The organism is Variovorax jilinensis, from assembly GCF_030316885.1.
Classification (GTDB): domain Bacteria; phylum Pseudomonadota; class Gammaproteobacteria; order Burkholderiales; family Burkholderiaceae_C; genus Variovorax; species Variovorax jilinensis.
In genome coordinates, this window is sequence record NZ_JASZYQ010000006.1 from 169294 (window position 1) to 226216 (window position 56923).

Annotated in this window: 50 protein-coding genes and 1 pseudogene (2 of these 51 running past the window's edge); 34 read left to right on the forward strand and 17 right to left on the reverse strand. The window is 68.9% G+C overall.

Annotated features, from left to right (window positions below; translation table 11 throughout):
• Positions 1 to 2505 carry the 5' portion of a trifunctional transcriptional regulator/proline dehydrogenase/L-glutamate gamma-semialdehyde dehydrogenase gene (gene putA / locus QTH87_RS21135; protein WP_286612027.1) on the reverse strand. Its footprint begins 1281 nt before the window's first position, so 2505 of the gene's 3786 nt are visible here — the first part of the coding sequence; it begins with the start codon at positions 2503 to 2505; the stop codon falls past the left edge of the window.
• A 71-nt stretch (positions 2506 to 2576) separates the two neighbouring features.
• Here putA and QTH87_RS21140 point away from each other — a divergent pair, with 71 nt between their 5' ends.
• The 3 genes from QTH87_RS21140 to QTH87_RS21150 all read left to right on the forward strand — a co-directional run bounded on the left by QTH87_RS21140 (position 2577) and on the right by QTH87_RS21150 (position 5302).
• Positions 2577 to 3080: an Lrp/AsnC ligand binding domain-containing protein gene (locus QTH87_RS21140; protein WP_286612028.1), complete on the forward strand. Its 504-nt coding sequence runs from the start codon at positions 2577 to 2579 to the stop codon at positions 3078 to 3080.
• A 115-nt stretch (positions 3081 to 3195) separates the two neighbouring features.
• Positions 3196 to 4236, forward strand: a complete 1041-nt coding sequence (locus QTH87_RS21145) for a linear amide C-N hydrolase (RefSeq protein WP_286612097.1) — start codon at positions 3196 to 3198, stop codon at positions 4234 to 4236.
• Between the two features lie 70 nt (positions 4237 to 4306).
• Positions 4307 to 5302 carry a linear amide C-N hydrolase gene (locus tag QTH87_RS21150; protein ID WP_286612029.1) on the forward strand — a complete coding sequence of 332 codons (996 nt, stop codon included), beginning with the start codon at positions 4307 to 4309 and terminating at the stop codon, positions 5300 to 5302.
• Between the two features lie 19 nt (positions 5303 to 5321).
• Here the strand turns inward: QTH87_RS21150 and QTH87_RS21155 are convergent, their stop codons facing one another.
• The 4 genes from QTH87_RS21155 to QTH87_RS21170 all read right to left on the reverse strand — a co-directional run bounded on the left by QTH87_RS21155 (position 5322) and on the right by QTH87_RS21170 (position 9972).
• A complete protein-coding gene (locus QTH87_RS21155; RefSeq protein ID WP_286612030.1) occupies positions 5322 to 6017 on the reverse strand; it encodes a MarC family NAAT transporter in 696 nt (231 codons plus the stop codon).
• Between the two features lie 138 nt (positions 6018 to 6155).
• Complete coding sequence (locus QTH87_RS21160) at positions 6156 to 7673, reverse strand: DASS family sodium-coupled anion symporter (RefSeq protein WP_286612031.1); 1518 nt, start codon at positions 7671 to 7673, stop codon at positions 6156 to 6158.
• A 1-nt stretch (position 7674) separates the two neighbouring features.
• Positions 7675 to 8316, reverse strand: a complete 642-nt coding sequence (locus QTH87_RS21165) for a YoaK family protein (protein ID WP_286612032.1) — start codon at positions 8314 to 8316, stop codon at positions 7675 to 7677.
• A gap of 18 nt (positions 8317 to 8334) precedes the next feature.
• Positions 8335 to 9972 carry a Na+/H+ antiporter gene (locus tag QTH87_RS21170; protein WP_286612033.1) on the reverse strand — a complete coding sequence of 546 codons (1638 nt, stop codon included), beginning with the start codon at positions 9970 to 9972 and terminating at the stop codon, positions 8335 to 8337.
• 249 nt (positions 9973 to 10221) lie between these two features.
• On the opposite strand from QTH87_RS21170, the gene QTH87_RS21175 reads away from it, so the two are divergent.
• The 7 genes from QTH87_RS21175 to QTH87_RS21205 all read left to right on the forward strand — a co-directional run bounded on the left by QTH87_RS21175 (position 10222) and on the right by QTH87_RS21205 (position 16734).
• Positions 10222 to 10854: a hypothetical protein gene (locus QTH87_RS21175; protein ID WP_286612034.1), complete on the forward strand. Its 633-nt coding sequence runs from the start codon at positions 10222 to 10224 to the stop codon at positions 10852 to 10854.
• Positions 10855 to 10990: 136 nt separating this feature from the next.
• Entirely contained in the window at positions 10991 to 11983 is a 993-nt protein-coding gene (locus QTH87_RS21180) for a tripartite tricarboxylate transporter substrate binding protein (RefSeq protein ID WP_286612035.1), read from the forward strand.
• Between the two features lie 31 nt (positions 11984 to 12014).
• Positions 12015 to 12488: a tripartite tricarboxylate transporter TctB family protein gene (locus QTH87_RS21185; protein ID WP_286612036.1), complete on the forward strand. Its 474-nt coding sequence runs from the start codon at positions 12015 to 12017 to the stop codon at positions 12486 to 12488.
• Positions 12489 to 12524: 36 nt separating this feature from the next.
• Positions 12525 to 14024 (forward strand): tripartite tricarboxylate transporter permease, encoded by a 1500-nt coding sequence (locus tag QTH87_RS21190; protein ID WP_286612037.1) that lies wholly within the window; start codon positions 12525 to 12527, stop codon positions 14022 to 14024.
• Between the two features lie 47 nt (positions 14025 to 14071).
• Positions 14072 to 14809, forward strand: coding sequence for a hypothetical protein (locus tag QTH87_RS21195; RefSeq protein ID WP_286612038.1), 738 nt, complete (start codon positions 14072 to 14074; stop codon positions 14807 to 14809).
• A gap of 182 nt (positions 14810 to 14991) precedes the next feature.
• On the forward strand, positions 14992 to 15693 hold the full coding sequence (msrA, locus tag QTH87_RS21200; RefSeq protein WP_286612098.1) for a peptide-methionine (S)-S-oxide reductase MsrA: 702 nt from the start codon (positions 14992 to 14994) through the stop codon (positions 15691 to 15693).
• Positions 15694 to 15708: 15 nt separating this feature from the next.
• Positions 15709 to 16734 (forward strand): tyrosine-type recombinase/integrase, encoded by a 1026-nt coding sequence (locus QTH87_RS21205; protein ID WP_286612039.1) that lies wholly within the window; start codon positions 15709 to 15711, stop codon positions 16732 to 16734.
• A 10-nt stretch (positions 16735 to 16744) separates the two neighbouring features.
• Here the strand turns inward: QTH87_RS21205 and QTH87_RS21210 are convergent, their stop codons facing one another.
• From QTH87_RS21210 to ilvB, 3 genes are all read right to left on the reverse strand, one after another.
• Entirely contained in the window at positions 16745 to 17827 is a 1083-nt protein-coding gene (locus QTH87_RS21210) for an Ldh family oxidoreductase (protein ID WP_286612040.1), read from the reverse strand.
• A 44-nt stretch (positions 17828 to 17871) separates the two neighbouring features.
• Positions 17872 to 19269 (reverse strand): MFS transporter, encoded by a 1398-nt coding sequence (locus QTH87_RS21215; RefSeq protein WP_286612041.1) that lies wholly within the window; start codon positions 19267 to 19269, stop codon positions 17872 to 17874.
• A 128-nt stretch (positions 19270 to 19397) separates the two neighbouring features.
• Entirely contained in the window at positions 19398 to 21206 is a 1809-nt protein-coding gene (ilvB, locus tag QTH87_RS21220) for a biosynthetic-type acetolactate synthase large subunit (RefSeq protein ID WP_286612099.1), read from the reverse strand.
• A 100-nt stretch (positions 21207 to 21306) separates the two neighbouring features.
• Between ilvB and QTH87_RS21225 the strand changes: the two genes are divergently transcribed.
• Both QTH87_RS21225 and QTH87_RS21230 read left to right on the forward strand, forming a co-directional pair.
• Positions 21307 to 21801, forward strand: a complete 495-nt coding sequence (locus QTH87_RS21225; RefSeq protein WP_286612042.1) for an Lrp/AsnC family transcriptional regulator — start codon at positions 21307 to 21309, stop codon at positions 21799 to 21801.
• 55 nt (positions 21802 to 21856) lie between these two features.
• Complete coding sequence (locus QTH87_RS21230) at positions 21857 to 23182, forward strand: lipocalin-like domain-containing protein (RefSeq protein ID WP_286612043.1); 1326 nt, start codon at positions 21857 to 21859, stop codon at positions 23180 to 23182.
• 54 nt (positions 23183 to 23236) lie between these two features.
• Here QTH87_RS21230 and QTH87_RS21235 read toward each other — a convergent pair whose 3' ends face one another.
• Positions 23237 to 24676 carry a vanadium-dependent haloperoxidase gene (locus QTH87_RS21235; RefSeq protein WP_286612044.1) on the reverse strand — a complete coding sequence of 480 codons (1440 nt, stop codon included), beginning with the start codon at positions 24674 to 24676 and terminating at the stop codon, positions 23237 to 23239.
• Positions 24677 to 24849: 173 nt separating this feature from the next.
• Between QTH87_RS21235 and QTH87_RS21240 the strand changes: the two genes are divergently transcribed.
• Positions 24850 to 26514, forward strand: coding sequence for a winged helix-turn-helix domain-containing tetratricopeptide repeat protein (locus QTH87_RS21240; RefSeq protein WP_286612045.1), 1665 nt, complete (start codon positions 24850 to 24852; stop codon positions 26512 to 26514).
• Positions 26515 to 26544: 30 nt separating this feature from the next.
• Here QTH87_RS21240 and QTH87_RS21245 read toward each other — a convergent pair whose 3' ends face one another.
• Together QTH87_RS21245 and QTH87_RS21250 are read right to left on the reverse strand one after the other, a co-directional pair.
• Positions 26545 to 28011: a patatin-like phospholipase family protein gene (locus QTH87_RS21245; protein WP_286612046.1), complete on the reverse strand. Its 1467-nt coding sequence runs from the start codon at positions 28009 to 28011 to the stop codon at positions 26545 to 26547.
• A 50-nt stretch (positions 28012 to 28061) separates the two neighbouring features.
• Positions 28062 to 30569: a mechanosensitive ion channel family protein gene (locus tag QTH87_RS21250; protein ID WP_286612047.1), complete on the reverse strand. Its 2508-nt coding sequence runs from the start codon at positions 30567 to 30569 to the stop codon at positions 28062 to 28064.
• A gap of 187 nt (positions 30570 to 30756) precedes the next feature.
• Between QTH87_RS21250 and QTH87_RS21255 the strand changes: the two genes are divergently transcribed.
• From QTH87_RS21255 to QTH87_RS21265, 3 genes are all read left to right on the forward strand, one after another.
• Entirely contained in the window at positions 30757 to 31083 is a 327-nt protein-coding gene (locus QTH87_RS21255; RefSeq protein WP_286612048.1) for a hypothetical protein, read from the forward strand.
• A gap of 81 nt (positions 31084 to 31164) precedes the next feature.
• Positions 31165 to 31893: an extensin-like domain-containing protein gene (locus tag QTH87_RS21260; RefSeq protein ID WP_286612049.1), complete on the forward strand. Its 729-nt coding sequence runs from the start codon at positions 31165 to 31167 to the stop codon at positions 31891 to 31893.
• A gap of 49 nt (positions 31894 to 31942) precedes the next feature.
• Positions 31943 to 32827 carry an alpha/beta hydrolase gene (locus QTH87_RS21265; protein ID WP_286612050.1) on the forward strand — a complete coding sequence of 295 codons (885 nt, stop codon included), beginning with the start codon at positions 31943 to 31945 and terminating at the stop codon, positions 32825 to 32827.
• 6 nt (positions 32828 to 32833) lie between these two features.
• Here the strand turns inward: QTH87_RS21265 and QTH87_RS21270 are convergent, their stop codons facing one another.
• Both QTH87_RS21270 and QTH87_RS21275 read right to left on the reverse strand, forming a co-directional pair.
• Entirely contained in the window at positions 32834 to 34465 is a 1632-nt protein-coding gene (locus QTH87_RS21270) for a long-chain fatty acid--CoA ligase (RefSeq protein ID WP_286612051.1), read from the reverse strand.
• Positions 34466 to 34566: 101 nt separating this feature from the next.
• The gene (locus tag QTH87_RS21275; protein ID WP_286612052.1) at positions 34567 to 36096 is read right to left on the reverse strand and encodes an alpha/beta hydrolase fold domain-containing protein; all 1530 of its coding nucleotides are present in this window, start codon (positions 36094 to 36096) and stop codon (positions 34567 to 34569) included.
• A 168-nt stretch (positions 36097 to 36264) separates the two neighbouring features.
• Here QTH87_RS21275 and QTH87_RS21280 point away from each other — a divergent pair, with 168 nt between their 5' ends.
• The 16 genes and pseudogenes from QTH87_RS21280 to QTH87_RS21350 all read left to right on the forward strand — a co-directional run bounded on the left by QTH87_RS21280 (position 36265) and on the right by QTH87_RS21350 (position 52154).
• Positions 36265 to 37131, forward strand: a complete 867-nt coding sequence (locus QTH87_RS21280; protein ID WP_286612053.1) for a fumarylacetoacetate hydrolase family protein — start codon at positions 36265 to 36267, stop codon at positions 37129 to 37131.
• Positions 37132 to 37136: 5 nt separating this feature from the next.
• Positions 37137 to 37934: an alpha/beta fold hydrolase gene (locus tag QTH87_RS21285; protein ID WP_286612054.1), complete on the forward strand. Its 798-nt coding sequence runs from the start codon at positions 37137 to 37139 to the stop codon at positions 37932 to 37934.
• Between the two features lies 1 nt (position 37935).
• Complete coding sequence (locus tag QTH87_RS21290; protein ID WP_286612055.1) at positions 37936 to 39234, forward strand: metal-dependent hydrolase family protein; 1299 nt, start codon at positions 37936 to 37938, stop codon at positions 39232 to 39234.
• 15 nt (positions 39235 to 39249) lie between these two features.
• Positions 39250 to 40533, forward strand: a complete 1284-nt coding sequence (locus tag QTH87_RS21295; protein WP_286612056.1) for a metal-dependent hydrolase family protein — start codon at positions 39250 to 39252, stop codon at positions 40531 to 40533.
• Positions 40533 to 41486, forward strand: a complete 954-nt coding sequence (locus QTH87_RS21300; RefSeq protein WP_286612057.1) for a branched-chain amino acid ABC transporter permease — start codon at positions 40533 to 40535, stop codon at positions 41484 to 41486. The genes QTH87_RS21295 and QTH87_RS21300 overlap by 1 nt, the downstream gene beginning before the upstream one ends.
• 31 nt (positions 41487 to 41517) lie before the next feature.
• On the forward strand, positions 41518 to 42633 hold the full coding sequence (locus tag QTH87_RS21305) for a branched-chain amino acid ABC transporter permease (protein WP_286612058.1): 1116 nt from the start codon (positions 41518 to 41520) through the stop codon (positions 42631 to 42633).
• Between the two features lie 2 nt (positions 42634 to 42635).
• Entirely contained in the window at positions 42636 to 43886 is a 1251-nt protein-coding gene (locus QTH87_RS21310) for an ABC transporter substrate-binding protein (protein ID WP_286612059.1), read from the forward strand.
• 15 nt (positions 43887 to 43901) lie between these two features.
• Positions 43902 to 44723 (forward strand): ABC transporter ATP-binding protein, encoded by an 822-nt coding sequence (locus QTH87_RS21315; protein WP_286612060.1) that lies wholly within the window; start codon positions 43902 to 43904, stop codon positions 44721 to 44723.
• Positions 44723 to 45220: pseudogene (locus QTH87_RS26200) on the forward strand (ABC transporter ATP-binding protein); the annotation flags it as partial. The gene QTH87_RS21315 and the pseudogene QTH87_RS26200, both read left to right, overlap by 1 nt.
• A gap of 519 nt (positions 45221 to 45739) precedes the next feature.
• A complete protein-coding gene (locus tag QTH87_RS26205) occupies positions 45740 to 46975 on the forward strand; it encodes a Tm-1-like ATP-binding domain-containing protein (RefSeq protein WP_353506158.1) in 1236 nt (411 codons plus the stop codon).
• A gap of 34 nt (positions 46976 to 47009) precedes the next feature.
• The gene (locus QTH87_RS21325) at positions 47010 to 47849 is read left to right on the forward strand and encodes a phosphoenolpyruvate hydrolase family protein (RefSeq protein WP_286612062.1); all 840 of its coding nucleotides are present in this window, start codon (positions 47010 to 47012) and stop codon (positions 47847 to 47849) included.
• Between the two features lie 16 nt (positions 47850 to 47865).
• On the forward strand, positions 47866 to 49554 hold the full coding sequence (locus QTH87_RS21330) for a flotillin family protein (RefSeq protein ID WP_286612063.1): 1689 nt from the start codon (positions 47866 to 47868) through the stop codon (positions 49552 to 49554).
• Positions 49555 to 49557: 3 nt separating this feature from the next.
• The gene (locus QTH87_RS21335; protein WP_286612064.1) at positions 49558 to 49995 is read left to right on the forward strand and encodes an SRPBCC family protein; all 438 of its coding nucleotides are present in this window, start codon (positions 49558 to 49560) and stop codon (positions 49993 to 49995) included.
• A 20-nt stretch (positions 49996 to 50015) separates the two neighbouring features.
• On the forward strand, positions 50016 to 51488 hold the full coding sequence (locus QTH87_RS21340; protein ID WP_286612065.1) for an SRPBCC family protein: 1473 nt from the start codon (positions 50016 to 50018) through the stop codon (positions 51486 to 51488).
• A gap of 61 nt (positions 51489 to 51549) precedes the next feature.
• On the forward strand, positions 51550 to 51915 hold the full coding sequence (locus QTH87_RS21345) for a VOC family protein (RefSeq protein WP_286612066.1): 366 nt from the start codon (positions 51550 to 51552) through the stop codon (positions 51913 to 51915).
• Between the two features lie 23 nt (positions 51916 to 51938).
• A complete protein-coding gene (locus tag QTH87_RS21350) occupies positions 51939 to 52154 on the forward strand; it encodes a hypothetical protein (RefSeq protein ID WP_286612067.1) in 216 nt (71 codons plus the stop codon).
• Between the two features lie 27 nt (positions 52155 to 52181).
• Here the strand turns inward: QTH87_RS21350 and QTH87_RS21355 are convergent, their stop codons facing one another.
• Entirely contained in the window at positions 52182 to 53090 is a 909-nt protein-coding gene (locus tag QTH87_RS21355) for a LysR substrate-binding domain-containing protein (protein WP_286612068.1), read from the reverse strand.
• 114 nt (positions 53091 to 53204) lie between these two features.
• On the opposite strand from QTH87_RS21355, the gene QTH87_RS21360 reads away from it, so the two are divergent.
• Together QTH87_RS21360 and QTH87_RS21365 are read left to right on the forward strand one after the other, a co-directional pair.
• Complete coding sequence (locus tag QTH87_RS21360; RefSeq protein WP_286612069.1) at positions 53205 to 54371, forward strand: mandelate racemase/muconate lactonizing enzyme family protein; 1167 nt, start codon at positions 53205 to 53207, stop codon at positions 54369 to 54371.
• A gap of 28 nt (positions 54372 to 54399) precedes the next feature.
• Positions 54400 to 55380, forward strand: a complete 981-nt coding sequence (locus tag QTH87_RS21365; RefSeq protein WP_286612070.1) for a tripartite tricarboxylate transporter substrate-binding protein — start codon at positions 54400 to 54402, stop codon at positions 55378 to 55380.
• A 211-nt stretch (positions 55381 to 55591) separates the two neighbouring features.
• Here the strand turns inward: QTH87_RS21365 and QTH87_RS21370 are convergent, their stop codons facing one another.
• The 3 genes from QTH87_RS21370 to QTH87_RS21380 all read right to left on the reverse strand — a co-directional run.
• The gene (locus QTH87_RS21370) at positions 55592 to 55966 is read right to left on the reverse strand and encodes a hypothetical protein (protein ID WP_286612071.1); all 375 of its coding nucleotides are present in this window, start codon (positions 55964 to 55966) and stop codon (positions 55592 to 55594) included.
• A 565-nt stretch (positions 55967 to 56531) separates the two neighbouring features.
• Positions 56532 to 56765 (reverse strand): hypothetical protein, encoded by a 234-nt coding sequence (locus QTH87_RS21375; protein ID WP_286612072.1) that lies wholly within the window; start codon positions 56763 to 56765, stop codon positions 56532 to 56534.
• A 110-nt stretch (positions 56766 to 56875) separates the two neighbouring features.
• Positions 56876 to 56923 carry the 3' end of a hypothetical protein gene (locus QTH87_RS21380; protein ID WP_286612073.1) on the reverse strand. The gene runs 279 nt beyond the window's last position, so 48 of the gene's 327 nt are visible here — the last part of the coding sequence; its start codon lies beyond the right edge, outside the window — the gene reads right to left on this strand; the stop codon is at positions 56876 to 56878.

Genomic DNA, 56923 nt, shown 5'->3' on the forward strand with positions numbered 1-56923 from the left:
CGAGTCCACGATCATCGCGTTCTGCCCGCCGGTCTCCGCAATCAGCGGCACCGGTCGGCCGCCGCTGCCGAGGCGCGCGGCCAGCGTCCCTTGCAGGATGCGCGCGACCTCGGTCGAGCCCGTGAACATCACGCCCTGCACGCGCGCATCGCCGACCAGCGCTGCGCCTGTCGTCTCGCCCCGGCCCGGCAGCAGTTGAAGCGCAGCGCGCGGCACGCCGGCCTGCCACAGCAGACGCACCGCCTCGGCCGCGATCAGCGGCGTCTGTTCCGCAGGCTTGGCGAGCACCGGGTTGCCGGCCGCCAGCGCGGCCGCGAGCTGCCCCACGAAGATCGCCAGCGGGAAGTTCCACGGGCTGATGCAGACCACCGGCCCCAGCGGCCGATGGGACTCGACGGTGAAATCGGTTCGAGCCTGCGCTGCATAGAAGCGCAGGAAGTCGACCGCCTCGCGCACCTCCGCGATGCCGTTCGCATGCGTCTTGCCGGCTTCGCGGGACAACAGGCCGAGCAGGCGCGGCATTGCACCCTGCAGCAGGTCGGCGGCACGCTCGAGCCGGTCGGCGCGGGCGGCGGGCGTTTCGGCGGCCCAGGTCGGCGCGAAGCGCTGCGCGGCCGCGATGGCCGCGTCGACTTCGGCGAGCGTCGCCTGCCGCACCTGGCCGACCACATCGCCGAGGTCGGCGGGATTGCGCACCGGCTCGGTCGGCGCGTCGATGCCTTCGTCGGCCCCCTCTGCCAGCATCGGACAGGCCACCCACGCCTCGGCGGCACTGGCGCGCAGCTGCGTCTCGAGCGCACGCAGGCGGTCGTCGTTCGACAGGTCCAGTCCGCTCGAATTGCGGCGCGCCGTGCCGTACAACGCGCCGGGCAGCGGTACCGCGGGATGCGGCAGCCCGATCGCGCCCTCGCTCGCGCCCATGCGCTCGACGGTGGCGACCGGGTCTTCCACCAGCGCATCGATCGCGATGCCCGGATCGGCGATGCGGTTGACGAAGGAGGTGTTGGCGCCGTTCTCGAGCAGGCGGCGCACCAGGTAGGCGAGCAGGGTCTCGTGCGTCCCGACCGGTGCGTAGATGCGGCAGGGCCGGCCCAGCCCGCCCTTGCGGATGTCGCCGACCACCTGCTCGTACAGCGGCTCGCCCATGCCGTGCAGGCACTGGAACTCGTACTGGCCGGGCTGGTACTGGGCGGGGCCCGCCATCTCGTGGATGGCGGCGAGCGTGTGGGCGTTGTGGGTTGCGAACTGGGGATAGACCGCATCGGGCGCCGCCAGCAGCTGGCGGGCACACGCCAGGTACGAGACGTCGGTGTAGGCCTTGCGCGTGAAGACCGGATAGCCCTCGAGCCCGTCGACCTGGGCCCGCTTGATCTCGCTGTCCCAGTAGGCGCCCTTCACGAGCCGGACCATCAGGCGGTGCCCGCTGCGACGGCCCAGGTCGACCACGTGATCGATCACGAAGGGGCAGCGCTTCTGGTAGGCCTGGATGACGAAGCCGATGCCGTTCCACCCGGCCAGTGCCGGCTCGAAGCACAGGCGCTCGAGCAGGTCAAGCGAGAGCTCCAGCCGATCGGCCTCTTCCGCATCGATGTTGAGGCCGATGTCGTGGCGTCGGGCGAGCAGCGTGAGGTCGCGCAGCACCGGGTACAGCTCGTCCATCACGCGCGCATGCTGGGCCCGGCTGTAGCGCGGGTGCAGGGCCGACAGCTTGATCGAGATTCCGGGGCCTTCGTAGACGCCGCGGCCGGCCGATGCGCGGCCGATCGCGTGGATGGCCTGTTCGTACGACGCGCGATAGCGCCGCGCATCGTGCGCGGTCAGTGCCGCCTCGCCCAGCATGTCGTAGGAATAGCGAAAGCCCTCGCCCTCCAGCGCACGCGCATGCGCGAGCGCCTGCTCGATCGTCTCGCCGGTCACGAACTGCTCGCCCATCATCCGCATCGCCATGTCGACGCCCTTGCGGATCAGGGGCTCGCCGCCCTTTCCGATCAGGCGGGTCAGGGTGCTCGTCAGCCCGGCCTCGCTATGCGTCGCGACCAGCTTGCCCGTCAGCAGCAGCCCCCAGGTGGCGGCGTTGACGAACACCGAAGGGCTGTGGCCCGCATGCGCCTGCCAGTGCCCATCGGCGATCTTGTCGCGGATGAGGGCATCGCGCGTGGCGGTGTCGGGAATGCGCAGCAGCGCCTCGGCGAGGCACATCAGCGCGACGCCCTCCTGCGACGACAACGCGTACTCCTGCAGCAGTCCCTGCACCAGGCCGGCACGGCCACCGGCACCCTTGCGCTCGCGAAGCCGGGTGGCGAGCCGGTGTGCGAGTGCCTGGGCCGCCGCAGCCATGCCGGGGGGCAGGCGCGCGCCTTGCAGCAGAGGCGGCACGGCCTCCGGCTCTGGACGGCGCCAGGCTGCGGTGATCGATGCGCGCAGGTCGCTTGGCATGCCGCCCAGTCCATCCGCAAACGGGATCGACGGGCTGCTTGCGGCAGTGGCGGAATATTCGGAGCTCATGGCGGGCCTTCAGGTGAATAATCCGATCATTCCCGACGATGGCCTGAGTTTTTATTCGAAACGTGGCACCAATGCAGAACAAATCACTATCGACATTCGAGCCAGATGGCGAGCTCGATCGCCTCGATCTGCGCATCCTCGCCGCCCTGCAACGCGACGGCCGCATCACCAACCTGAAGCTGGCCGATGCCGTGGGCCTGTCGCCGACGGCCGTGCTGGCGCGCGTGCAGCGGCTCACGCGCGACCACTACATCGTCGGCTACGAGGCGCGCCTCAACCCGCTCAAGCTCGGGGCCGGCATGCTGGTCTTCGTGGAGGTGCTGCTCGATCGCACCACGCCCAATGTCTTCGACGAATTCAAGGCCGCGGTGCAGGTCCAGCCGGCCATCATGGAGTGCCACATGGTGGCTGGCGGCTTCGACTACCTGCTCAAGACGCGCAGCGCCGACATGAACGACTACCGGCAGTTCGCAGGCACCGTGCTGTGGCAATTGCCGGGCGTGCGCGAGACCCGGACCTACGCGGTGATGGAAGAGGTCAAGAACTCGACGCACCTGCACCTGCCGGTGTCCTGAGCGAGTCGACTCGTCTTTCATCTGTGGCACCATCCAGCGGATGCACGGCTCGACATGGAGTGAAGGAAATGGGGTCATGAGAAAAGCGTCCGGTCGCAGCCGATGGCTGATCGCCATGCCCGTGATTGCCGTCGGGCTGGCCGCCGCGACGCTGGCCGATGCCTGCACCCGGGTCGTGTACCACGGCAAGGACGATCAGGTCATCACCGCTCGCTCGATGGACTGGCAGCAGGACATCCAGTCCGATCTCTGGATCTTTCCCCGCGGCATGGCGCGCAGCGGCGAGGCCGGTGCCAATTCGATCGCATGGAAGTCGAAGTACGGCAGCGTCATCACCTCCGCCTACGGCGTGGCCACCACCGATGGCGTCAACGAGGCAGGCCTGGTCGCCAACCTGCTCTGGCTCGTCGAATCGAAATATCCCGCCTTCGATGCCACGTCCAAGCCGGGACTGACGATTGCCGCCTGGGGACAGTACGTGCTGGACAACTTCGCGACCGTGAATGAGGCCGTCGCCGCGCTCAAGACCGAGCCCTACACGCTGGTCACGGACAAGGTCCCGGGCCAGGAACGCAACGCGACGCTTCATCTGGTGCTCTCGGACGCCTCGGGCGACAGCGCGGTGGTCGAATACATCGACGGCAAGCAGGTGATCCACCACGGCCGCCAGTACCCCGTGGTGACCAACTCGCCGACCTTCGACCAGCAACTGGCGCTCGTCGCCTACTGGCAGCAGATCGGCGGCACCGTCATGCTGCCCGGCACCAACAGGGCTTCCGACCGCTTCGCGCGGGCCTCGTTCTATGCCGGCGCCCTGCCGAAGTTCGAGGACCCGGACATCGCCGTGGCTGCGGCGTTCAGCGTGATCCGGAACGCATCGGTGCCCTACGGCATCTCGACGCCGAACGAGCCCAACATCTCTTCGACACGCTGGCGCACGGTCACCGACCATCGCCGGAAGATCTATTTCTTCGAATCGGCCCTGACGCCCAACACCTTCTGGGTCGACCTCAAGAAGCTCGACTTCTCGGCCGAGACCGGCAAGGTCAAGACCTTGTCCCTGGGCGCGGACCAGCGCAACGTCTTCGCGGGCGAGACCTCCGGCAAGTTCAAGGCCGCGAAGCCGTTCAGGTTTCTGGGTATCTCGGGACAGTGAGTCGGCAGCGCGCGGCGGCTGGGTCGTCGCGCGTCTCGCCGGAAGATTTTTTATCGAAAGGCTCGTTTCTATGTGCACCAGGGTGGTCTATCTCGGCAAGGATGACGGAATCATCACCGCGCGATCGATGGATTGGCGCTACGACATCCATTCGGACATCTGGACCTTTCCGCGCGGCATGGCGCGCAATGGCGAGGCGGGCCCCAATTCGCTGGAGTGGGTGTCGCGCTTCGGCAGCGTCACCACCTCGGCCTACGGCGTGGCCACGACGGACGGCGTGAACGAAGCGGGCTTGTGCGCCAACGTCCTGTGGCTGGTCGAGTCCGCCTACCCGGCGTTCTCATCGACGGCCAAGCCCGGTCTCACGATCGCGGCCTGGGCGCAGTACGTGCTGGACATGTTCGCGAACGTGCAGGAAGCCGTCACCGCACTGGAGAACGACCCGTTCACCATCGTGACCGACAAGGTGCCCGGCCAGGGACGGCTCGCGACGCTCCACCTCGCCATCTCCGATTCGAGCGGCGACAGCGCGATCGTCGAGTACGTGGACGGCAAGCAGGTCATCCACCATGGCCGCGACTACCAGGTCATGACCAACTCGCCGATCTTCGAGCAGCAGCTGGCGCTCAACACCTACTGGCAGCAGATCGGCGGCACCGTGATGCTGCCGGGCACCAACCGCGCCTCGGATCGATTCGCGCGCGCCTCTTTCTATGTCGACGCATTGCCGAAGTTCGACGATCCCGACATCGCCGTGGCTGCCGTGTTCAGCGTGATCCGCAACGCATCGGTGCCCTACGGCATCACGACCCCGGACGAGCCGAACATCTCGTCGACGCGCTGGCGCACGGTCTGCGACCACAAGCGCCGCCGGTACTTCTTCGAGTCCGTGCTGACGCCGAATGCCTTCTGGATCGACCTCGACAAAGTGGACTTCTCGGCCGAGACCGGCCAGGTGATGACGCTGGCGCTCGGCGAAAACCAGCGGAACGTGTTCGCCGGCGAGGCGTCGAAGGAACTCAAGGCGGCCAAGCCCTTCACCTTCCTGGGCCTGGCGCCGGCCTGAGGCGGCAGGGCCGCGCGGCTCAGCCCGCGGCCCGGTGCAGGGCGATGACGGCATACGTGCCGTCGATCACGAACTGCACGCCCATGCAGACCAGCAGGAAGCCCATCACGCGCGAGATCGCCTCGACCCCGTTCTTGCCGATCAGGCTGACCAGGCGCGATGCCGAGCGAAGGCAGACGTACAGCAGCCCGCCGAGCAGGCCGGCCACGATCACGGGTACGGCGACGATGATCCAGGCCGGATAGCCGCCGTTGGTGGCGTTGCCTTCGTGCATCTTCGAGGCCAGCGTGATGATGATCGCGATGGTCCCGGGCCCGGCGGTGCCCGGCAGTGCCAGCGGGACGAACGCGATGTTCTCCGCTCTGGCGTTGCCCTGCAGCTCGACCTGCTTGTCGGTCTCACCGTCGGGACCGGCGTCGGACGGGAACAGCATCGTGAAGCCCAGGAAGCCCACGATCAGCCCGCCCGAGATGCGCAGCCCCGGCAGCGAGATGCCGAAGGCATGCATGATCCAGGAGCCGGCATAGAAGGCCACGAGCATGATCGCCACCGTGTACCAGGCGGCCAGCCGGATCTGCGTGGCGCGCTCGGTCGGCGAAAGGTGCTTGCCGAGCGCCAGATAGAGCGACATGGCGGTCAGCGGATTGGCCAGTGGAAGCATCAGTGCCAGTCCGATGCCGACCAGCTTGAAGAGCTCGACGAAGTTCTCGATCATGTGCCGTTCATTTTCCTCAGGGGTGTTGATTCAGGAGCGTCTTCCGCGATGGGCGCATGCTCCACGACTGCAATGCCTGTGCCAGGGTGCGCGACGCGCAGGGAAGTCGCTTCCGGTGTCATCTGCATGCGGGCGGATTCAGGTCCAGCCCAGCCAGCGCCAATAGGTGACCGCGAACAGCTGCATCAGCGCATAGCCCACGATCGTGACCGGAACACCGACACGCGCGAACTGCCGGCCGTCGAAGGTCTCGGTGCCCAGGCACACCATGTTCTGCGGTGCATTGATCGGCAGGATGAAGCCGAAGCTCACCGTGAAGCCCAGCAGCATCGTCATGCCGACCTTGTTGATGTCGCCCGGCAGCGTCATGATCACCGAGATCAGGATCGGCAGCAGCGCGGCAGTGAGCGCCGTCGCGCTGGCGAAGCCGAGGTGGATCAGGATCAGGAAGGCCGACAGGATCGCGAACACCATCAGCGGTCCCTGGGTCGCGAGGCCCGAATGCGTGATCACGAAGCGGCCGAGCCACTGGCCCGCCTGCGTCGAGAGCAGCGCCGTCCCGAGGCTGATGCCGACCCCGAAGACGATCAGCGTGCCCCACGGAATGCGGCCCTGCAGCGTCTTCCAGTCCATCACGCCTAGGCGCGGCAGCATCAGCACCACCAGGCCCACGTAGGTGATCGTGGCGGTGTCGATGTCGTGCAGCTTGCCCTCGGTGGCCCAGAACGCCAGCAGGCCGAGCGAGGTCGCGGCCAGCCGCTTCTGCGGTCCGGTCATGGGGCCCAGTGCCGCCAATTCGCGCTGCACGGCCTCCTTGCCGCCGGTGATCGACTCGGTCTCGGGCGGCAGCACCCAGCGCACCAGGAAATAGAGCACGACCGACATCACGATCGCCCAGGGGGCTCCGGCGACGAGCCATTGCAGCCAGCTGATGCGCTCGCCGAGCAGCTTGTCCATGAAGCCGAGCGTCAGCAGGTTCTGGGCCGCGGCGGTCTGGATGCCGACGTTCCAGATGCTGGTCGCCATGGCCACCGTGATCATGATGCCGGCCGCGATGTTCGAGCGGCGCTCGACGCCGAACGCCATGATCACACCCATCATGATCGGCACGACGCAGGCGCTGCGCGCAGTGGCGCTCGGCACCACCAGCGAAAGGACCACCGTGACCACGATGCTGCCGATCAGGATCCGCCGCGTGCTGGTGCCGATCCTCGACAGCGTGACGAGCGCGATGCGCCGGTCCAGCCCGGTGATGGTCATGGCGGCGGCGATGCACAGTGCGGCACCGACCAGCGCCAGCGCGGTGCTCGAGAAGCCCGCCAGCGCCATCGCCAGGGCCCGCGCCGTGCCGTAGCGCGCGGAGGGGTCGTCCGCCAGCGGCGCGAGTCCGATCAGCGCCGCCATCAGCGAGGTGATCATGATGGCGCTGGCCTCGTAGCTCACCGCCTCGCTGATCCAGACGATGATCGCGAAGACCAGTATCGCCAGCATGCGATGGCCGGCCACCGGCAGGTCGGCAGGCACGGGCAGCGCCAGCACCGCAACCATGGCGATGACTCCGACATAGAGGCCCCACGGCACCGGCTTGCGCGCCGGCGCAGGCGCAGGCGAAGGAGCGGCGGGGGTCGAGGCGGTGGAGGTCGGAGAAGTGTTCATGTCAGGCGTGCGATCCGACTTCGTTGCCGGAAATCTTCAGCGAGCAGGCCGCCAGTATCAGCGCCGCAAGGACGCCCAGCCAGAGGCTGCGCAGGCCGACCAGTCCGTAGGTCGACGCGCCCAGCACCCCGCCGGACAGAAGGCCGATCCACAGCACGAGCGGCGAAAACCACGACAGCCGCTCTTGGCCGAGCATCGCAAGGGCGAGCTTCTGTCCCATCTTGACCAGCGTCCCCGTCATGTAGGTCAGGCCGACGACCACCGTACCGTCGCGCTGGAACACGGTGTTCTCCATGCCCATCGCGAATGCCATGAGAAGGATGGACGGCACGGCGCCATGGCCGTCGACGAGCGCTGCCGCGAGCGCCAGGGTCGCCGCCACCGAGACGAGCACCGCGGCGCGGCGTCGGGCCCCCGCGAAGTGGCCGACGAGGGTGCCGCACCCCGCGCCCGCGACGAAGCAGGCGATGATGCCCAGCAGGATGCCGATGGCATCGCCGGCCTGGAGCGCCACCGCCAGACGCGTCGTGTTGCCGCTCATGAACGAGACGAAGTAGCCGCCCAGGTAGAGAAAGCCGATGGCGTCGATGTAGCCCGCAAGGGCCGCCAGACAGACTGCGAGCACGAGCGAGGCGCGTGTCATCGGCCGGACACGCAGGGATCAGGACAGGCGAAGGTCTTCAAGGTCGATCCGCCTCACGAGGTCGCGCGCCAATGCATCGGAGATCTGGCCGTCCCGCGCCAGGCCGTAGATGGCCGTGCGGGAGGCTGCCAGCGCCGCCTGTCGCATTTCCATCGAATGGCGGCGAGGCACGCCGTCCGGCAGGTCGTTGTCGACCTTGACCGGCCCGCCCAGGGTGTCGCGGATCTCCAGCAGGATGCGCTTGGACTCGGTCGAGAGGGCATCGCGATCGATGCCTTCCTCGGGCGAGGCGAACAGATCGCTGATGCTCTCGAGCTGCTGCGACGCTGCTTCCCTGGCGGCATGCATCGCGATGCCGTGCTGCCGATCGTGATGGATGCTGTCGGGGACATCGAAGCCTTCGAGCAGCGGCGGCAGACACACGGTGGCGATCAGCAGCGAGAAGACGATCACCCCCGCGGCCAGGAAGATCGCCAGGTCGCGGGCCGGAAACGCTGCGCCACCGGCGATGGTCAGCGGCAGGGTCAGCACGCCCGCGAGCGTCACGGCCCCGCGAACGCCGCCGACCGACAGGATCAGCACGGCGCGAAGCGAGGCCCTCGAAGCGTCGGGTGCCTGGGTCCGTCGAACCAGCCTCGACACCGCGATCGAAAGCCAGATGCACACGAAGCGGAAGACGCCGAGCAGGAGGCAGATGACCAGGGCATAGCAGGGAAGGAGCCACGGCTCGTTCTGGCCGATTTCCCTCGATACGCGCATGGCGCCCTCGAAGATGCCGGGGAACTGTTCGCCGAGCAGCACGAACATCACGCCGTTGAGCGTGAACTGGATCATGTTCCACACGGCGCGACGTTCGGTCCGGGTCGCAGCGCTGGTCTTTCCGGCCAGTTCGGCCCGACTCATCGTGACCCCGGCCGCCACGGCCGCCAGGATGCCCGATGCATTGACGGCCTCGGCCAGCAGATAGGCCGCGAAGGGCACCAGCAGGCTGAAGAGGATCTCGGACCCGCGCTCCTCACCATAGCGCGCCGTGAAGCGCCGGCGCGCGAGCACCAGGCCGTGCGTGAGCACGAAGCCGATGGCCAGGCCGGCCGCCGCGACCCACAGGAAGGAAAGGCTCGCGGAGGAAATCGAGAACGCGCCGGTCACTGCGGCGGCCACCGCGAAGCGGAAGGCGACCAGCCCGCTCGCGTCGTTGAACAGAGCCTCGCCCTGCAGGATCGAGACGATGCGGCGCGGGACGCGCAGGTGCCGCGTGATGCCCTCGACCGCGACCGCGTCGGTGGGCGACACGATCGCAGCGAGGGCGAAGGCCACCGCGAGCGGCATCGCGGGGATCATCCAGTGGATGATGAAGCCCATGCCGACGACCGTCACCACGACGAGCCCGACCGCGAGCTGGACGATCGCGAGCCCGTCGCGCTTCAGCGCGTCCTTGGGGATGCGCCAGCCGTCGAGGTAGAGCAGCGGGGGCAGGAAGAGCAGGAAGAAGAGATCGGGATCGAGGACGATGCCGTCGTCCAGGAACCCCGCGATGACGAAGCCCAGGCCGATCTGCAGCAGGGGCAGCGGCACGGCCCAGGGAATCAGTCGGCTCAGTGCGCCGCTCGCCAGGACCGCGGCCAACAGGACGATGACGATGATGACGTTTCCCACGGCTATCCTGAATCCTGGTGAAGGTTGCGCATTGACCCGGCACCTTTCATCCCGGATCGGCCGAGCATAACTCGCGCAATTGACCGCACCGCGAATTCACGCTGCCGTGCAGCACCACCGGCGTGCATCGCGCGTCCGGCATGGGTTGCCGACCGGCGCAAAAAAGGCGTTCACGGGCACGCGTGCCCTCTATATAGTGGCCCTCTCCGCCCATCACCTCCGACCGCCATGCCCAATTCCGCGGCGTCCATGAGCTCGCGCTGGACCATCCTGCTGGCTTCCTGCATGCTGACCTTCTGTCTCGGCGCAGGCGCCGTGCTGGTCTATCAGTGGCTCTATTCGCGCAGCGTGACGACGCCCTGGCGCGAACTCACGAAGGAAGAGCTGGCCGGCGTCGATGCCGGGCATGCCAGGGCCGCGGGCTCGGACATCCCGCTGCCTGCGCCCTCGCTGAGCGGCAAGGTCCATTTCGTTTCGGCCGAGGGCGACAACCCGCAGGTCCAGCTCGGCTATCTCGTGCATGTGGTGGTGCCGAAGCTCGATCCCGCGCAGGTGCCCGCCAGGTACCAGGCCGGATCGATCGACCGCCTGCTTGAGGTGGTCGCCACCACGCCGGCATCGGCATCGGCATCGGCTCCAACTCCGGCACCGGCACCGGTCGAGGAAGTGGTCTACGACGGCCATCTGCGCATCGCGCTCAAGGACGAGAACGGCGCCGTCATCGCCACGCTGGCGGGGCCGTCGGCGATCCTGCGCTCGGGCCAGGACAACCTGGTGCAGGGCTTCGCGCTCGAGTCGGTCTCGCCCGAGAAGGCCAAGCGCGCCAAGACCATCGAGGTCGGCATGACGCTCACGCGTTGCGCCAGCTGCGTGCCCGGCTGACTTCCACCTGACTTGTCGAGCACAGCGGGGCCGCCGGCGCAAGCGGTGCACGCCCTAGTGTGATCACTGCGGAATCGTGGGAGAACCGCGATGCCACGAGGCGCCCTCACAGGCATCCACAGTGAAAGAGACAACCATGCAGATTCGCTCGCGTCGTTCCTTCGTCACGGGGCTCGCAGCGGCAGCCACCGGACTCGCCGCTCTTGCCTTCTCCGCGCCGGCCCTGGCCCAGGCCTACCCGTCCCGGCCCGTGACCCTGATCGTGCCGTGGGGCGCTGGCGGCGGCACCGACGCCACGGCGCGCATCGTCGCCAGCCTGCTCGAGAAGGAACTGGGTCAGCCCTTCACGGTCGTGAACCGCACCGGCGGCAGCGGCGTGGTCGGCCATGCCGCGATCGCCTCCGCGGCACCCGACGGCTACACCATCGGCCTTGCCACGGTCGAGATCGGCATGATGCATTGGCAGGGTCTGACGGAGCTGACCGGCGCCTCGTACACGCCGATCGGGCTGGTCAACGCCGACCCGGCCGGCGTCCAGGTGCGCGCCGATGCACCGTACAAGAACGTCAACGAACTGCTGGCCGCGATCAAGGCCAATCCCGGGAAGATGAAGGCATCGGGCACCGGCCAGGGGGGCATCTGGCACCTGGCGATCGCCGGCCTGCTGCGCGACCAGAAGATCGATCCCGCGGCGGTCCCGTGGGTGCCGAGCAACGGGGCCGCGCCAGGCCTGCAGGACATGGTGGCCGGCGGCGTCGACATCGCGCCGGTCTCTCTGCCCGAGGCCCGCTCGCTGATCGACGCCGGCAAGGTCAAGAGCCTGGCGGTCATGAGCGACAAGCCGTCGACGCTCTACCCCAACATCCCGACCCTCAAGGCGGCCACCGGCAGCGACTGGTCGATGGCCGCATGGCGCGGCATCGTCGCACCCAAGGGCATCCCGAACGAGGCGCGCGACCGCCTCGCCGCCGCGGTGCAGAAGGTGGCCGCGAGCAAGGAATACAACGAGTTCATGGCCTCGCGCGGTTTCGGCGTGGTGTATGCCAGTCCCGAGGAGTTCGGCAAGTACATGGCCAGGTCGGACGCCGAGCTCGGCGCCACGATGAAGGCCGTGGGCATCGCGAAATGAGCCGCACGCAGCACCGGGTGGCCGCGGCATCGTGAAGCTCAGCGACGCCATCTTCGGTGCCCTGCTGCTGGCGCTCGGCATCGCGGTGCTCTGGGTGGTGCGCAGCTATCCGCAGATCCCGGGCCAGCAGGTCGGCCCTGCCTTGTTCCCCGGGATCATCGCGACCGCGCTGTGCATCTGCGGCGCGATCCTGCTCGTGAAGGGCTGGCGGGCGCGCGGTGCAACGGGCTGGGTGAAGGTCGGTGACTGGGCGCGCTCGCCGCGCCACGTGCTGGCGTTGTGCGTGGTGATCGGCAGCGTCGTGTTCTACATCCTCGCGGCCGACAGGCTCGGCTTCGTGCTGACCTCCACGCTGCTGCTGACGGCGCTGATGTGGTCGCTGCGCGTGCCTGCGGGCCGCTCGCTGCTGATCGCGGTCATCGCGACGCTGCTGATCCACGCGGCCTTCTACAAGCTGCTGCGGGTCCCGCTGCCCTGGGGTGTCCTCACCCCGTACGCCTGGTAGTCGCCAGGCCATCGCACGACCAGGAGCCTTTCTCGCATGTCGACAGCACTGGGCCAGGCTTTCTCGATGGTGTTCGATCCGTACACCTTGCTGGTGATGATCGCGGCTTCGCTCTACGGCCTGTTCGTCGGCGCGGTGCCGGGGCTGTCGGCCACCATGGCGGTGGCGCTGCTGGTGCCCGTCACCTTCTTCATGCCGCCGATCCCGGCCATCGCCGCGATGGTCACGGCCACCGCGATGGCGATCTTCTCGGGCGACATTCCCGGCTGCCTCCTGCGCATTCCGGGCACCCCGGCCTCGGCGGCCTACACTGACGAGGCCTTCGCGATGACGCGCAAGGGCCAGGCCGAGGTCGCGCTCGGCGCCGGGCTCGTGTTCTCGGCAGTCGGCGGCCTGTTCGGTACCGCCGTGCTGATCGTCGCCTCGCCTGCGCTGGCCGACTTCGCGCTCAACTTCAGTTCCTTCGAATATTTCTGGCTCGTGCTGCTGGGCCTGACCTGCGCAGTCTTCATCACTTCCGACCGGCCCCTCAAGGGGGTCGTGACCCTGATGCTGGGCCTGCTGGTGGCCTGCGTGGGCCTCGGCAACCCGGCGGGCTTCCCGCGCTTCACCTTCGGCAACACAGAGATGACCGGCGGCATCGGCATGATCCCGATGATGATCGGCATGTTCGCGATCTCGGAGGTGATCCGCTTCGCGGTCGACACCTCGCCGCCGGCCGAACTGATGGTCTCGAAGGTCGGCAGCGTGCTCTCCGGACAGTGGGCGCTCGCCAAGAAATACCCGGTCCAGATCCTGCGCGGCAGCGTGCTGGGCACGGCGGTCGGCGCGCTGCCGGGCGCCGGCGCCGACATCGCGGCATGGATGTCGTACGCGATGAGCAAGAAGTTCTCGAAGGAGCCCGAGAAGTTCGGCACCGGCCACGTGGAGGGCATAGTAGAGTCGGGGTCCGCCAACAACAGCGCGCTGGCCGGCGCCTGGATTCCCGCGCTGGTGTTCGGCATTCCGGGCGACTCGATCACGGCGATCGTGATCGGCGTGCTCTACATGAAGAACCTGAATCCCGGGCCCACCCTGTTCACCACCAATCCGCAGAACATCTACGCGGTGTTCCTGCTGTTCATCCTCGCCAACCTGATCATGATTCCGCTCGGCATCCTGTGCATCAAGGTGTCCAAGCGCATCCTGCGGGTGCCGCGCAACGTGCTGATGCCGCTGATCCTGATCTTCTGCATCGTCGGCGCCTTCGCGATCAACAACTCGCTGTTCGACGTCGGCGTGATGCTGGTGGCGGGCATCGTGGCCTACCTGCTCGAGGAGAACGGCTTCCCGATCGCACCCGCCATCCTCGGCGTGGTGCTGGGCGGCATGCTCGAGGAGAACTTCATCACCTCGATGATCAAGTCCGACGGCAACCTGCTGGCGTTCTTCACGCGCCCGATCGCGGGCACGCTGGCCGTGCTTTCGCTGCTGATCTGGCTGTTCCCGCTGCTGCGGCGATGGCTGCGCAGTCGTCGGCTGGCGCCGGCGGCCTGAAGTCACGGCGCGGCCGGCCGCGCTGCTGCATGGAAGAATGAGCCTCCATGCGCAACTCACTCGATTTCAGTTCCTGGTCGGGCGTCGTGTCGACGCTGCTGGGCCTGGTGCTCGTGTCCCTGGTCGCGGTCGGCATTCGTCTGCTGGTGATGCAGGGCGTGCAGCAGCGGCGTGAACGCCAGAACCGCCAGATCAACGAGCGCCTCAAGACCTTGATCGCGGCTTACAAGACGCTGGGCGGCTCGTTCACGGGAGACCTTGCCGTCGATCCGCGGCACCTGCGCGAGCTGCGCGCCGCTGCCCTGGCCGACGAGGGCCCGGGGCCGGTCGATGACTCGCCGGGCTCGGATCGCAGGCGCCGCATCCGAGACGCAGTCGAGGCGGCGCTCTCGGACGTGATCCTGCTCGGCACGCAGGAGCAGGTGCGTCTCGCGGCGCGCGCAGCCAACGACATGGTGGCCGGCCGCACGGTCGAGACCGCGGAACTCGTTGTCTCGCTGCGCGCCTTCATCCGCGAGGTGCTCGACCTCGAGGAAATCCCGGCCGACCTCGCAATGCCTCGCCAGGGGCCGGTGCGCGGCAGTGGCAGCGGCAGTTCGGCACGTGGCGCGCGCGCAGCGGGCGGCGGCGGCAAGGAAGGCGGCGCGAGCGGCGGCGGGGGCAAGGGCGCAGGCGGCATGGGGACGGGCGGCGGCATGGGTGCAGGCGTCGGTGCAGGTGCCGGCATGGGCCTGGGCGGCGCGCTGCGAGCCGATGGCGACGCCGACGGCGCGCCACCGGCCTGAGGCACTGCCTGCGTCATGTAACTCCGAAAGCCCGGGCCACGAACATGAATGAGGCGGGTCTGCGAGACTCGATGGCCGACGGCCCACCGTCGCCGAACCGCCGGGCTTCCAAGGAGCAATCGATGACGCACGAAAAGACTTCCATTTCCACCGTTGGCGGCACGGGGGGTGCCGGTTCGCGGATGCGCCTCGCGGGCGTGGCGGCACTCGCCCTGCTGCTCGCGGTCGGCGCCTGGCAGGCAGCGCCCTCGTTCGCGGCCGAGAGCGCGGTCGTGATCCCTGCCCCGCTCGACGATCCGGCGGTGGCGGGCGCCACCACCGAGACGGCCGTGCTGGCGGGCGGCTGCTTCTGGGGTGTGCAGGGCGTCTTCCAGCGCGTGAAGGGCGTGACGAACGCGGTGTCGGGCTACGCGGGCGGCGACGAGAAGGTCGCCAACTACGACGCGGTCAGCGGGGGCAGCACCGCCCATGCCGAGGCAGTCCGCATCAGCTTCGATCCCCGGCAGATCAGCTACGGACGCATCCTCCAGATCTACTTCTCGGTCGCCCACGATCCGACCGAGCTGAACCGCCAGGGTCCCGACCACGGCACGCAGTACCGCTCGACCGTGTTCGCCCAGAGCGCAGAACAGGCGCGCATCGCCAAGGCCTACATCGCCCAGCTCGACAAGGCCCGAAGCTTCCGAAAGCCGATCGCGACCACCATCGAGATGCAGAAGCGCTTCTTCCCGGCCGAGGCCTACCACCAGGACTACCTCACGAGAAATCCTTCGCAGCCCTATATCGCCTTCAACGACATGCCGAAGATCGACAACCTCAGGAAGATCTTCCCGGCGACCTACCGCGCCGAGCCGGTGCTGGTGGGCGGGCGGCTGCCAGGCTGAGGATCACGCTGCGCCATGAGCTCCCTGCCGCTGTTCGCCGAAGCCCCGATCGAGACGCATCGCACGGCCTTCGCGCACTGGCTCGCCGACAAGCAGGCGACGGGATCGCTGCGCCAGCCCGGCTCGATCGAGGTGTACCGCGAGATGTGGGGCGCCTTCACGGCATGGTGCCTGGGCCAGTCGCCCGCGGTGACGCTCGATTCGCTCGACCTGCGCGACCTGCAGGCCTTCCATGCCGCCCGCTTCGGACGCAAGAGCGCGGACCTGTCGCTATCGCCGCGTCACGCGTTGCGGCTCATGCGGCTGATCGATCGGGTGCTGCGCCATCACGCCGCAGAGCGCGGTGTGCCCGCCAACGCGGCCGCCGCCGACTGGCTGGCCGCGCATCCCGAGGTGCGCTATGCCGAGGCGGCCAAGGCCGATCCGCTGCCTGAGTTCCTGTCCGTGGCCGAGGCCCGGCACCTGATCGCCTTCCTGTCGAATGCACGCCCGCGACCGGGCCTTTCGGCGGCCCGACGCCATGCCCACGAGGCCTTCGCCTGGCAGGAGCTGCGCAATCGCACGGCCGTGGCCCTGCAGCTGGGCGGCGGCCTGACGCCCGGCGACGTGCGCGCGCTGACCCTCGAATCGCCGATCGTGCGCGGCGGACGCATCCGCGACCTGCCCTGGAAGCTGGCAGTACCGGGCGACGGGGGCTCCGCGCCGCGCCAGACGCCGATCGCGCCATGGGCCGGCGAGTTGCTGCAGCACTGGTTGCAGGTGCGTGCCGAGTCCCGGATCGCGGGCGTCTTCCTCTTCCCGTCGACGCGAAGCGGCAAGCCCTGGGGCAAGGAATCGCAATACAAGTCGGCCCGCCAGGTGCTCGAGGACGCGGGACTGGACAGCAGCGAAGGCGGATCGTTCCGGCTGCGCCACACCTTCGCGCTGCGCCAGCTGCGCCGCGGCTTCGAACCCGAGGTGGTCGCCGCCTGGCTCGGCGTCGAGCCCGAGGTGATGGCGCGCTACCGGCGCGTGGTGGCGACGCCGGTCGACGTGGTGTGAAGCTGCAGCGTCATGCGGCGCACAGCGCGTCGGCCAGGCGCGCGCCGTAGCGCTGCTCGGCCGCCGCGAGCGAACCCGCGATCGAGGGATGCAGCCGCACGCCCTGCGCCAGGCCCTTCTCCCGCCGCCGGAGACCGGCCTCGCCGGGCAGCCGCACGGGCCTGTCTGCATCGACGGGAACATTGCCGCGGCACTGCGCCGCCACATGGTCCATCTGGCGCAGGAAGGCCTCCTTGCCGCCGAAGGCATGCAGGTCGTGCAGCGTGACGTGCACCGTCGCGCCCCAGCCCTCGGGTGGATCGGCGCGGCCGTGGCCCGCGAGCCCGGCGGTCAGCGTCTCCACCAGCAGCGCCATGCCGTAGCCCTTGTGGCCGTGGCTCAGGCCGCCGACCGGAAGCAGCGTGCCCGGCGGCTTGTCGAACAGCACCTGGGGATCGTTGCTGGGCCGGCCCGCGGCATCGATCAGCCATTGCTCGGCGAAGGTCTCGCCCGCGGCGCGCTTGCGGTTGCTCATGCCGTTGGTGGTGATCGAGGCCGAGATGTCGACCATGACGCCGCCGTCGCCGAGCGGGAAGCCGAGCGCGATCGGGTTGGGCGTGAACACCGCCTGCGTGCCGCCGAAGGGGGCGACGCTGGCGGTGTTGGGGTCGGAACAGGCCAGCACCATCAGCATGTCCTCCTGCAGCGCGCGCAGCATGTAGACCGCAAGGCAGGCGATGTGATGGCTGCGTCGGATCACGAGCGACGCCGTGCCGAGCGCGCGCGCCCGTGGCAGCAGCGTGTCCATCGCCTGTTCCATGAGCCAGGGGCCCGGCAGGCGGCGGCCGTCCCAGAGGATGGCCGCGGGCCGGTCCGACAGCACCGCCGGCGCACCCTCGCGCGCCATGCCACCCGATTCGATTTCCTTCAGGTAGCCCGCGAGCAGCGCGAGGCCGTGCGTGTCGTGGCCGAGCAGGTCGCCGTCGACCAGCGTGCGGGCCACCGTGGCGGCCATCGGCGCCGCGAGGCCGGCGCCCTCGAGCAAGGTGGTGGCGTAGCCGACCAGGGCGTCGGGTCGGTAGAGACGATCGGTGGGGGAGTTCGTGTCTTGCATGGTGTGCGGCCGACCCCCGCCAGGGGCATCGACGAAAGTTCCTGTCAACGGGCTGCGGGCAGTGGTGTGGGCTCGCGTCTTCCGCGCATCGCGCCGATGCCTGCGCACAGCACCAGCACCAGCGCGCAGGCCGCGAGGAAATAGAAGAGGCCGTGGCCGACGCCCGCGGTCTTGCCGGTCAGGTCCCGCGTCGAGGCCACCACGGTGATGCCGATCAATTGGCCGTACTGCTTGGACAGCGTGCCCAGCGCCGAAGCATCGCCAGACTGGCCGGCGGGAAACGAAGCGATGATGCCAGCCGTGGCCGACGCATTGGAGAACCCGTAGCAGGCGCCCGCACAGGCCAGCACCAGGGCCGCAAGCCCGGTCGACTGGCCGGCCTCGGCCCCGAAGGCCGAAAGCGCCAGCCCCAGCACCGCCGCGGCGGCCAGCAGGAAGGCCAGGTTCGACCTGTTCGCTGCGACCAGCGATCCGGTGCCGAAGCTCGCGGCGATCCCGACCACGGCCATCGGCAGGCAGGCGAGGCCGAACACCAGCGCGCTGTGATGCAGGTCGGTCTGGATGAAATAGGCGGCCCACAGCATGGCGGCCGCGATCGCGGCGAAACCGAACATGCCGGCACAGAAGGGCGCGAGGATCCTGAGCGCCAGCTGCAAGTCTTCGGCACCGAGCTGGCGGCCGCCGCGCGTGAACATGACCAGCGCCGCCAGCATCGCAGCCGCGGCGCCGACGACGAGCAGCACCGCGACCGCGTCCTTCTGACCGACGAAGAATGCCAGCGCGACCAGCACGATCGAGACGATCAGTTCGTGCAGCACCGGCAGCTTCGACGGCTGCCGGGAGGCGTTGGCGGCTGCGGTCGCATCGGGGCCCTGCGCGAACGCGACCACGCCGGTCAGGGCCGTGGCGGCGGCAGTGAAGACGAGCAGCGAATGCCAGCCCCAGGCATTCACCATCGCGCCGCCGAGCACGGGCGACAGGCCGAAGCCCGCCACGCCGGCGGCGGACCAGATGCTCATCACGAAGGGTTGCTTCGCCGGTGGCACGCCGAGCCGCAGCAGGAGCAGGGCCGAGGGCGACAGCAAGGCGGCGAAGGCGCCCTGCGCGATGCGAAGCGCAATGAGCAGCGCGGCATCGTCGGCCCATGCGCAGGCCAGCGAAGAGGCAGCGTAGCCCGCCATGCCGACCAGAAAGATCGCTCGGGCACCGAGCCGGTCGCACAGCATCCCCGCGGGCCGAAGGCATCCGATGCGTGCCAGCAGGAAGCCGGAGATGATCCACTGGACCTGCGAGCCGCTGGCCTGGAGGTCGGAAGCGATCCGGGGCATCACCAGGCTGAAGGCGCTTCCCATGGAGGCGCCGAGGTAGGTCGCGCAGGTTGCGCAGGCGATGAGAACGATCTGCCGAGCCGTCCATGGATGCGCCGCCGTCTTGTCGCTCACCGGATCTCCCGCATCGAGGTTGATGTGCAGGGCCGCCGCCTGCATCGCGTCACGGCGGCCCGCGAGGCACGATTATGCGTGCTTCGCCCGGCCATCGCGGCCTGGCCCGCCGACCCTCGCGACGCCGCTCAGGGGGCGGCAGCATCCTCCCGATACCACCGATCCTTTGCCAGCATCACCCGGTGATGCCCCTGCCCCGACGGCATCATCGGAAAGCAGTTCTCCTGCGCTGCCACCTGCACGTCGAGGAAGAACGGCCCCTCGCAGGCGAGACACTCGGCCAGCGCCGCTTCGAGCTCGTCGGGGTGCGACACGCGCCGCGCGCCCCAGCCGAAGGCGCGGGCCAGCGCGACGAAGTCGGGCAGTGCCTCGTTCCAGCTGTGGCTCAGGCGGTTGCCGTGGTTGAGTTCCTGCCACTGGCGCACCATGCCCATGTAGCCGTTGTTCGACAGCACCAGCTTCACGGGCGTGCGGTGCTGCACCGCGGTCGAGAGCTCCTGGATGTTCATGAGCACCGAGGCATCGCCGCTCACGCAGACCACCAGCGCATCCGGGTGCGCGACCTGCGCGCCGATCGCCGCCGGCAGGCCGTAGCCCATGGTGCCGGCGCCACCCGAAGTGAGCCAGCGGCCGGGCCGCTCGAAACGCAGGTACTGCGCGGCCCACATCTGGTGCTGGCCGACATCGGTCGAGACGATCGCATCGCGCCCATCGAGCTGCCGCTGCAGCGAGGACATCAGTTGCTGCGGCAGGATCGTGTCCGTGCGAGGGTCGAAGTCGAAGCAGCGCTCGCCGCGCCAGCGCTCGATGCGCTGCCACCAGGCCTCGAGCCGCCCGGGCGGCAGGTCGTCGAGCTGCGGCATGTCGAGCAGCGCATCGAGCACCGCGCCGCAGTCGCCGACCAGCGGCGCATCGACCTTCACGATCTTGTCGATGCTGCCGGGATCGATGTCGACGTGGATCTTGCGTGCCTGCGGGCAGAACTCGTCGAGCTTGCCGGTCACGCGGTCGTCGAAGCGCGCGCCGATGCAGACGACGAGGTCGGCCTCGTGCATCGCGAGGTTGGCCTCGAGCGCGCCATGCATGCCGAGCATGCCGACGAAGCGCGGATCGGAGGCCGGGAAGGCGCCCAGCCCCATCAGCGTGAGCGTGCATGGCGCGTCGAGCTTGTGCACCAGCCGCGCGAAGGCCTCGCAGGCTGCCGGACCGGCGTTGATCAGGCCGCCACCGCCATAGAAGATCGGTCGCCGTGCGGTCGACAGCAGGTCGGCGGCGCGCTGCAAGGCGCCGCGCGGCGGCAGGCGCGGCGCACGGCTGGCGGTCCCTTTCGGCGTGTCGGTCGCCGATGCCCGAGGGGCCGAGGGCGCTCCGTGACCCGAAGGCGCAAGAAGGCCCGAAGGCGCCAGCTGCACGTCCTTCGGCACGTCGAGCAGCACCGGCCCGGGACGGCCGGTCGCCGCGATGTCGAGCGCGCGCCGCACCAGTGCCGGGAGGTCGCCGGCCGCCCGCGCCTGCGCGTTCCACTTGGTGACCGGCCGCGACATGCCGAGCGCATCGCACTCCTGGAAGGCGTTGGTGCCGATCACGCTGCTCGCGACCTGGCCGCTGATGCACAGCACCGGGATCGAATCGCTGATGGCATCGAGCAGGCCGGTCATCGTGTTGCCGACGCCGGGGCCCGAAGTGACCAGCACCACGCCGACACGCCCGGTCGTGCGTGCATAGCCCTCGGCCGCGTGCACCGCCGCCTGTTCGTGGCGCACGAGGATGTGGCGCAGTCGCGGTTCGCCGTGGAGCGCGTCGTAGAGCGGCAAGGCGGCGCCGCCCGGATAGCCGAACAGCGTGTCGACGCCGCATTCGATCAGGGTGTCGAGCAGCGCCTCGGCGCCGTTGCGCACGCGGACAGGCGGGGCAGGCGCGGCAGCGGGCGCAGGCATAGGGGACGAATGGGTTTCGGCGAGAAGCGTGTTCATGACGTCATTCTTCCGGGACTGCGGCAGAATGTGCATCACATTTACGTCAATATGGCCTTCTATTATGAAAACCAATCGCCCAAAAGACGATGCAGCCGAAGATCCATCGGACAGCGTGGACCTGGCCATCCTGCGCGTGCTGCGTGAAGACGCGCGCAGCACCCTGCAGGAGATCGGCGCCCGCGTCGGCCTGTCGCCCACCAGCTGCTGGACCCGCATCAAGAAGCTCGAGGCGCAGGGCGTCATCCGGCGCTACACGGTCGAGCTCGATCCGGCCAAGCTCGGCTACCACGACTTCGTGATCGTCCAGCTCACGCTCGAGAGCCACACCGACGAGACGCTCTACGAGTTCGGACGCGTGCTCGCGACCATCCCCGAGATCCAGGAGGCCTACCTGGTCTCGGGCGACTACGACTACTACATCCGGATCGCGGTGCGCGACACGCGCGACTACGAACGCCTGCTGCGCGAGAAGCTCTACAAGATCCCGGGAATCCGTCACAGCAAGTCCAGTTTCGTGCTGCGCGTGCTGAAGGAGGCCAGTGTTCCACTAGGTTGAATTCGCGAGGCCGATGGTAGGCTGGCAGACCCATGGCGCCCCGCACCCTTCCCTCATGAACAGCAGCGACGAGCAACCCGTCCAGGCGACGAGCGACAACGAGGCGGCTCGCGGCGAGCGGCCCCGAGACGGCAATGGATCGGGCGATGGAGCGGGCGATGGAGCGGCCGATGCTTCCGGCAACGTCCGCCGCAGGCGCCGTCGGCGCTCGTCCTCCTCCTCCTCCTCCTCGTCCTCGTCTTCCTCGTCGAGACGCCGCCGAAAGAAGGGCTGGCGCGCCCTGGTGGCGCCGGTCCTGCTGGTGCTCGCGGTGGTCGGTGTCATCGGGTTCTACGTGTCGACGGTCGGCCCGGACCCCAATCCGTCGTCGACCTCTATGGCCGCCGCGAGTGCGCCGAAGTCCACCGAACGCACTGCGGCGCTGCCGCCGCTCAAGCTGCCGGCCGACGATGCGGCGCACCAGTCGGGGATGGAATGGTGGTACTACAACGGCATCCTCTCGGCCAAGGGCGGCGAGCGCTATGCCTTTCACGTCGCGGTCTTCGTCGCCAACGGGCTGATCAAGCACACGGTGCTGCACGCGGCCCTGACCGACCTGCAGACCGGCAAGCGCTTCGAGCACCAGACACGCACTGCGGGTGCACCCGCAAGGCCTGCAGCCGAAGGCCTGGACATGCAGCAGGACAGCTGGCGCTTCGCCATCGCGGGCCCGCTTCACCTGCTGCGCGTCGACGGCCCCGGCTTCGCTTTGATGCTCGACCTCAAGGACAGCGACAGGAAGGCGGTCGCCCACCGCGCCGCGGATTCGGCCACGCCCGGCCTGCTCGACTTCGGCGCCAGCGGCATCAGCTACTACTATTCGCGCCCGCGCATGCCCACCGTGGGCCAGATCACGATCGCGGGCGATCGCGTGCCGGTCTCGGGCGAGGTCTGGTTCGACCACCAGTGGGGCGACTTCGACGTCCTCAGGCTGGGCTGGAACTGGTTCGCGCTGCACCTGGCCGATGGTTCGGACCTGATGGTCTACGAGCTGTTCGATTCCGACGACGGCCGAAAGGTGATGACGGCCGGCACGCTTTCCAACGCCGACGGCTCGGTGCCCCTCAAGCCCGGCGACGTCACGCTCCGCCCCACGCGCGCATGGACCAGCCCGAGGACGCGCATCGAGTATCCGGTCGAATGGACCGTGCAGTTGCCCACGGGCACGCTCGAGGTCAAGCCGCACTTCGCCGATTCGGAGTTCGACTCGAGCGCGACCAGTGCCAACATCTACTGGGAAGGGTCGGTGAAGGCCACCGGCAGCACCACCGGCGAAGGTTTCCTCGAGCTCAGCGGCTACGACCGGCTGAGTTCGATGCGGCCGAACCGCAACGCGAAGTAGCGCGCAGGCAATAGGCTGCGACAGGCGGCCGCGCCAACAATTCCACTGCCCGGCTCACCTCGCCTGGAAATTGCGCGCGAGCGTCCATTGCGCGACGTTGATGCCCAGTTCCTCGCCGCGCACCAGCGAATTGCGAAAGTGCATGCCACCGTAGATGCGGGCGCCTCGCACCTCGTCCACCAGGGCTTTCGTCGAGGCGAACGCATGCGTGGTTCCCGTCACCGTGCTGTCGAACGAGAACTCGACCTGCTCGGTGCGGTAGTAGGTCTTGAGCGTCTCGGCGACGGCAGCCGACACGCATGCGTGAGCGGCAGGATATTCCGGATGGTTGGGCGTCGGCACGATCGGCTTCCAGGCGGTGTCGGGAACGGTGGCAGGGTTGCCGTCGGTGTCGGCCAGCGGAATGGCGCTCTGCGGCCGCCAGGTTTCGTAGTGGTACTTCGACTCGAAGCAGGCGATGCCGGCGTCGGCCTCGATCGCGAACAGCATGGCCATGAGCCGCGCCTGATCCACGAGAGCGCCATCCGTCATGGCGAAACGTCGCAGGTTGCGGGGCCAGAAGCGGTTCGGCGGCTCGGTGTGGAAGCGCGCGATCTCGAGTTGTTCCGACGTGCGCGTGCTGCCGACGGCGCCTCCGAGCAGGCGGGTCTCGTTGAAGTCGGCCGCATACGGTTCGCTGTCCAGTGCCGGCGGCGGGGGCGTGCGGAATTGCGATGCGCTCTCCAACGCGTACGGCTTGATGTACGGCCCGAAGCGGTTCACCGGGTTCACACCGCGAAAACGCCCCGGCGCGGTGCCCGGCACATACGGCGCCAACACCACGGAGCGACCATCGTCGGCGCGCAGCGTCAGGATTGCCCGCGCCATCACGTTGCCCACTTCGACGCCCTGGCTCTTGGCCGAACCCTCCTCGATCGACGCCAGCGCGCGCACGTAGGCGTCCTGGTATTGGCCCGATCGATTCGGGAACAGGCCGTTCAGGACGCCACGAGCGGCCGCCGCGACGGCGGCCGGCTGCGAGGCGTCTGCGCCGACTTCAACCGGTACCGTGATGCCGTAGAGCTGGTACTTGCCGGTGATCGCGGCAAGCGCGTTGTAGATCGCAAGGTGAACGGCCGCCAGATCCACCGCGTCCGAAGGTCGCTGTTCGGCGGCCGTTCCGGTGGTCGCGGCGGGCTGGTTGATGGTGTCGATCGCGACTTCGTTCCACTGGCTCACGGGATTGGGTCCGGTCACCTGGATCTTGACCGGCGCCGGGGTCGTCGCGACGGGGGCGAATCCGGCGCCGGAGAATCCGTTGCCCCCACCGCCGCCGCCGCATCCTGAAACAAACGCGGATGCGGCGATCAGCAGGCCCGGCAGAGCGCGCTTCGACTTCGGCTGGTTCATGGGTTTCTCCTCGGGGAAGATGTGGACGGGAAAGTCCACGTTAGGCGTGATGGCACCAAACTCCACGAGCGCAAGCCGATCAAGTGACGATGATTCGGCGAGCAAGTGGCGGGCAGGCGCTATCCGGACGGGTGAAACAGGCAGAGAATCCATCGGCGGCCGCAACGACGCCGGCCCGGGAACGAGGTGGCTGCGTGAACGACGAGCAATCGGCGATCGATGAACAGTCTGGACCACACCCCGCATCGGCTCGCGGCTCGATCGGGATCACGGCCGTCGTGCGATTCGCCGATTTCGAGTTCGACTTCGAACGCGACCAGTTGCGCAGGGCCGGCGTCCCGATTCCGCTCAGCCCCAAACCCGGCGCCCTGCTGCGCTACTTCCTTGCCAATCCCCAGCGTCTGATCTCCAAGGCGGAACTCATGAGCAGCCTGTGGAGCGGCGTGGTCGTGACCGACGACTCGCTGGTCCAGTGCGTGGGCGAGCTGCGCAGCCGGCTCGGCGACCAGGGGCCGAAGCTCATCACCACCGCGCCGCGGCGGGGCTACACCTTCGAGGCCGAGGTTCGACCGGTCACCGCTGCCCGGCACGATTCGCGCGTCACCGTGGCGGGACAGACGAGGCAGGCCGACACGGCCGCGGCCGCCGCGCAACCGACGGCAGCCCGCTCCCGTCGGGGCAGGTATTTTCTTGCCGCGACCCTGGCACTGGTCTGCAGTGTCATCGTCGGCGCCGCCTGGTATCTGACCCGCGCACCCGCAACCCTCGGCCTCGACGAGGAGATCGCCCGCCGCAACGTGACCGTGCTGATGCCTTTCAAGGCCGTGGGCGATCGTCCCGTCCCCGCCCTCGTGCGAGACGGGCTGGTCGACGAGATCGCGGCCCAGTTCTCCGAACGCCAGGGCGCCCGGATCCTGCGCTCCCCGAGCAGCCCGGATGCGCGCTATCACCTCAACGGGCGCATCTCGGCGCACGGCAACGGTGTCGCGGTCGACGCCCAGTTGACTTCGGTTTCCGACGGCACGGTGGTCTGGTCGGAGCATTTCGAAAGCCTCGACGCCGACGACCCCAGGATCAATTTCGATATTGCGCTGCGCGTCGTCGGCAGCGTGCGGGCCCGCATGAGGGAGATGCACCGCGCCCGCGTCGCCCGCCCCGGCCACCGGTTCGACACCGTCGATCTGGTGCTGTCGGGCTGGTACGACGTCGATGGCCGCCAGACGCCCGAAGACGTCCGCCGAGGCAAGGCGCGTTTCGAGCAGGCACTGCGCGTCGATCCTCAGTCGGTCATCGCGCTGACCGGCCTCGGCGCCGCACTGATGGCCGAGCGTTTCGGCAATTCCGGCGAGCCCACGCCCACCGACGTGGCCGAGTCGGAGCGGGTCGCCGCAAGGGCGCTCGCGATCAGTCCCAACAACTCGGTGTCGCTCATCAACTGGGGCAACGTGCAGCTGTTCCGTGGCCAGCCCGACCTCGCACTGCCGATGTTCGAGCGGGCCGTGCAGCGTGCGCCCTCGAATCCGAATGCGCACCTGCGCTATGCGGCCGCGCTGATGCTGGTCGGCAGGGCGTCGGAGATGCAGCCGAGCATCGACCAGGCTCTGCGCATCGGCCAGCGCGACTCCCGCATCCTGGCGGCCGCCCACTACGTGGCGGCGCAGGCTGCCTTTGCCATGGGCGACGACGAGCGCGCCTATGCGATGGCGCGCCGCGCCCTGGTGGAGCGACAGAACTACGGACTCGCGTTCTCGATGCTGGCATCGATCGATGCGTTGCATGGCCGCCCCGACGACGCGGCCCGGCACATGGCGGAGCACCGCCGGCTCATGCCGCACAGCACGATCAGCCGCTACCTGCTCAACAACCCCGGCTCCGGCAGCTTCCTGGCCACGCGTACCCGCATGTCAGAAGGGCTGCGCGCAGCCGGCTTGCCGGAGCAATAGCGTCGCGGTGCTTGCCGGTCCTGGCGTCGACTAGCGGCCAGCGGCCGCGGTCGGCGCGGCGGGAGCGGCCGGTTGCGCGCCCACCGTCCCGCCCACGTCCCTCAGCAGGCGCTTGAACTCCGGCGAATCCGCGAGGATCGTTCCGGCGGCAGCGCGCAGTCGATCGACCGCCTCGTCGGGCAGCACGAAGCTGGTCGGCTGCCGGTTCAGGTAGTCGATCTCCGCCTTGTCCTTGAGCGCCGAGAACGACACGTCGATGGCGTAGATCTCGGCTTCCGGCCCGCGCGACATCGCCGCGAGCGCAGGATCACTGGCGGCGCCCGCGGACTGCCTGATCTGCCGCATGGTCCGCCAGCGCGACGCCATGTCGCGCAGCAGCTCGACGGCTTCGAAGGAATTGCGGTCGATCGGCACGCCGCTCGACTTCAGCAGGATCTCCACGCTGCCGGGCGGCGATTCGGATTCGTCCCACTTCGTCGGCGGCACCGACAGCGAGTTGACGATGACGACGACGACGCGCCTGGCGCTGTCGAGTGGCGTCGGCATGCCGGCTTCCTGCATGGCCTCGAGCACCTCGAGCGCATCGAGCACGCCGCGCATGCCCACGTTGTCCGACACGCCGCCGTCCACCAGGTGGAGGTAGGGCCGCCTGGCGCCGTCGCTGAAGTCGCCGAGCGACCGGAGCGAGCGGATGGCCCGCGCAGCAGGCCGCGGCGGATTCTCGGTATCCATGAAACGATCGACCCAGGCGGGCTGGACGAGGTTGCAGCTGCCGCCGTAGTTGTTGAGCGTGACCGGAGAGAGCACCACCGGCACTGCCGAAGAAGCCGCGGCCGCGCGCGACAGCGGCACGGCGTCGAGGTCGGAGCACAGCACGTCGAACATGCCCTGCTGGAACACCAGGCGGGCGCCGCTCGAGATGTCGGTGGCCGAGGCTAGGATCAGCGGTCCCTTTCCGCGGTTCAGGTCACCGAAGGTCGCGCCATGGAAAAGCACCTCGTCGTAGAGCTCGGACGCGAGCTCCGAGCGGCCCCACGCGGTGGACGACAGCCGGGCCCAGTTGCCGGGATTGAGCGAGCGCGAGACGATCTCGCCCTGCACGTCGCGCTTGAGAAAGCGCTGCTCGTAGTCGTCGAAGAGCTTGTCGCCGTAGAGGCCGTAGGCGAGCGCCGTGAAGCTGCCGCCCGAGATGCCCGTGATCACGTCGACCTGGTCGATCAGCCGGGCCCGGCCACCCTTCGGACCGACGATCTCGGTGCGACGCATGTATTCGAGCACACCGTACGAGAAGGCCGCCGCGCGCGTGCCGCCACCGGAGAAGGCCAGGATCACGAGCGTGTCCTTGTCCTTGTTCAGGGCGGCCTGGCGTGTCTCGAAGCGGTAGCCCTTGGAGGGGTCGGCCTGCTTGAGGGGCGGGTTGACGGGGCGGGCCGCGCAACCGGCCAGCAAGACGAGGCCGAATGCGAGGGCCCAGCGGGAGATTGCTGCTTTGACCATGATTTCGAGCTTTGGTTGAGCTGCGACCATAACGCCTCCGCGGGACACGGCTACGACGCCTCGGCGGGGCGCGGTGCCGACCCTTCGACCACGCTGCGCAAATGCAGGTCGCTCTGCGGCCGCGGCAGCTCGATGCCGGCTTCGGCCAGGCCCTCGCGCACCGCCACCGCGAGGTTGCTGCGAACCACCATCCAGCTCATGCCGTCGGTGGTCCAGGCGCGCAGGCTGAAGGTCAGCAGGCCGGCGCCCATGTCGGTCATGAGGGCCGCCGGCTCGGGCACCGAGGCCACGCCTTCGACATTGCGGGCGATGCCGACCAGCAACTCGATGGTCCGGCGCGGCGGCACCTCGGGTCCGGTGCTGACATCGATGTCGACGCGGCGGCGCGTGCCGCGCAGCGTCCAGTTGATCAGCTTGTCGGCCAGCAGCATGCCGTTGGGAACGACCACGTCGGCACCCTCGAAGGTGGTCACGATGGTGGCGCGCATGCCGATGCGCCGCACCGAGCCGGTCATGCCCGCGACCTCGACCACGTCGCCGGGCTGGATCGGGCGCTCGAACATCATGATGAGGCCCGCCACGAAATTCTTCACCACGTCCTGCAGGCCGAAGCCGATGCCGACGCCGAGCGCACCGAAGACGATCGCCAGCTGCCCGATCGGAAAGCCGAGCACCGCGAGCGCCGTGAGCAGGCCGATCGTCAGGATCGTGTAGTAGCTCAGCGTCGAGATGCTGTTGCCGACGCCGCGCGTGACCGCCAGCGAAGGCAGGATGTCCTCGGCCAGCAGCGTGCGCAGGGTGCGTGCGAGCCAGAAGGCCAGCACGGTCGCGGCCACGAAGGCCGCGATGTTGCCGAGGCTGATCGACACCACGCCGAAGGAGAACGAGTGCGCGAGCACTGCGCGCAGCAGGTCCGACAGCGGACGGTAGAGCCGGAAGGCCTGCAGCGTGACCACCAGGCAGGCGACCGCCATCAGCATGCGGCCGAGGCGCGCGCCGGCATCGATCAGCGCGCCGGCATTGCGGGTGCCGAACTGCGTGACGCCGCCGGCGCGCGTGAACAGGACCCGGGCCAGCGCGACCAGCACCGTGGCACCCGCGTACAGCGCCAGCGCAAGGTAGCTGCTGTCGAGCACGCCGCCCGTGAGCGTCGTCGCCAGCGACACGTTGCCGAGCACGTTCGAGACCGCGGCCGCACCGAGCACTGCGGCGGCGGTGCCGAGCAGGAAGTTCATCGCACTCGATCGCGGCACCTCGGCGGCGGTCGACGGGGCAGCGCCGGCGACCGGAACCGAGAGCCGCCGCGAGCGCGCGATCAGCCACAGCAGGGTGCCGGCCATCGACAGGTCCATGACCAGCAGCATGCTGCGGTAGACCAATTCGTTGCCGACCAGCAGCGAGGCCAGCACGTTGAGGAAATAGAACACCGCGCTCAGGTAGGCCCAGGGCCCGACCGCATTCAGCAGCCGCACGGGCAGCAGCCGCAGCACCGGCAGCCAGGCCAGCAGCATCACGGCCTGCTGCCGGATCGCCGGCCCCTGGAAGTCGAACACCACCGCGCCGAGCGCGAGCAGCACCAGCCAGGCGGCCCAGGGCCGGGTCAGCGCCCGCACCGATTCGGCCGTGGCCTGGCCCTGGGCGATCAGCTTGCCGGCCCGGTACTTGAGCCAGAACAGGAAGGGCAGCAGCAGCAGTCCGACGGCCGCCATCACGCGCAGCACCGGGGCGTTGGCAGCGTCGTGGTCGCGGGCGAAGGCGGTCTCGATCGCCAGGCTCTTGCGCACGCTCACGTTGGCGGCCTGCGCCGCCGCGCCGGCGCTCGAACCCTGCCAGAGCGGCGGCGCGTCCATCGAGAGCAGGCGGCGGTCCTGCTCCTCGACCTGGGTCCGCACGATCGCCTCCCCGGCTTCGGCTTCCCGTTCGAGGGCGGTGGCCCGGCGCCCCAGCTCGAGCGTCCACGACAGCGGCTCGGTGATGCGCGCCTCGGCCTCGTCGATCAGGGCGATCAGTTCGTCGATGCGCTGCACCAGCGCCGGCGCCAGCTCCGGCGTGGCGGCGCGCACCGCCTGCCAGGCCGCGCGCCGCTCGGCCAGCGAGGCGGCGTCTTCCGAGTGGGCATGGGTGGCGCGGGCCAGGCGGGCGCGCAGGTCGGCCACCTGACGCTCGTAGAGCACCCAGTGGCGCTGCAGGCTCTCGAGCCGGCGCACCGGCAGCAGCTTGAGGTCGCTGTCGGCGGTCAGCGCCGTCAACTGCGCGACGGCGGTCTCCTGGCGCTCGAGCACCTTCTCGAAGGCCGCGATGTCGTCGGCGGTGGCGGTGCGGCGCACTACCGCCTGCACGAACTGCTGGTCGCTGTCGGCGCGTGTGGTGATGTCGGCCGCGACGATGGGAGCCACGACCGGCCGTGCGGCGGCAGCGGGTGCATCGCCTGTCGACGACTGAGCCAGGGCGGGCGTGGCGAGCAGGATCAGCAGGCAGCCGAGCGTGGCCCGGAACATGCCGGCCCACCCGGCGGCGCGGCGCGGCCGACCGCACCGGATTCCGAGAATCGCTTTCATTTTTGATCTTGAGTTCGACATCCGGACTGTGTCAACACGAACGAAAACGACAGCCTGCCACGGCGCGCGTGACAAACCGCACGGTCCCGGCATCGGCTGCAAGGTCGACGAATACCGCCGCACGATCCGGCACGCTAAGTGCTGTCCCCTTTCAAAACCGCCTCAAAACAACTCGCGGAGGAGAAAGATGACACTTTTTGTCAGTCCGTATGACAACGAAGCGCTCAAGACGTCACGTCGGGCGCACGAGGACCGCATTCGCAGCGGCCTGCCCTACGTCATGCCCGAGGCGGAAGCACGTGCGCTGCTCGACCAGTACGTGCAGGTGGTCATGGAGGCGCGCGACGCGCTCAACGAACGCGGCATCCCGCGCGGCGAGTTCCCGCAGATGTTCAACTACTTCCTGCGCTGGGTCGACGCTGCGCGCCAGGCCTCGCTGGCCCGGCAGCCTGCCCGCGCGACCGCGCCCGCGCAGGCGACGCACGACGTGGGCGCGCCGCATTCGGTGACCTGACCGGCGCCGCGCGCCCGCTGCGGCGCGCGTCGCGCCGCGCTCCTACACGCGCGCCGCCGACCTCGTTGCATCGTAGGGCGGATGCGATTTCTCCCCGGCCTCCTGCTGGCAACGGCGATCGGCGCCGTGGGCTGGTCATGGCAGGCCGGCTGGCTCCGGCTGCCCGATGCGTTCAACCCCTGGAGCGACCTCGATCCGCTTGCGGCGCCGAACCTGCTCACGCCCTACAAGCTGCGCCGCGCGCGCGACGATGCGCCGCAGTGCTTCGCCGCGCTCGCGGCCAGCGGCGTGCGCTTCGAGCCCGTTGCCGATCGGCCGCTCGACGAGGGCTGCGGCTGGACCGATGCCGTGCGCCTCTCGCGCGGCCAGCGACTCGCGTTCAAGACGCCCGTCCTGCTGAGCTGCCGCACCGCGCTCTCGTTCGCGATGTGGGAACGGCATGCCCTGATCCCCGCCGCCGAAGCCGAGCTCGGCGGCGCGCTGGTCGGCATCGAGCACCTGGGCAGCTACGCCTGCCGGTCCGTTCGCACCGACGACCACGGCGCCAACACATCGCAGCGACGCAGCCGCCATGCGACCGGCGATGCGATCGACATCTCCGGCTTCAGCGGACCGGGCAGCATGCGGATCTCCGTGCGGCAGGACTGGCAGCGCACCGCCGTGCCCGGCCGGCCCGACACGGGCCGCTTCCTGCGTGCCGCGCGCGACGGCGCCTGCCGCTTCTTCGACGGCGTGCTGAGCCCCGACTACAACGCGGCGCACGCCGATCATTTCCACCTGGAGGTCGGCGGCTGGCGCACCTGTCGCTGAGTCGGCGCTGTCCTGCGATCCAGGCGGCCATGGGCTGCGTATGCAGCGCATGAAGCCTCGTTACCCTGCCGTCGTGCTCGGCGTCGCCCTGCTGGCGCTGCTCTCGGCCTGTTCTCCCTTCAGGATCGTCAACGGCCTGGTGCCGAGCGGCACCCACCAGATCGAAGCCGATATCGCCTACGGGCCGTTGCCGCGCCAGCGGCTCGACATCTACCGGCCGCTGGCCTCACGGCTGCCGGCCGGCGCCAGACCACCGCTGGTCGTGTTCTTCTACGGCGGCAACTGGAGCAGCGGCGAACGCGCCGACTACCGCTTCGTCGGCGAAGCGCTGGCCGCGCGCGGCGCGGTCGTCGCCATCGCGGACTACCGGCTGTCGCCCGAGGCGACCTACCCGTCCTTCGTGGCCGACAGTGCGCGTGCCGTGGCCTGGGCGATCGGCCATGCGGCGGCACTCGGCGCCGATCCGGGCCGCGTCTACGTGATGGGTCACAGCGCGGGCGCCTATCTGGCCGCCATGGTCGCGCTCGATCCGCGCTGGCTGGCCGCCAACGACGCCAGCCCGAAGCAGCTCGCGGGCTGGATCGGCCTGGCCGGCCCGTACGACTTCCTGCCGATCGGCGACCCGAAGACCCGCGTCGCCTTCGACTGGCCCGCGACACCGGCCGACTCGCAGCCGCTCGCGCATGCCTCGGCCGCATCGCCGCGCGCACTGCTGATGGTGGCGACGCACGACCGGCTCGTAGACCCCGCGCGGAACTCGGGCGCCATGGCGCAGCGGCTGCGCGCCGAGGGCGTCGAGGTGACATGGCGCGGCTTCGACGACCTGAGCCACGTGACATTGATCGGCGCCGTCGCCGGGCCCTTCGAATGGCTGGGCGGGCCGGTGCTGCCACCGCTGCTGGACTTCATCGGCCTGAAGGCCGATGCGCGATGAACGCACTCAGGCCGATTGCGAAACCCGTTCGCGGTACATCTCGCGCATGCGGGTCTTCAGGAACTTGCCGGTGGCGGTCTTCGGGATCGCCTCGACGAACTCGTAGTCGTCGGGCAGCTGGAAGCGCGCGAGCTTCGGCGCCAGGAAGGCGCGCAGCGCAGCGCCGTCGACTTCGCCGCCCGGGCGCTTCACGGCCACCACCAACGGGCGCTCGCCCCACTTCGGATGCCCGATCGCGACCACCGCCGCCTCGGCCACCGCTGGATGGCCCATCACGAGGTTCTCGAGCTCGACCGAGCTGATCCATTCGCCGCCCGACTTGATCATGTCCTTGCTGCGGTCCACGAGGCGCATGTAGCCCTCCGGATCGATGGTGCCGATGTCGCCGGTGCGCAGCCAGCCGTCGGCCGTGAACTTGGCCGGGTCGTTCGGCGTCGCGTGGTAGGCGCCCGTGACCCAGGGTCCGCGTACCTGCACCTCGCCGGATGACTTGCCGTCCCAGGGCTGCAGGCCCTCGGCCTCGTCGACGATGCGCATCTCGACGAAGGGCGTGGCGATGCCCTGCATCGCGCGCAGCGCATGCCGGTCGGTGTCCGGCAAGGCCTGGTGCGCCGGCTTGAGCACCGGCACGCTGCCGAGCGGCGAGGTCTCGGTCATGCCCCAGCCCTGCACGATGTGCATGTCGTGCGAGGCGAAGTTGGCGATCATCGAAGTCGGCACGGCGGCGCCACCCACCAGCATGCGCATGCCCTTCACGAGCTTGCGCTCGCGCGTGGGGTTCGAGAGCGACTGCCAGACCATCATCCAGATGGTCGGCACGCCGAGCGCCATGGTGGTCCCGCCCTCCTCCATGAGGTCGAGCAGGTCCTCGCCGCCGAGGTGCGGGCCAGGCAGGATCTGGCCGGCGCCGACCATCATGGCCGAGAAGGGCACGGCCCAGGCGTTGGCATGGAACATCGGCGTGACCATCATCACCTGGTCGCGCGCCGACAGCGCAAAGAGATCGGGGATGCAGCCCGTGATCGCATGCAGCACCATCGAGCGGTGCGAGTAGACGACGCCCTTGGGCCGGCCCGTGGTGCCGGAGGTGTAGCACATGCCCACGGCCTCGTTCTCGTCCTGCTCGGGGTACACGTAGCCGGAGGCATCGCCGGCGATGAACGCCTCGTAGTTTTCGCTGCCGGCCGGCAGCGCACCGCCGCCGAAGGGCACCACGATCACGCGCGGCTGGCCCTTCTTCAGCAGCGGCGAGACGCGTTCCCACACCGGCAGCAGCACGTCGTCGACGATCAGCACGCGGTCCTCGGCGTCGTCCATGATGTAGGCGATGTCCTCGGGCGAGAGCCGCAGGTTGAGCGTGTGGAGCACGGCGCCCGCAGCCGGAATGCCGAAATAGCATTCGAGGTGCCAGGCATGGTTCCAGCTCATGGTCGCGACCGCCTCGCCGCGGCCGATGCCCGCCTTGTCTCGCAGCGCCTGCGCCAGCTGCCGCGCCCGCCGATGAATCTCGCGGTAGCTGCGCCGGTAGGTCGACTTGTCGGGCAGACGGCCCAGCACGGTCTGCTCGCCAAAGTAGGCGCCCGCGCGATCGAGGATCTGGTTGGTGCTGAGCTGCACCGGCATCATGGTGGACCGCATCGCTTGTGTCTCCTGGGAACGCCGGATTGCATCGACCCGGGCTTGAAGCTCGCGATGATAGGTCGCGCTCCCTGGCGCGCGACCTCCTCGGATACCCGCAGTCAGGCCTGCGCAGGGGCGGAAAGCCCCAGCAGCTCGAGGCCGCGGCGATGGGTCGCCGAACGCGGGTCCGCGAGCTCGTGCAGCACGTCCATGTGGTTGCGACCGGCCACGGTCTCGGCGCCGACCACCACGGCAGGACCCCAGGCGCTCCCGATCAGCGCCGCCTGGCGCAGGAATTCCTCGCTCTCGTCGCCGCCGACCACGGTCACCAGCGCGCCCTGCGCGGGCGCCGGCCAGGCCGAGGGGCTCAGGCGCAACGCGGATGCCTCGTCGAGCCCGATGTCGGCGGCGAGGAAGGGCGCATGGCGCAGCGGCTCGAGGTCGTAGACACCCGAGATCGACAGCGCGGCCTTCACGACCTGCGCGGGCAGGTCCGGCGCCACGGCCGCCCAGTCGCAGGCGAGCAGCGCGGTCGCGAGATGGCCGCCGGCCGAGTGCCCGGCCACCACGATGCGGTTGGGATCGCCGCCGTGCTCGGCCGCGTGCCGATGGACCCATGCCAGTGCACGCACCAGCTGCAGCACGATGTGCTCGATCGTCACGGCCGGGCACAGGGCGTAGTCGAGTTGCACCACCAGCGCGCCGGCATCGGCGAAGGGCGGCGCGACGAAGGCCTGGTCGCGCTTGCCGAGCGCCCGCCAGTAGCCGCCGTGGATGTAGACCAGCACCGGTGCAGCGGCGCCGTTCGTGCGGGCGGCCGGCAGCAGGTCGAGCCGTTCGCTCGGGTGGTCGCCATAGGCCAGGTCCAGCCGCCAGCCGGGCCGTGCCAGCGCGTGGAGCGAGGACTCGGCCCAGTGCGCGAGGATCGCCGGATGTTCCGGGATGCGCGCGCGGTTGTTGTACTGCGCGTCGTGCCAGGCCGCCGAGGGCCGTGGCGGCCGCGGCGCAGGCGCGCGCTGCGCATCGCGCAGCGCGGCGTCGATCAGCGCATCGGCCATCCACAACGCGGTGCGCTCCACCTCGCGGTCGCCCAGGCCCCAGATGTCCTTGAGGATCACGTAGGGCTCGATGCCGTAGACCACCGACAGCGCGTGGTGCAGCCGGTCGCGCACGGCGGGCGGCATCAGCGGCGCGAGCGGCTCGATCGCGTGCTCGAGGATGCGCACGCGGTGGCCGCGCCGGTACGGCTCCTCCTCGAGCAGGCCCGCGCGCTCGAGCCCCCACTGCTCGAGAGAGAGCTGGGCGGCGGCGCGAAGCTGTGCCTCGAACTCCTTGAAGCGCGGAAAGGTCTGCAGGAACAGCTCGTGCACCCGGTCGCGCCCGTTGGGGTTGGCGGATGCCAGCTTGCGCACCGGCCCGAGCGAGCTGTCGATCACGGCCGTGACCAGTGCGCTGCGGCTCGGAAAGTAGCGATAGGCAGTGGCGCGCGACACCTTCGAGCGCGCCGCCGCCTCTGCCACCGACGGGATGTGCCCGCTCTCCTTGATGATGGTCATGGCGGCTTCGAGCAGCAGCCTGAAGGTGGCCGCGCGCACGCCGCGCTCCGGTGGCAGGGGGGGTTCGCTCAGTTTGTGTTTCAGTCGCGCCATCGGGTTTCTACGGGGCCGGGAAGGGTCCGCGCTCTATTGTGAACAACAGTCGACGGACCGTATGATGCGGCCATCCCGATTTGAGACACAAGTCTCAAACATGACTTCCGAGACTTCGAGGCCGCCGGTTCGCCGGCCGGACCCCGGGGCGACATGGAGACAAAGTCAATGCGCTTGGCCAGCTGGAGTTGGGGTGGACGCGACCACGTCGGCACGATCTCGCCGGACGGTCGCGAAGCCGCGCCGCTGAACGTGCGCGAGCCTTCGCTCGGGGTGCTGCCCATCATCCAGGCGCTGGCACGCGGCGAGCCGATGCCGCCGCCCTCCGGCACGCGGCTGCCGCTCGAAGTGGTCACGCTGCGGGCGCCGCTGCCGCGACCGCTGCGCAGCCTGTTCTGCGTCGGACGCAACTACAAGGCCCATGCGGCCGAACTGGCCGGCTCGGTGTTCCGTGCCGCGATGCCCGAGACCGACCCCTGGCCGATCGTCTTCGGCAAGCTCGGCGAATGCGTGATCGGTCCGCACGATCCGGTGCGCCTGCCCTCGCCCGCGGCGTCGATCCAGATCGACTACGAATCCGAGCTCGCCGTGGTCATCGGCCGCGGCGGCCGCGACATCCCGGCCGGCCGCGCGATGGAACACGTCTTCGGCTACACGATCGTCAACGACGTCACTGCGCGCGACGTGCAGATGCGCCACCAGCAGTGGGACCTCGGAAAGAGCTTCGACACCTTCTGCCCGATGGGCCCCTGGATCGTGGGTGCCGACGCGCTCGACGGCCGTGCGACGCGCGTGCGCGGCTGGGTCAACGGCGTGCTGCGCCAGGACGGCCAGACCCGCGACATGATCCACGACATCCCGACCCTGATCGAGACCTGCTCGCGCGGCATCACGCTGCATCCGGGCGACGTCATCGCCACCGGCACGCCGGCGGGCGTGGGCATGGGCCTCGATCCCCCGCAATGGCTGCGCGCGGGCGACGTGGTGCGCATCGAGATCGATGGCATCGGCGCCATCGAGAACCGCTTCGAGTAGCCGCCATGGCATTCCAGATCATCGACCGCATCGCGGTGGAGGACGAGGGCGAGGGCCCGGTGGTCGTCTGCGTGCACGGGCTCGGCGGCAGCTCGAACACCTGGACACCCCTGATGCCCGCACTCGCCAGGCACCGCGTGGTGCGCATCGACCTGCCGGGCAGCGGCCGCTCGCAGCGTGCCGAAGGGCCGCTCACCATCGAGCGCTATGTCAGGACGCTGGTCGACATCTGCGACCGGCTCCAGCTCGCTCGGGCCCACTGGCTCGGCCATTCGATGGGCACCATCGTCTGCCAGCACCTTGCGGCCGCGCATCCGAAGCGGGTCGCGAGCCTGTCGCTATTCGGGCCGCTGATCGCGCCGCCCGATGCGGCACGCGTGGCGATGACCGCGCGAGCCGCCAAGGCCCGCGAAGGTACTGCCGGCATGCAGGAGATCACGCAGGCCCTGCTGCAGGCTGCGATCTCGGGCGACACGCGCGAGCGTCAGCCGGTGGCCGTGGCCTATGTGCGCGAGAGCCTCATGCGCCAGGACGGCGAGGCCTATGCGCGCAGCTGCGAGGCGCTGGCCGGTGCGCAGCCGGCCGCGGTCGAGCAGATCGAGGCACCGGTGCTGCTCGTGACCGGCGACGAGGACGGCGTCGCACCGCCGCAGGCCGTGCGCGCGATGGCCGACCGGCTGCACCGCGCGGCCGGCAAGCAGGTCGTGGTGCTGCCGCGATGCGGCCACTGGACACCGATCGAACGGCCCGAGGAGTGCCAGCGCGCGCTGCGCGACTTCCTGGCCGCCCACGCAAGGAACTGACATGGCCAACGTGCTGTTCACCAACGTGCGCATCTTCGACGGCGGCGGCGAAGCGCCGTTCACGGGCGATGTGCTGGTGCAGGGCAACCGCATCGCGCGGGTCGAGCGCACCGGCTACGGCGGCCGCAGCGCGCCGCTCTCGGGCGCGCAGGTGATCGACGGCGCCGGGGCCTTCCTGATGCCCGGCATGGTCGAGGCCCACACGCATTTCTCGTGGAACGACCAGCCCAGCCTCGACGCCATCCAGCGCATGCCGCCGGAGGAACACATCCTGTGGTGTGCCGAGGTGGCGAAGCGCTACCTCGACATGGGCTGGACCAGCTGCGTCGGTGCCGCCTGCGCCAAGCCACGGCTCGACGTCGTCATCCGCAACGCGATCGAGGACGGCACCATCGTCGGCCCGCGCTACCTGGCGGCAAGCCAGGAGATCACGGTGCCGGGCGGCCTGGGCGACACCACGAAACCGCACCTGCCGCAGCCCGAATTCGCGTTCGGCGCGGTGGTCAGCGGCGCCGAGGAGATGCGCCGCTGCGTGCGCATGTTCGCCAAGTACGGCGTCGACTCCGTGAAGATCAATCTCTCGGGCGAATCGATCACCGGCATGTCGAGCGAGATGAGCCAGTTCACCGAAGAGGAGATCACGGTCTGCGTGCAGGAGGCCAAGGCCTGGGGCAAGCGCGTGGCCGCGCATGCTCGCTCGACCTGGTCGATCAAGCAGTGCGTGAAGCAGGGCATCGAGGTGATCTACCACGCGAGCTTCACCGACACCGAGGCGCTCGACATGCTCGAGGCGCACAAGACCGAGCACTTCATCGCGCCGGGCCTGGCCTGGCTGATCAACACCTGCTTCAACGCGAGCGAATGGGGCCTCACGAGGGAGGTCACGACGAAGATGGGCTACCACCGCGAGCTCGAGGCCGCGGTCGAGAGCATGCGCGCGATGCGCCGGCGCGGCATCCGCATCCTGCCGGGCGGCGACTACGGCTTTGCCTGGACGCCGCACGGCACGAACGCGAAGGACCTCGAGTACTTCGTCAAGTACGTCGGCATGAGCAACATGGAGGCCCTGCTCTCGGCCACCGCCTGGGGCGGTCCGATGATGCGCATGGGCAAGGTGCTCGGCTACATCCGCGAAGGCTACCTGGCCGACATCCTGCTGATCGACGGCGACCCGCTGGCCGACATCACGGTGCTGCAGGACAAGGCCCGCATCCTGGCCGTCATGAAGGACGGCGAGTTCCATCGCGCGCCACCGGTGCGTTCCGCGCGGACTACGCGCTGGCCTGCCGCTGTGGCCTGACTCGGGGAGCACACCATGGCTGATGTCGTCTTCACCAACGTCCGCATCCTCGACGGCACGGGACAGAACCCGTACAGCGGCAGCGTGCTGGTGCGGGGCAACCGCATCCGCCAGGTCGGCCGCAGCACGGCGCCGATCGCGCCGGGCGGTGCCACCGTGATCGATGGCGCGGGCGCGACGCTGATGCCGGGCATGTGCGAGGCCCACACGCACTTCTCGTGGAACGACGCCGCCACGCTGGCCGCGATCCAGAGCATGCCGCTGGAAGAGCACGTGCTGTGGTGCGCCAAGGTGGCGAAGCGCTACCTCGAGGCCGGCTTCACCTCGTGCGTCGGCGCCGCCTGCGCCAAGCCGCGGCTCGACGTGGTGATCCGCAATGCGATCAACTCGGGCCAGATCCCGGGACCGCGCTATCTCGCGGCGAGCCAGGAGATCACGGTGGTCGGCGGCCTCGGCGACGAGACGCTGCCGCACCTGCCTTTCCCCGAGTTCAGCTTCGGCGTCAACATCTCGGGCCCCGAAGAGATGCGCAAGGCCGTGCGCCTGTTCCTCAAGTACGGCGTCGATTCCATCAAGCTCAACCTCTCGGGCGACAACTTCACGCCCGACTCGCCCTCCGAGACCACCTGGATGATGGACGAGGAAGTCGCGGCCGCGATGCGCGAGGTGCTGATCCGCGGCAAGCGCGGCGTCGCGCATGCGCGCTCGTCCGAGAGCGTCAAGCAGGCGCTGCGCCACGGCATCGACCTGATCTACCACGCGAGCTTCGTCGACGACGAGGCGCTCGACATGCTCGAGGCCGCAAAGGACCGGGTCTTCGTCGCGCCCGGCATCGCGATCCTCTACGCCATGCTCTACGAGGCCGAGCCCTTCGGCATCACCCACGCGATGGCGGTCAAGATGGGCTACGAGATCGAGTGGGAGGCCGCGGTGGTCTCGCTCGCCAAGATGCACAAGCGCGGCATCCGCGTGCTGCCGGGCGGCGACTACGGCTTCGCCTTCACGCCGCATTGCCAGAATTCGCGTGACCTCGAATTCTTCGTCAAGTACCTGGGCTTCACGCCGATGGAGGCGATCCGCTCCACCACGCTGTACGGCGGCCAGATCATGATGCAGCCCGACGAGCTCGGCGTCATCAAGGACGGCTACCTGGCCGACATGCTGCTGGTCGACGGCGACCCGCTCGCCAACCTCGCGATCCTGCGCGACCCGAAGCGCATTCTTGCCGTGATGAAGGACGGCGAGTTCGCCAAGGCACCCGAGATCGCGTCGCAGCGGGCCTGGGAGCGCGCCGCGTGATGGCGCGACGGAATCGCAGGCTGATTGCGCTCTGGCTGCTCGTCGGCGGGCCGATCCTGCTGTTCTCGGTCTGGGCGCTGGTCGGCAACCCGCGCCTCTTCCTCGTCACGCTGCTCAACGGGCTCACGCTGGCTTCGCTGTACTTCATCGTGGCGAGCGGCTTCACGCTCGTGTTCGGCCTCATGCGCAACGTGAACCTCGCCCACGGCTCGCTCTACCTGCTGGGGGGATACATCGGCTACGTGGTCGCTGCGCAGACCGGCTGGTGGCCGGTTGCGCTGGCCGCGGGCTTCCTGTCGTCGGCCGTCGCGGGACTGGCGATCCAGTGGCTGATCCTGCGCCACATGCAGGGCCAGGAACTGCGCCAGACGATGGTGACCATCGGCCTGTCCATCGTCATCGCCGACGTCCTGCTGTGGATCTTCACCGGGCAGGTCCACCAGATGGAGGCACCCGAGTTTCTGCAAGGCCCGATCCGCAACATACCGCTGATCAACGCCTATTCCGCCTACCGGCTGAGCCTGCTGTTCATGGGCGTGGCGATCGGCGTGCTTCTGTGGCTGCTGCTCAACCGCACCCGCGTGGGCATGATGATCCGCGCCGGCGTCGACGACCGCGGCATGCTTGCGGCCTCGGGCGTCAACGTGAACCTGGTGTTCGCGATCACCTTCGCGCTCGGCGCCGGGCTCGCAGGCCTGGGTGGCGTCATCGGTGCGGTCGAACTCTCGATGGTGCCCGGCGAGGACATCCGGCTGCTGCTGGCCTCGCTGATCGTCGTCATCGTCGGCGGCATGGGCAGCGTGGTCGGTGCCGCGATCGGCGCCGCCATCCTGGGGCTGGCCGAGACCTACGGCCTGGCCTACGCACCGACCTACAGCGTGGTGCTGACCTTCGTGATCCTGATCGGCGTGCTGGCCTTCCGTCCGCGCGGCATCATGGGAAAGGCGGCCTGAGCCCATGAGTGCTTCCCAGTGGCGCAAGGCCATGAATTCCTCCGCGACCTCGGCCGTGGCTCGCGGGCGACCCGTGCTGCCATTGCCGCGGCAGGCCGAAGGGGTCGCCGATGCGCAGCACGCCGACACCGTGTCGGCACCGGCCTTTGACTGGCCCCGGCCCGCGCTGCGCCATGTGCTGGTCGTGATCGCGCTGGTGGTGTTCCCGTTCGTCGCCACGCCCTTCCTCACCTTCCAGGTCGGCGCGCAGGCGCTGGTGCTCGGGATGATCGCGCTGTCGCTCAGCTTCCTTGCCGGCTACGGCGGCATGGTGTCGCTGGCCCAGATGACGGTGGCGGGCATCGCGGGCTATGCGATGGCAGTGTTCGGCCACAGCAGCAGCGCAGAGATCAGCCTGGGCTGGCCCTGGTGGCTGGCGGTACCGATCGCGATCGTCATCGCGATTCTCTCGTCGGCGCTGATCGGCTGGCTCTCGGTGCGCACCGAAGGCATCTACACCATCATGATCACGCTGGCGATCGGCGTCGCCTTCTACTACCTGGTGCTGCAGAACTACAGCGTGTTCAACGGCTTCCAGGGGCTGCGCGAACTGAAGCCGCCGAACGTGTTCGGCATCGACTGGCGCGAGCCCGTGCCGTTCTACGCGCTCTCCCTGGCCGCGGCGCTGGCCGCCTACGCGCTGGTCAGCCATGTGGTGCGCACGCCCTTCGGCATCGCGCTGCAGGGCATTCGCGACAACCCGCGTCGCATGGGCGCGCTCGGCTACTCGGTGGTCACGCACCGCGTCGCGGCCTATGCGCTGTCGGGCCTGCTCGCAGCGGTCGGCGGCATCCTGCTCGCCTGGTACAACGCGCTGATGACGCCCGGGTCGGTCGGCACCGGCTGGCTCATCAACATCCTGGTCATCGCCGTGCTGGGCGGCGTCAAGCACCCGTTGGGCGCCTTCCTCGGCGCGCTGATCTTCGTGCTGCTCCAGACCTTCGCGATCGACCTGATCGACCGCGAACGCTTCAACCTCGTGATCGGCGGCGTATTCCTCGCCATCGTCCTGTTTTCCCCTGACGGCCTGCTCGGTCTGTGGGCGAAGCTCCGGCTTCGCTTCGGCCCGGGAAAGCCAACGACTTCCAACCACAGGAGACAACCGTGAAAATGACGACGAAGCGAATCTGGACCCGCTCCATCCTCGGTGCGGCAGCTGCAACCGCGTTGCTCGGCCAGGCCTGGGCACAGGGCCAACCCGTGAAGATCGGCCTGCTGGCGACGCTCGAAGGGCCGTTCGCGGCCGGCGGCGCCGACGGCATGCGCGGCGCCGAGCTGGCCGTGAAGGAGCGCGGCGGCACGGTCGCCGGCCGCAAGATCGAGATCATCAAGGCCTCGTCCGACGCCAAGCCCGACGTGGCGGTGAATGCCACGCGCAAGCTGGTCGAGCAGGACAAGGTCGACATCATGGTCGGCCCGCTGTCCGGCGGCGAGGGCATCGCGGTCAAGGACTACTCCAAGACCCAGCCGCAGGTGACCTTCATCAACGGCGGCTCGGGCGCGCAGGGCACCACCCTGACCAGCCCGAGCCCCAACTTCTTCCGCTTCAACACCGACGGTGGCCAGTGGATGATGGGCCTTGGCAAGGCGGCGCTGGCCAAGGGCTACAAGCGCACCATGGTGATCGCCGAGGACTACGCCTTCCCCTACTCGCAGGTGCAGGGCTTCATGGCCGAGTACTGCAAGCTCGGCGGCAAGGTGCCGGTCAAGGCCTGGGTGCCGCTCGGCGGCAAGGACTACTCCTCGGTCATCGCCACGATTCCGAAGGATGTGGATGCGCTGCTCGTCGTGCTGGGCGGTGCCGACGCGGTCAACTTCCTCACGCAGTACGAGAACTCCGGCGGCGACAAGCCCATGCTCGGCGGCTCGATCACCGTGAGCCAGGACGTGCTGAACTACAAGGGCAAGCGCCGCGACTCGCTGGTCGGCACGCTCTCCGCGGGCCCGCTGGCCGATGCCTACGAAGGCGCCGACTGGAAGGCCTTCGTCGCCGACTACAAGAAGACCTACCCGGTGTCGGCCGGTGGCTTCCCGAGCCCGAGCCTGTTCGCTTACGTCTACTACGTGAACATGAAGGCCGCGCTCGACGGCCTGGCGGCCGTGAACGGGGACCTGTCCAACAACCAGGCCAAGTACCGCGAGGCGCTCTCGAAGATGACGCTGAAGACCCCGACCGGCGACGTCAAGCTGGACGGCAACCGCCAGGCCATCGGCACCACCTTCGTGACCGAGGTGGTGAAGGACCCGCAGGGCAACCTGTTCAACAAGGTGCACAGCAAGATCGACAACGTCGACCAGCTGCTCGGCATGAAGCCCGACGAGTTCAAGATCGGCTCGCGCGACGTGCCGGCCTGCCCCTGAACCGACGCCGAACCGGTGGCCTCCATCGTCCAGCTCCGACCTGCCGTGGCCGCCCCGCCAGGGACGGCCACGGCGACGCGTCCGACGCTCGCCTCGAACGACGCGCTGGTGCTGCGCAACGTGACGCGCGCCTTCGGCGCCCTGCGCGCGGTGGACGATGTGTCGCTGTCGGTGGCGGCCGGGCAGAAGTACGCCATCCTCGGCTCCAACGGCGCCGGCAAGACCACCCTGTTCAATGCCATCACCGGCGACTTTCCTCCCACCGCCGGGAGGATCTTCTTCTTCGGCGAGGACATCACCGAGCTGCCGCCGCACGAGCGCATCCGCAAGGGCCTGCGGCGCACGTACCAGTCCTCGCTGCTGTTTCGCGACCTCACGGTGCGCGACAACCTCTTTCTCGCAGTGCGCGGCGTCGGCAACGGCCGCTTCAGCCTGCGCCGCGCGGGACCGGGCCATGCGTCGACCCGCGCCACGCAGGACCTGCTCGAGCGCACGCGGCTCACCCACATCGCCGACGAGCGCGTCGCCAACCTGGCGCACGGCCAGCAGCGCCAGCTCGAGATCGGCATGGCGCTGGCCGGCGCGCCGCGCCTGATCCTGTTCGACGAGCCGGCCGCGGGCCTGTCGCCGGCCGAGCGGCGCGAACTGGTGGCGCTGCTCGGTTCGCTGCCGGCCCACATGAGCTTCGTGCTGATCGAGCACGATCTCGACATCGCGCTGCGCGTGGTCGATCGCGTCACGGTGATGCACAACGGCCGAGTGCTGCGCACCGGCACGCCCGGCGAGATCGAGAACGACGCCCAGGTGCAGGCGATCTACATGGGGAGCCGGCACTGATGGCCTGGTTTCGCCCCGATCGCGAAGCGCCGGCCGCGAATGCCGGTCCGACCCTGGTCATCGATGCGCTCGACGTGTACTACGGGCGCGCCCATGCGCTGCAGGGCGTGGCGCTCACGCTCGAACGCGGCGTGCTGGGCATCGTCGGGCGCAACGGCATGGGCAAGACCACGCTGTGCAACGCGATCACCGGCCTGGTGCCGGCGCGCGGCAGCATCCGGCTCGCCGGCGAGGAAATCCTCGGCCTCGCGCCCAACGAGATCACGAAGCGCGGCATCGCCTACGTGCCGCAGGGGCGCCGGGTCTGGCCTTCGCTGTCGGTCGACGAGACGCTGCGGCTGGTGGCCAGCCGCCGGCGCGAGGTCGACCGCGTCTACACGATGTTCCCGCGCCTTGCGGAGCGGCGCGACCACGGCGGCGCGCAGCTCTCGGGCGGCGAGCAGCAGATGCTCGCGATCGGCCGCGCGCTGCTGCTGAACCCCCGGCTGCTCGTGATGGACGAGCCCACCGAGGGCCTGGCGCCCGTGATCGTCGAACAGGTGGCGCAGGCCCTGCGCGAGCTCGCCGCCGAAGGCCGCATCGCGGTGCTGCTGATCGAGCAGAACCTCGGCGTCGCGATCTCGGTCGCCGACCGCATCGGCCTGATGGTCAACGGCCGCATCGCGCAGCAGATGCCGGCCGCGCAGCTGGCGGCCGACCGCGAACTGCAGGAGCGGCTGCTCGGTGTGCGTTCGGGCGTTGCCGAGGACGAAGAACCCGCGGCACCGGAGGCACCCCACTTCGACGAAGCCGACGGCCCGCGCGTCTTCACCGTGCGGCGTGCCCATGGCGAGGGCGCGCCCTCACTCGACGACCTGGCACCGAGCACGGTACGCGGCTTCACGCGCTGGAACGCCGGCGGCACCGCGGCACCGGTGGCGGACATCGCGCGGCTCGCACCGGCCGCCGAACCCGAGGCCGCCCCTGCTTCGAGCATCGTGACCGCGAGCCCGGGACCTCGAATCTTCGAGTTCCCCGTGGCCGCGAGCAGCGAGCGTTCGGCCTACGTGGCGGGCACCTTCGACACCAAGGGGCGTGAGCTGTCCTTCCTGCGCCAGTGCCTCGAGAAGCTCGGCCTGCGCGTGGTCACGGTGGACCTCTCGACCTCGGGCAAGCCGTCGTCCGCCAGCGTGCATCCGCGCGAGGTGGCACGCCACCATCCGGGCGGCGAGAGCGCCGTCTTCAGCAACGACCGCGGCAGTGCCACGTCCGCGATGGCCTTGGCCTTCGAGGCCTTCCTCGCGGGCCGGCGCGACCTCGGCGGCATCATCTCGGCCGGCGGATCGGGCGGCACCTCGATGGCCACGCAGGGCATGCGCGCGCTGCCGATCGGCTGCCCCAAGGTGATGGTCTCGACCATGGCCAGCGGCGACACGCGGCCCTACGTGGGACCGAGCGACATCTGCATGATGTATTCGGTCACCGACGTGCAGGGCATCCACCGCATCAGCGAGCTGGTGCTGGCGAACGCGGCCCATGCCTTGGCCGGCATGATCGCGCACCCGCCGGTGGTGTCGAGCGTGACGCGCCCGGCCATCGGCCTCACGATGTTCGGCGTCACGACGCCCTGCGTGCAGGCGGTCGCCAAGCGCCTGGAGGACGACTGGGACTGCCTGGTCTTCCACGCCACCGGCGTCGGTGGCCAGTCGATGGAGAAGCTCGCCGAGTCGGGACTGATCGCCGGCGCGATCGATGTCTCGACCACCGAGATCGCCGACGAGATCGCGGGTGGCACGCTGTCGGCCGGCCCTGCGCGGCTCGACGTCTTCGCCCGCCACGCCCTGCCCTATGTCGGCTCCTGCGGCGCGCTGGACATGGCGAATTTCGGCGCCTGGGACACGGTGCCCGAGCGTTTCCGGGGCCGGCGCCTGTATCGCCACAACCCGACCGTGACGCTGATGCGCACCTCGGCCGACGAGTGCCGCGCGATCGGCGAATTCATCGCCGCCAAGCTCAATGCCATGCGCGGGCCGGTGCGCTTCCTGATTCCAGAGGGCGGCGTCTCGGCGATCGACCGCCCCGGCCAGCCCTTCCACGACCCCGAGGCGGACCGGCAGCTGTTCACGGCCATCGAACAGGGCTTTCGCGGCGGGCCCGACCGCAAGCTGCTGCGGCTGCCCCTGCACATCAACGACGAGGCCTTTGCCGATGCGCTGGTGGCAGCCTGGCGCGAAGTCGCGCGCAGCCTGCCGGTCGATGCGCGGCGCGCCTGAGCGATACACGAAGAACGACAGGAGGACCCGCACCATGCCCCGCATTTCCCGCAGCAGCCTGCTGACCCGCCTGCGCGCCAAGATCGACGCCGGTCGTCCCATCATCGGCGGCGGCGCCGGCACCGGCCTATCGGCCAAGTGCGAAGAGGCCGGCGGCATCGACCTGATCGTGATCTACAACTCGGGCCGCTACCGCATGGCCGGCCGGGGATCGCTCGCGGGCCTCATGGCCTACGGCAATGCCAACGAGATCGTCTGCGAGATGGCACACGAGGTGCTGCCGGTGGTGAAGAACACGCCGGTGCTGGCCGGCGTCAACGGCACCGATCCGTTCATGATCGCCGACGAATTCCTCGGACGCCTCGCGACGCTGGGCTTCTCGGGCGTGCAGAACTTCCCGACCGTCGGCCTGATCGATGGCGTGTTCCGCGCCAACCTCGAAGAGACCGGCATGAGCTACGCGCTCGAGGTCGATCTGATCGCCCGCGCCCGCGCGCTCGACCTGCTCACCACGCCCTACGTGTTCTGCGAAGCCGATGCACGCGCCATGGCCGGCGCCGGCGCCGACATCGTGGTGTGCCACCTGGGGCTCACCACCGGTGGCGCCATCGGCGCCTCGACCGCGCTCACGCTGGCGGACTGCGTGCCGCGCATCAATGCCTGGGCGGCCGCCGCGCACGCCGTGAACCCGCAGGCGATCGTGCTGTGCCACGGCGGTCCGATCGCGACGCCCGAAGACGCCGAGTACGTGCTCGCGCGCTGCCCGGCCTGCCACGGCTTCTATGGCGCGAGCTCGATGGAGCGGTTGCCCACCGAGGCCGCGCTCACCGAGACCACTCGACGCTTCATGCAGATCACCCGACCCCCGCGATAACTGAGGAGACCGACCCATGTCAGGCGCCCAATTCGGAAGCTTCATCCTTGCGCTGATCGTCATCGCGATCGTCGTCGCCCTCGCCGTATGGCTGCTGCACTGGCTCTACCTGCGCAGCTCGAAGGAGCGGGCCTTCGTGCGCACCGGCCTCGGCGGCCAGAAGGTGGTGCTCGGCGGCGGCGCCTTCGTGCTGCCGATCGTGCACGACGTGATCCCGGTCAACATGAACACGCTGCGGCTCGAGGTCAGCCGCGGCCGCGACAAGGCCCTGATCACCAAGGACCGTATGCGCGTGGACGTGATCGCCGAGTTCTACGTGCGCGTCGCGACCAGCGAGGAGGCCGTGGCCGCGGCGGCCCAGACGCTGGGCCTGCGCACGCTCGAACCCGACCAGGTGCGGGAGCTCCTGGAGGGCAAGTTCGTCGACGCACTGCGCACAGGAGCCGCCGAGATGACCATGGAAGAGCTGCACGAACGCCGCGGCGCCTACGTGAAGCGGGTGCGCGACGCGGTGGCCGAGGACCTGACCAAGAACGGCCTCGAGCTCGAAGCCGCATCGCTCACGCAACTCGATCAGACCGGCATGGAGTTCTTCAACCCGAGCAACGCCTTCGACGCCGAAGGCCTGACCCGCCTCACCGAGCAGATCGAGCACCGCAAGAAGCAGCGCAACGACGTCGAGCAGGACACGCTGATCGCCATCCGCAACAAGAACCTCGAGGCCGAGAAGCTCTCCCTGGACATCGACCGCGAGGGCGAACACGCGCGGCTGGCGCAGCAGCGCGAGATCGAGATGGCGCGTGCGCGCCAGCGCTCGGAGGTCTCGACCGAGCGCGCGAAGCGCGAGCAGGATGCCGAGTCGGCCCAGATCGCCGCCAAGCAGAGCATCGACCAGGCCCGAATCCGCTCGGAGCAGACGCTGGAATCCGAACGCATCGGCAAGGAACGTGCGATCCAGGGCGCCGAGATCGAACGCCGCATGTCGCTCGAGCTCGCCGAGCAGCAGCGCGCGATCTCTGTGGCACGCGAGAGCAAGGCCCAGAGCGAGGCCCAGGCCGAGGCCGAGGTCGCACGTGCGCTCGCGGTGTCGGCCGAGGAAAAGGTGTTCACCGCGCGCGAGGTCGAGATGGCCGAGCGCAAGAAGGCCATCGACCTGATCGCCGCGGCCCAGGTCGCCGAGCGCGACGCGCTGCGCCTGACCTCCGCAGCCCAGGCCGAGAGCGATGCCAGTGCCGCGCGCGGCGCCGCGGTGCGAGCGCAGGCCGAGGCGGATGCCGATGCGGACAAGATCCGTTCGATGGCGATCCGCGTGCGTGCCGAGATCGAGGCGGAGGCAGCGCGCATGATGAACGAATCGCACAACATGCTGACGCCCGAGGCCCGCATGTCGGCGCTGCGCATGAAGCTGGTCGAGAAGGCCGAGGGCATCATCCGCGAATCGGTGCGCCCCCTGGAACGCATCGAGGGCATCAAGATCCTGCATGTGGACGGCCTCGGCGGCTCGTCCGGCGACGGCGGCCGCAACGGCGACGGCGGCGGCAACTTCGCCGACGGGCTGGTCAACTCGGCGCTGCGCTTTCGCGCCCAGGCGCCGCTGGTCGACCAGCTGCTGCGCGAGATCGGCATCGAGGGCGGCGACATACAGCGACTGGTCGGCGACGCCAGCGGCGCCCATGCGGCACTGCCCTCCGCACCCAAGGAATAGCGCATGGTGAACGTGTATGTGTCGAGCGTGATCGATGCCGGCGCCGACAGCGTCTGGGCGCGCGTGCGCGACTTCAACGGCCTGCCGCAGTGGCATCCGGCGATCGCCGACAGCCGGATCGAGAACGGCCAGCCGGCCGACCGGGTCGGCTGCATCCGCCACTTCCATCTCAAGGACGGCGGGATGATCCGCGAGCGGCTGCTAGCGCTCTCGGACTACGACTACAGCTGCACCTACGAGATCCTCGAGAGCCCGATGGGCGTGGCCAACTACACGGCCACCCTCAAGCTCACGCCGGTGACCGACGGCGCCCGCTGCTTCGCAGAATGGAGCGCCGAGTTCGACTGCGCTCCGGGCCGGGAGCGAGAGCTGACCGAGTCCATCGGCAACGGCGTCTTCCAGGCCGGCTTCGACGCCCTCAAGCGCCGCTCGCTGCGCTGACCGCCATGCTGCAGAAGGTGATGCGCTCCGCGATCATCGATGCGCCGATCGAACGCGTCTGGGCGGTGCTGCGCGACTTCAACAGCCATGACCAGTGGCACAGTGCGATCGCAGCCAGCCACATCGAGGGCGGCGAGCGCAGCGACCAGGTCGGCTGCGTGCGCAGCTTCACGCTCAAGGACGGCAACCGGATCCGCGAGCAGCTGCTCACGCTTTCAGATACCGAGCACAAGAGCACCTACTGCATCGTCGAGGCCACTTTGCCGCTGCAGCGCTACGTGGCGACCGTGACGCTGTCGCGCGTGACCGACGGCAACCGTACCTTCTGGCACTGGGCATCGTCCTTTGCAACCCCTCCGGGCATGGAGCAGGAATTGCGCGACACCGTGGCGCAGGGCGTCTACGAGACCGGATTCGAGGACCTGCGCCGCTACCTGCGCGGCGGCGCCGACCGGCAGGCGCCGGGACGGCCCAGCCCGCAGGACGCGATGCCAGGCGCGCTGCCGGTGCCCGGTCGAAGGATCGCACTCGCGCGCTATGGCGACGCCGACCAGCTCTACCCGCAGGCCTTCGAGGTGCCTGCGCCGGGCCCGGGCGAACTGCGCATCGCGCAACGGGCGATCGGCATCAACTTCATCGACGTCTACCTGCGGCGCGGCTGGATTCCGTCGATGCTCCCGGTGTCGAGCGCCGCACCGGGTGTGCTCGGCATGGAAGCGGCGGGCGGTGTGCTCGATGTCGGCCCGGGCGTCTCGGGCTTCCTGCCCGGCGACCGCGTGGCCTACCTCGGCCCCGTGCCGGGCGCCTACTGCAGCGTGCGCTGCGTGCCGGCGGATCAGGTCGTCCGGCTGCCGGTGGAGATCGAGGACGACGTTGCAGCCGCGCTGCTGCTCAAGGGCATCACCGCCGACTACCTGCTGCACGATCTCGGCCGCATCGGGCGCGGCACGCGACTGCTCGTGCATGCGGCGGCCGGCGGCGTCGGATTGCTGGTCTGCGCCTGGGCGAGTCGCCTCGGCGCGGTGGTGGTCGGCACCGTGTCGAGCGAGGAGAAGGCGCGCATCGCACGCGAACACGGTTGCGAGCACGTCATCGTGACGCGCGACTACCGTTTCGCCGATGCAGTGCAGCGGGCAGCCGGCGGCGCCGATGTCGTGATCGACGGCCTCGGCGATGCGGCGCGCGAAGAGAACATCGCGGCGCTCGCCCGCCGCGGCCACTGGATCAGCCTGGGCCAGGCCAGCGGCCCGCTCGCGGCGCTGCCGCCCGATGCGCTGGTGGGCAAGTCGCTGAGCTTCTCGCGCCCCGTGGTGTTCGACTATGTCGCGACGCAGGCACAGCTCGCCGAGCGAGCCGCACGCGTCTGGCGCGCGCTCGCCGATGGCGCGATCCGCCTGCCGCCGATCGAGCGTTTCGCGCTCGACTCCGCGGCCCGGGCCCATGCGAAGCTCGAGGCACGCGCCACGATCGGCGCACTGGTGCTGGTGCCCTGAGCCCGCATCCGCTCATTCATTCATCATCGGATTCGAACCGGAGGCCCCCATGATCGTCGGCATGAACCACTTCACCGTCACCGCGGAAGACGAGCAGAAGACCCTGGCCTTCTATACCGGCCTGCTGGGCCTGCGCGTCGGCCACCGGCCGGACCTCGGCTTTCCGGGCGCATGGCTGTACGGCAGCGGCCCGCAGGCCGTGCTGCATCTCTACTTCGGCCGGCCGGTGCCGGCGCAGCGCACCGGCGTCATCGACCACATGGCGTTCTCGGCCAAGGACCTGCGCGCGGTCAAGGCTCGCTTCGACCAGAGCGGCATCCAGTACGACCTGCGCCAGCAGGCCGGCGCGGGCACCTGGCAGCTGTTCTGTCACGACCCGAACGGGGCCAAGGTGGAACTCGACTTCGATCCGTCGGAGACGCTGTAGCGAGCCGCGCTACAGTGCTGCACATGAACCGCATCGCCCTCCCCCTCGCTCTCGTCGTCCTCGGGCTGCTGTCGGCCTGCGGTGCGCCTTCCCACGAAGTGCTCCGCATGCGCGACGGCTCGATGCGCGCCGGGACCTCGGCCGAGGCCGCGGAGTACTGCCGGCAGAACGGCGGCAGGGTGCAGGTGACCGGCAAGGCGCCAGCGGAGTCGGGCGTGTTCTTTCGCTGCGATCGCTGAGGGTGGCCGCCCGGGTGCTCCGGCGGTTCAACGCACTGCGCCCTCGCAAGCCTCGCGCCAGAACGACTCCGCCGCGCGGCCGAGCGTGATGTCGTCGCGGTACAGCCGGATCTCGAGCGGAATGCGCCACTCGGGCGCCGCCGCCTCGACCAGCGTTCCGGACAACAGGTCTTCCGCGATCAGGGTTCGGGGCAGCCAGGCCAGTCCGCGGCCATCGAGCACCATGGTCCGCAACACCGAAGCCAGGTGCGCGGTGAACACCACCTGCGTGGGCAACGCAGCGAGCGCCTCGCCCCTCACGGCGCGCAGGATGCGGCCCAGGCCCGACGCCTCGCTGTAGTCCATCAGCGGCACCGGCTTCGCACCGGCGTCAGTAAGACGATGCCGCGCCCTGCCCTTCGCATCGGTGGCAGCCACCGGGATCAGTTCGTCGCTGCCCACCTGCGTCGACGCATAGCCCGCGGCATCGAGCGCGCCGCGCGCCTCGGCGTGCGAATGGCTGAGCACGAGGTGGACCTTGCCCTGCTGAAGCAGCGACTCGCAGCGCGCAAGCACGTCCGAATCGAGCTGGATGCGCCCCACGTCGGCACGGGCTTCGAGGCCGCGCAGCCAGCGCGGAAGGAAAGTGAACGAAAGCGCATGGGTCGAGGCCAGGCGCAGCGTGCTCGAATGCGCCTCGGCCACGGTGCGCGCCTCGCCGGGCAGGCGCGCGACCTGCGCCAGCAGTTCCTGCGCGGCACCGCGCAGCCATTCGCCGGCCTCGGTGAGCCGGGCCGGCTGCACGCTGCGATCGAAGAGATCGGTGCCCAGCCACTCCTCGAGCGAGCGGATGCGGCGGCTGAACGCGGGTTGGGTCAGGTGCCTCTCGTCGGCCGCGCGCGAGAAGTTCCCGGTCTCGGCCAGCACCAGGAAGTCGTCGAGCCAGATCAGGTTCATGGCCGGTGCTTTCAAAGCATGGAAGTCTAGAAAAAGAGCATTGGTCGGCGAGGCGCGAACGCGGGAGCATAGCCGCACCCCACAAACGCGCGCACCGCGCACAGGAGCCACACCGTGAAGATCGTCGAAATCCGGGAAAAGACCATTCCCATCAGCTCTCCCATCCGCAACGCCTACATCGACTTCAGCAAGATGACGCTGAGCCTCGTCGCGGTCGTCACCGACGTGATCCGCGACGGCAAGCCGGTGGTGGGCTACGGCTTCAACTCCAACGGCCGCTACGGCCAGGGCAAGCTGATGCGCGAGCGATTCATCCCCCGCATCCTGGAGGCCGACCCGGCTTCGCTGGTCGACCCCACGGGCGACAACCTCGACCCGCACAAGATCTGGAACGCGATGTTCACCAACGAGAAGCCCGGCGGCCACGGCGAGCGCTCGGTGGCAATCGGCACCATCGACATGGCAGTGTGGGACGCGGTGGCGAAGATCGAAGGCAAGCCCCTGTTCCAGCTGCTGGCCGACCGCTACGGCGACGGCAAGCCGAACCGCAGGATCTTCGTCTATGCCGCCGGCGGCTACTACTACCCCGGCCAGGACCACGGCAAGCTCAAGGACGAGATGCGCAGCTACATCGACCGCGGCTACACCGTGGTGAAGAAGAAGATCGGCGGCGCCTCGCTGGACGAGGACCTGCGCCGCATCGACTCGATCATGGAAGTGCTGCAGGACGGACAGAAGCTCTGCGTCGATGCCAATGGCCGCTTCGATCTCGAGACCGCGATTGCCTATGCCAAGGCCCTGTCGCAGTACGACCTCTTCTGGTACGAGGAGCCAGGCGACCCGCTCGATTTCGAGTTGCAGGCCGCGCTGCGCAACTTCTACAAGAACCCGATGGCCACCGGCGAGGACCTGTTCTCGATGCAGGACGCGCGCAACCTGATCCGCTACGGCGGCATGCGCCCGGATCGCGACTGGCTGCAGTTCGACTGCGCCCTGAGCTACGGCCTGGTGGAGTACCTGCGCACCCTCGACATGCTCAAGGAGCACGGATGGTCCGCCAGCCGCTGCATCCCGCACGGCGGCCACCAGATGTCGCTCAACATCGCGGCCGGCCTCGGCCTCGGCGGCAACGAGTCCTACCCGGACCTGTTCCAGCCCTTCGGCGGTTTCCCCGACGGCGTGAAGGTCGAGAACAGCTTCGTGACGCTGCCCGACCTGCCGGGCATCGGCTTCGAGGGCAAGGCCGACCTGTACCGCGAGATGCAGGCGCTTTCAGCCTGAAGCCGACCGACCCCAACGGAGACATGACATGAAGATCGACATTCGGCGCATCGTCGCCGGCCTGGCCGTGGCCGGGTTCGCCACGCTCACCTGGGCGGACTTTCCCGACAAGCCGGTCACGCTGGTCGTGCCCTTCGCGGCCGGCGGGCCGACCGACAAGATCGCGCGCGACCTGGCCGAGGCGCTGCGCAAGCCGCTGGGCCAGACCGTGGTCATCGACAACACGATCGGCGCCGGGGGCACCATCGGTGCCGCCAAGGTGGCAAGGGCCGCACCCGACGGCTACACGCTGCTCGTGAGCCATATCGGCATGGCGACCGCCCCCGCGCTCTATCGCAAGCTGCCCTACAAGGTGCCGGAGGATTTCGAGACCCTGGGCCTCATCAACGAGGCACCCTCGGTGCTGATCGGCAAGCCGGACCTCGCCGCGAACAGCTTCGCGGAACTGCGCCAGTGGATTGCCGCCAGTGGGAGCAAGGTGAATCTCGCCAACGCAGGGCTGGGCTCGGCCTCGCACCTCTGCGGCCTGATGTTCCAGAGTGCGCTCAAGACCCCGATGACGCCGGTCCCGTACAAGGGCACCGCACCCGCCATGACCGACCTCATCGGAGGCCAGGTCGACGTGATGTGCGAACAGGCCGTGAACGCCGTGCCGCAGATCGAGGGAAAGAAGGTCAAGGTCTACGGCATCACGAGCCTGCAGCGGTTGCCGCTCGCCTCGCTGAAGGATACGCCGACGCTCTCGGAGTCCGGCCTGAAGGACTTCAACGTGCAGGTATGGCACGGCCTCTACGCGCCGCGCGGCACGCCCCCTGCAGTGCTGGCGAAACTCAACGCCGCGTTGCGCACGGCCTTGAAGGACCCCGAGCTGATCAAGCGCGAAGAGGCGCTGGGGCTCACAGTGGTCAGCGACGAACGGCTCGAACCCGCCGGCCATCGCAGGTTCGTCGAGGCCGAGAAGCTTCGGTGGGCGAAGGTGATCAAGGACGCGGGGGAATACGCCGACTGAATGCCCGCGGTGCGGCGCAGCGCGTCTCGGTCCGGGTCAGCGGGGTCGTCACGATGGGGCCGCATGACCGGGGCTGACCTGAGCGGGAGCGCATGGGGCATGGACTGTTTTCGGGTGGCGCGATTCCTTGGGTTGAATGTCGCGAATGGGGCCCAAGCAGACGGTCGCTTATGCCTGAGGCGGACGTTGAGGTAGCTGAACCCGGTCGGCTTTAGGCCTGTGCATACGTCGCGCCATGCCCGACTTCGGGGCGGAAGACCACCTCGAAGCACTCGCCGTCCCAGCGAGTCACCCGGCCGACCATGTTCGGCCGCGCCGAAAACTTGCCAGCGCCGTGGCGAATGCCCAGCCGGGCAACTTTTACTCCAGCGTTCAGTTCGTCCACCCAACAGCGAGATGTCGCGTGGGTGCTCAGGCCGTTCCACTCGCTGACCTTCGAGCGGTGTACCAATGAATCGCCCTCCGCCGTCAACTCCTCGTGCTTGAAAACCATCACGGTCGATCCGTCCGGGCAACGCCCAATGCAGTAGTAGACCGAGACGCGTGGCAGCGCTTTGTAGCTGTCGAAGACTTCGAAGAGCTTCATGATGACTCCCAGGGGGTGTGGAGCGCTGGTGAGCAACGAAGTCGCCGGAGGCCAGCGAGCAGGTTCTGGCCGGATGTGGCCAAGCGACGAATCGGGGCGAGTGCACTCGAGCTACAGACCATGATCGAAATGCTTGACCCAAACCTCAGAGACCGTCTCGCCGTTGAGACGAAGGATGACGCGTAGCTCGCTGTATCCGAGGAAGTATTCGCTTTCTCGCCTGGAGGCAAAGATCCTCCGAGGCGAGTAATCGATGTGTTGGAAGCCATCAGAGGTCAACTTGGCTATCGCACCTTGCGCAGCGTCTCCAACCGCAAAGCGGTTCTGAATGTACTCAGCTCGCGCTCGGCCAGAAAGGTACTCGTTCGCGCCGACAACCACCAAGAACACGGCACCGCAGCTTAGGACGATCGATCGCATTTTCATTGTTTGGCCTTTCCGGTCGACGCCGAAGGAAGGGGCGACGCACCAGAGGATCGTGACGATCGACCGTGAAGTCGGCATGAAGCGTAGACGAAGTCTTCGAGCGGAGCACCTCTTATTGGAGGAGTTGGTCAAGTCGATGCTAAGAAGACTGGTACAGCGCGACGGCAATATATGCCGCGATCAAGGCCAGCGCACCAACTTGTGCGCCGCGAAGCACGACTTTGCTCGTCAGTTTCTCTCTTAGCGGATGCTGTTGCGGAAGCATCCATTTCAACGCCCATGCTCCAACATACAAAAGCACGAACAACACAGCGCAAGCCGCGAAAAAGATGAGCTGGGCACCAGTCTTGGCGCTTAGATTTGTGAGGTTCATCGACTATCCCGGTTTGACGCCCAGTCGTGGCCCGAAGGTCGAGAGCGCCTGCTCTCGGTGACGTATTCATGAGCTTGAAGCAAACGCCCCCTCTTGGCCGGTTTGCCTCTCTAGTGGAAAAACGAGATGGCCTTGAAGAGCACACCGGCAAGAATGAT

Excerpts from the sequence above, each read along its gene's own strand:
- QTH87_RS21355 (WP_286612068.1), bottom strand. The coding sequence starts at position 53,090 with ATGAACCTGATCTGGCTCGACGACTTCCTGGTGCTGGCCGAGACCGGG.
- QTH87_RS21165 (WP_286612032.1), bottom strand. The coding sequence starts at position 8,316 with ATGACACGCGCCTCGCTCGTGCTCGCAGTCTGTCTGGCGGCCCTTGCG.
- QTH87_RS21195 (WP_286612038.1), top strand. The coding sequence starts at position 14,072 with ATGCGCAACTCACTCGATTTCAGTTCCTGGTCGGGCGTCGTGTCGACG.
- QTH87_RS21140 (WP_286612028.1), top strand. The coding sequence starts at position 2,577 with ATGCAGAACAAATCACTATCGACATTCGAGCCAGATGGCGAGCTCGAT.
- QTH87_RS21180 (WP_286612035.1), top strand. The coding sequence starts at position 10,991 with ATGCAGATTCGCTCGCGTCGTTCCTTCGTCACGGGGCTCGCAGCGGCA.
- QTH87_RS21205 (WP_286612039.1), top strand. The coding sequence starts at position 15,709 with ATGAGCTCCCTGCCGCTGTTCGCCGAAGCCCCGATCGAGACGCATCGC.
- QTH87_RS21145 (WP_286612097.1), top strand. The coding sequence starts at position 3,196 with ATGCCCGTGATTGCCGTCGGGCTGGCCGCCGCGACGCTGGCCGATGCC.
- QTH87_RS21300 (WP_286612057.1), top strand. The coding sequence starts at position 40,533 with ATGGCGCGACGGAATCGCAGGCTGATTGCGCTCTGGCTGCTCGTCGGC.
- QTH87_RS21335 (WP_286612064.1), top strand. The coding sequence starts at position 49,558 with ATGGTGAACGTGTATGTGTCGAGCGTGATCGATGCCGGCGCCGACAGC.
- QTH87_RS21210 (WP_286612040.1), bottom strand. The coding sequence starts at position 17,827 with ATGCAAGACACGAACTCCCCCACCGATCGTCTCTACCGACCCGACGCC.
- QTH87_RS21285 (WP_286612054.1), top strand. The coding sequence starts at position 37,137 with ATGGCATTCCAGATCATCGACCGCATCGCGGTGGAGGACGAGGGCGAG.
- QTH87_RS21370 (WP_286612071.1), bottom strand. The coding sequence starts at position 55,966 with ATGAAGCTCTTCGAAGTCTTCGACAGCTACAAAGCGCTGCCACGCGTC.
- QTH87_RS21160 (WP_286612031.1), bottom strand. The coding sequence starts at position 7,673 with ATGAACACTTCTCCGACCTCCACCGCCTCGACCCCCGCCGCTCCTTCG.
- QTH87_RS21295 (WP_286612056.1), top strand. The coding sequence starts at position 39,250 with ATGGCTGATGTCGTCTTCACCAACGTCCGCATCCTCGACGGCACGGGA.
- QTH87_RS21225 (WP_286612042.1), top strand. The coding sequence starts at position 21,307 with ATGAAAACCAATCGCCCAAAAGACGATGCAGCCGAAGATCCATCGGAC.
- QTH87_RS21305 (WP_286612058.1), top strand. The coding sequence starts at position 41,518 with ATGAATTCCTCCGCGACCTCGGCCGTGGCTCGCGGGCGACCCGTGCTG.
- ilvB (WP_286612099.1), bottom strand. The coding sequence starts at position 21,206 with ATGCCTGCGCCCGCTGCCGCGCCTGCCCCGCCTGTCCGCGTGCGCAAC.
- QTH87_RS21365 (WP_286612070.1), top strand. The coding sequence starts at position 54,400 with ATGAAGATCGACATTCGGCGCATCGTCGCCGGCCTGGCCGTGGCCGGG.
- QTH87_RS21190 (WP_286612037.1), top strand. The coding sequence starts at position 12,525 with ATGTCGACAGCACTGGGCCAGGCTTTCTCGATGGTGTTCGATCCGTAC.
- QTH87_RS21375 (WP_286612072.1), bottom strand. The coding sequence starts at position 56,765 with ATGAACCTCACAAATCTAAGCGCCAAGACTGGTGCCCAGCTCATCTTT.
- QTH87_RS21150 (WP_286612029.1), top strand. The coding sequence starts at position 4,307 with ATGTGCACCAGGGTGGTCTATCTCGGCAAGGATGACGGAATCATCACC.
- QTH87_RS21245 (WP_286612046.1), bottom strand. The coding sequence starts at position 28,011 with ATGGTCAAAGCAGCAATCTCCCGCTGGGCCCTCGCATTCGGCCTCGTC.
- QTH87_RS21290 (WP_286612055.1), top strand. The coding sequence starts at position 37,936 with ATGGCCAACGTGCTGTTCACCAACGTGCGCATCTTCGACGGCGGCGGC.
- msrA (WP_286612098.1), top strand. The coding sequence starts at position 14,992 with ATGCGCCTCGCGGGCGTGGCGGCACTCGCCCTGCTGCTCGCGGTCGGC.
- QTH87_RS21260 (WP_286612049.1), top strand. The coding sequence starts at position 31,165 with ATGCGATTTCTCCCCGGCCTCCTGCTGGCAACGGCGATCGGCGCCGTG.
- QTH87_RS21310 (WP_286612059.1), top strand. The coding sequence starts at position 42,636 with ATGACGACGAAGCGAATCTGGACCCGCTCCATCCTCGGTGCGGCAGCT.
- QTH87_RS21330 (WP_286612063.1), top strand. The coding sequence starts at position 47,866 with ATGTCAGGCGCCCAATTCGGAAGCTTCATCCTTGCGCTGATCGTCATC.
- QTH87_RS21275 (WP_286612052.1), bottom strand. The coding sequence starts at position 36,096 with ATGGCGCGACTGAAACACAAACTGAGCGAACCCCCCCTGCCACCGGAG.
- QTH87_RS21175 (WP_286612034.1), top strand. The coding sequence starts at position 10,222 with ATGAGCTCGCGCTGGACCATCCTGCTGGCTTCCTGCATGCTGACCTTC.
- QTH87_RS21280 (WP_286612053.1), top strand. The coding sequence starts at position 36,265 with ATGCGCTTGGCCAGCTGGAGTTGGGGTGGACGCGACCACGTCGGCACG.
- QTH87_RS21325 (WP_286612062.1), top strand. The coding sequence starts at position 47,010 with ATGCCCCGCATTTCCCGCAGCAGCCTGCTGACCCGCCTGCGCGCCAAG.
- QTH87_RS21345 (WP_286612066.1), top strand. The coding sequence starts at position 51,550 with ATGAACCACTTCACCGTCACCGCGGAAGACGAGCAGAAGACCCTGGCC.
- QTH87_RS21350 (WP_286612067.1), top strand. The coding sequence starts at position 51,939 with ATGAACCGCATCGCCCTCCCCCTCGCTCTCGTCGTCCTCGGGCTGCTG.
- QTH87_RS21230 (WP_286612043.1), top strand. The coding sequence starts at position 21,857 with ATGAACAGCAGCGACGAGCAACCCGTCCAGGCGACGAGCGACAACGAG.
- QTH87_RS21155 (WP_286612030.1), bottom strand. The coding sequence starts at position 6,017 with ATGATCGAGAACTTCGTCGAGCTCTTCAAGCTGGTCGGCATCGGACTG.
- QTH87_RS21270 (WP_286612051.1), bottom strand. The coding sequence starts at position 34,465 with ATGCGGTCCACCATGATGCCGGTGCAGCTCAGCACCAACCAGATCCTC.
- QTH87_RS21250 (WP_286612047.1), bottom strand. The coding sequence starts at position 30,569 with ATGAAAGCGATTCTCGGAATCCGGTGCGGTCGGCCGCGCCGCGCCGCC.
- QTH87_RS21255 (WP_286612048.1), top strand. The coding sequence starts at position 30,757 with ATGACACTTTTTGTCAGTCCGTATGACAACGAAGCGCTCAAGACGTCA.
- QTH87_RS21340 (WP_286612065.1), top strand. The coding sequence starts at position 50,016 with ATGCGCTCCGCGATCATCGATGCGCCGATCGAACGCGTCTGGGCGGTG.
- QTH87_RS21265 (WP_286612050.1), top strand. The coding sequence starts at position 31,943 with ATGAAGCCTCGTTACCCTGCCGTCGTGCTCGGCGTCGCCCTGCTGGCG.